Here is a 56456-nt window from a genome sequence, read left to right as displayed (position 1 = left end):
TGACATGAGAGCGCGCAGAAAAGCCTCTTCTTCCGTATTTTGGGCAAGGCGCTCTTCATAAAACTGTCGGTGCAGTTTTCCCAGTTCCTTACGGGTATAACCCAGACCCATGACATCACCGCCTCATAGGTTTGTTTGATTTTTGGCTAAAACTTCCACAAGGATGAGCCCTTTTCCTGCCCAAAATAGCGCAAATTTGTAAAAAGGGAATTTGCCAAGGCATGACTTTTAAAGGTAGTTTATACAGCCTATAAACAATTATTTATAACAGGCAAACCAAATATGATACCCGGTATGAGACGAAGTATACTTGTCGTTGTCTTAAAATTCTGGTACGCTTATATTGTAACAAATATCACAAACTTGTGTAAAATGGAAGGAATGGGTGAGTTGCCCGGTAATTCACATTTGCTGTGCCGGATAGGGTTTGTAGGTCCGTACATGGTAGTTTAATGCTGTGGGGGAGGTGAAAAGTTGTGTACATGGTAACTATTGACGCCGAAAAATGTGTAGGCTGCAACCAGTGTGCCTCTGCTTGCCCCGCCAAAATTCTGGCGATGGCTGACGGCAAGGCCGAAGTATGCGGCGACTGTGCCGAGTGCCTGGGCTGTCAGACATGCTCCATTTCTTGCCCTGTTGGCGCTGTAACAGTTATGGAATTTTAAAATGTTTTTTAAATTATACGGAGGTGAATAGTATGGCAGAATCCAAAACTCCGCTTTTGGATGAGCTGGAAAAAGGTGCTTGGCCTAGTTTTGTTACTGAAATGAAGAAGGCCGCAGCCAAAAAAGAAAACGCGAAAGACTTGATGCAGCAACTTGAAAAGTCCTATAAGGACAAAATCGGTTACTGGAAACACGGCGGCATTGTTGGCGTCAAAGGTTACGGCGGCGGCGTTATCGGCCGTTATTCGGCCCGTCCTGACGAATTTCCGAACGTCGCGGAATTCCATACTCTTCGCGTCAATCAGGTGCCCGGCTTCTTCTACACTACTAAAGCTCTGCGCGACCTCTGCGAAACTTGGGACAAGTATGGCAGCGGTCTCACCAACTTCCATGGTTCTACCGGCGACATCATTCTGCTGGGCACCAACACGCAAAACTTGCAGCCTTGCTTTGATGAGCTGAGCGAGAAGGGCTGGGATCTGGGCGGTTCCGGCGGCGGTCTTCGTACCCCGAGCGGCTGCGTGGGGATGGCCCGCTGTGAGTTTGCCTGTATTGACAGCATGGATTTTGTACTGGAAGTAACCCGTCACTTCCAAGATGCACTGCATCGTCCCGCCTGGCCTTATAAGTTTAAAATTAAATGCTCAGCCTGCCCGAACGATTGCGCCGCGGCAACAGCGCGTTCGGACCTCGCCATAATCGGCACTTGGCGCGATACTTTGAAAATTGACCAAGAGGCTGTTCGTGAGTATGTAAATAACGGTTTCAATATTTATGGCCTGGTAATCGGTAAGTGTCCGACCAAAGCGCTTGACTGGGATGCCGAGAAGAAAGAACTCAAGTTCTGTGCCGAAGATTGCGTCCGTTGCATGAACTGTATCAACATGATGCCTAAGGCTATTTCGATCGGTTCGGAGCGCGGCGCAACCGTGCTCATTGGCGGTAAGGCGCCGGTAGTTAAGTCGGCCTTTATTGGCTGGGTTATTGTACCGTTCATTAAGTGTGAAGCTCCTTACACCGAACTGTTTGATCTCATAACCAAAATTACCGAGTACTTTGATGAACATGCCAAGCCTCGTGAGCGTATTGGCGAACTCATCTATCGTGTAGGCATGGGCAACTTCCTGCGCGCCATCGGTTTGCCGCCCGTACCGCAAATGGTAAGCGCTCCGCGTGCTAACCCGTACATTTTCTGGCAAGATGAGGAGGTTGTTAATCGTGGCTAGAACAGATTTCGGACCGCCCGATTATCGGCAAATGATCCCCCCGGTGATTGCGAGAAACTACGGCAAATGGAAGTACCACACTATTCCGCAACCTGGCGTCCTGAAGCATGTCAGCGAATCGGGTGAAGTGCTGTATTCGGTTCGTATTGCTTCGGCGCGTTTGGTCAGCACCGATTTCATCCAAGAGATCTGTGATATTGCCGACAAATACTGTGACGGTTATCTCCGCTTCACCACTCGTCACAATGTGGAATTCTTAGTTTCCGATGAAACAAAACTGCAGCCGCTGTTGGATGAACTCAAATCTCGCAACTTCCTGGTAGGCGGCACCGGTAATGCCATCAGCAACGTTGTTCATACGCAAGGATGGGTGCATTGCCATACTCCGGCAACTGACGCTTCTGGTATTGTTAAATCCATGATGGACGAACTTCACGGTTACTTCACGACCATGAAGCTGCCGGCAAGACTGCGTCTGGCCGTAGCGTGTTGCGTGAATATGTGCGGCGCCTGCCACTGCTCCGATATTGCAATTGTGGGCATACATAGAGCGGTGCCTCGTATCAACCATGAGGGCGTTGCCAAGGCTTGCGAAATTCCGTCTGTTATTGCCGCTTGCCCGACCGGCGCTATTCGTCCGAACCCGAAACTTAAGAGCGTCGAAGTCATTAAAGAAAAATGCATGTATTGCGGTAACTGCTATACCATGTGCCCGTCCATGGAAATTCAGGACGCCGAAAATGACGGCATCTCCATCTGGGTTGGCGGTAAAGTCTCGAACGCGAGAACGGCGCCGAAGTTTTCCCGTCTTGCCATTCCCTATCTGCCCAACAATCCGCCGCGTTGGCCCGAAGTTACCGATGCCGTTAAACACCTGGTGGAAGTCTGGGCAGCCCATGCCAAACCGGGTGAGCGGATGGGCGAGTGGATCGACCGCATCGGTTGGGAGCGCTTCTTCAAGCTGACCGGCCTGCCGTTCACTGACAAGCATATCGACGACTTCAATTTTGCGCCTACAACCTTCCGTTCGACGACGCAGTTCCGTTTTTAACGCCTGGTTACCCGCTGGAGGTGTAAAATGCTGTACTTTATAGGACAGGTACTTCCTTACATTGCGGGTAGTATATTCTTGATAGGCGTGGTTTACCGGGTAATGCGTTGGCTGAAAGTGCCGGTGCCCTTTCAGCTGACTCTCTTCCCGGCGCCGAAGGACGGCACGGGACGTGTGACGGCTGTCGCTACCGAAATGGTTTTCTTAAAGAGTCTCTATAAAAATGATAAAAGCCTTTGGCTTTGGGTGTGGCTGCTGCATGTGTCCCTTGCGCTGGTGCTGGGGGGCCACGTTGTTGGAATCTATTACCTCATGAACCAGTTCACCTTGATCGGATTGACGCCGCAGGCGAGTCAGGCTCTTTCTTCCGTACTGGGCACAACCGCCGGCATCGTGCTAATGGTCGCATTAATAGTGTTATTCTGGCGTAGAATTTCTGATCCCGAAGTTAAACGCCTTTCCGATCCGGCTGATTATTTTGACCTGTTGTTAATCTTGCTGGTTGTGATCACCGGCAATCATATGCGTCTGCCGAACGTCCATGTCGATTTACCGGCGATCAAAGCCTATATTGGCGGGCTGCTGACTTTTCATCCAACGCCGATTCCGGAAAATTTGGTATTCATTACCCATTTTCTCCTTGTAAACATATTGCTTATCTATTTCCCCTTCTCCAAACTAATGCATGTTGCCGGTTTCTTCGTCAACCGTGCTATGTTGGTCGAAGCGGCACCTGTTTATCCGACTCCGGCCGGAACGCCTGTCCGCTCTTCTTTCGCCAGCAAGCAGACTGTCCTGCCCGGGACTGGCACGGGACAGTCTACGGTAACCAGGGGGGTGTAGCATGAAAATTCCACTCCATTTGGCTAAAGACAAAGAAGTGCAATCCATCGGAATTACGCCCGTTCCCGAAGCCGAGCAAAAGGCGAAGACATTGGCGCAAATCGAAGAATATCGTCAGCTGGCCCGCTCCCTGATGGTAATGTTAGAAACCTGCACGAAGTGCGGGGCTTGCGCCAAACAATGCCACAGCTATCTTGGAACAGGCGATTTCAACAACATCCCTGCTGCTCGTGCCGACTTGTTCCGCAAAATTTATAAGCGGTATTTCACGATTACCGGCCGGCTGCTGGCGCGGTTTAGCGGCGCGGAAGACTTTGATGCCGAGACGCTCGAGAAATGGGTCACTTATTTTTACCAGTGTAATGAATGTCGCCGCTGCGCTGTATTTTGTCCTTTCGGTATTGATACGGCTGAAATTACGATTGCTGCGCGGCACATTCTAACTCAGATTGGGGTTGTGCCCCGTTTCATGATTGGTATCGCCAATAATATGGCCAAAACCGGCAACAACATGGGTATTCCTAAGCCTGCTATTCTCGATTGCTGTGAATTCATGGAAGACGAGATGCGGGAAGAAACGGGTTTAGAGATTAAAATACCTGTCGATAAACCCAACTCCGATGTGCTCTACGTACCTTCGTCAGCCGATTTCTTTACCAATGTTGATACCATGATTGGCGTTGCCAAAATGTTTTACTATCTTGGCGTCAATTGGACAATTTCATCGTCTATTCTTGAAGCTGCCAACTTTGGGCTTCTCTTTGATCTTAATACTATGAAGGAGCATAACCAACGCCTGCGCAGAGCCGCGGCGGAAGTAGGCGCTTCGTTAGTAGTGCAAGGTGAGTGTGGCCACGGTTGGCGCGCAGCGAAGATGTACACCGAAGGGGCGAACGGTCCGGCGCCGTTTAAATTGGTTCATGTTTTGGACTATGCCGCCGAAAACTTACCGAAGTTTAAACTGAAAAAACAGCCGATGCGGGTAACTCTTCATGATCCCTGTAACTATGCCCGCGCCGGCGATATCATCGAGCAGCCCCGTGCTATTATTCGCGCTTGTGTCACGGAGTTTGTCGAGATGACACCTAACCGCGAGCGCAATTTCTGCTGTGGCGGCGGTTCCGGCATCCTGATGGATGAGATGATGGAAATCCGGATGAAGCTTGGCAAGAAAAAGGCCGAGCAAGTCAAAGAACTAGGTCATTTGGATTACTTTGCCACCCCGTGCTCCATCTGCAAGGCCCAGTTGCCGCTTGTGATGAACCATTACGGCATGGGTGATTTGAAGATGGGCGGTGTCATGGATCTATTAGGCAAAGCACTCATTTTAGAATGACAACCACTGACAGGAGGTAAAAACCATGGCATTCCTAAACGTAAACGGAAAGCAAATCGAAATTGACGAAGACGGTTTCCTTGTAAACCCGGAAGACTGGAACGAAGAGGTTGTCCAGGCTTTCGCCAAATTAGAAGATGTAGCCGAGCTTACCGAAGACCATTGGAAAGTCATCAACTACTTGCGTGACTACTACAAGCAATTCGGTATTGCGCCCATGATCCGCAAACTTTGCAAGGATACCGGCTTTACGCTGAAGCAAATCTACGATATGTTCCCCTCCGGACCGGCGAAAGGCGCCTGCAAGCTGGCTGGTCTTCCCAAACCTACCGGTTGCGTCTGATACCTCTATGGATGCCACCTGTGTAAGATGGCACAGGTGGCATCTTACTCCAAGCATTTGTGAAAAGAAACTCTTTCCACAAATGCCACTTTTCAATTATCTTACCTAATGCAGCGGTGTGACACATATATATGATACCAGGAATTATTCTTACATGATTTTGCCTGATGCGCCCAAAAAGCATCATATACAGCATAAGCTACGGCTGGGAAGTTGAGTTCTTAACTGATTATGGCAAAAAAGGGGGGAGTGCCGGCAATAGAACGAAATTTCTTGTTTGCCTGAAAGAAAGAATAGGTAAAGTCTGGCTAGTTAGCGAAGGAGGTAGTTGGTATGGCTGGTGTTCCGCAAACATCTATTCCGTGGTTTAAGAGAGAAGACACATGGGCTATCTTTATTGCTTTAGGTTTAGTTTTGGCCATCACTCTTGCCTTTTTTGCCGGCTCAATTGGGTTTTTTAAATCCATGGCGGTCGGCTTCCCTGCTTGGAAAGATTTCGGCAAAGCGATAGCCGGTGTAACGAGTAAGTCGGGCGGACTCTTCATTTTGTGGTTATTCTTTCTTATCGCTTTTGGCTTTGCGGCAAGGGTAATGGGGGTAAAGGTTCCCCATTTTGCTGCCGGTTATACGGTACTCTTCCTCTTATCTGTGGGGGTTGTAGTTCTGGGTAACTACAGTCCTACCAAGGACTGGCTGGAGGCTCCCCTTATTGCCTTGGCGTTGGGGCTTGTTGTGGGTAATACGGTAAAGCTTCCGCAGTGGTTTCAGGCGGCCTTAAAGACTGAGTTCTATGTAAAAACAGGCATTATCCTCATGGGAGCTACGTTACCGTTTACTATTATCCTTAAAGCCGGCCCGCTTGCCATGCTGCAAGCTACCATTGTATCGGTCGTTACCTTTGTTTCGATTTTTGTGGCTGCTACCCGCTTGTTCGGACTTGATCCCCGTTTTGCGGCCTGCCTTGGCGCCGGCGGCTCGATTTGCGGCGTGTCTGGCTCGATCGCTATCGGTGGCGCCTGTCGTGCCGAAAAAGAACATGTTTCTGTTGCAATTTCCATGGTCGTTATCTGGGCCGTTGTTATGATCTTCCTGCTTCCGTTATGGTGTAAGGCCCTGGGTATGGAACCCGGTCCCGCCGGCGCCTGGATCGGTACTTCCGAATTTGCCGATGCCGCCGGTTTTGCCGCTGCTGCCGCGATCGGCGACGAGCGGGCGATCAAAACCTTTACGCTGATGAAAGTCGTCGGCCGTGATATGTTTGTCGGTATCTGGGCAATCATCGTTGCTTTCCTCTCTGTAACAGTATGGGAGAAGAAACCGGCAGCGCAAGCAGAAAGAGTTAACTACGGGGAAGTGTGGAACCGTTTCCCGAAATTCGTCATCGGTTTCTTTATCGCTTCGATTTTCACTACGATTGTAGTTGCAGGTCTTGATCCTAAGCTGGGAGCCAAGTATTCTTCCGACGCCTTAGGCGCAATTAAGGTACTCCGGAACTGGACCTTCACCTGGACCTTCCTTAGCATCGGCTTCACGACCCGTTTCCGTGAATTAACCTCCTTCGGCTGGAAGCCGCTGCTGGCCTTTGCCATTGGCGTAGCGCTCAACGTTCCGCTTGGTTATTGGCTGTCCAACCATGTCTTTGTTGATTACTGGCTGAGCGTTAAATAATATCAAGCAAAGACTAAAGCTGTTCATAAAATGAGCCCGGCAGCCTGTCTGCCGGGCTCATTTTATGATATACTGAGGCTGAGGAAGGAGTAGAGAGCAGTGGCAAAAAACGATCGTTCCATGGTACATCACCTGACGCGAATCACCTTGAAATTGCTTGACGATCCTATTCCGTTCGATCTTGTTCGCAAGGCTCAGCCGCCTAGCGCGAAAGACGTACGTGCTTTTGGCCGGCAGCTTGGCAACCGGGCGGAACGAGTGGCGAAGATGATGGAGTTATTAGCGGCCAAAGGCTTTACCTTTACTGCTGGTAAAGATTGTATTTATGCCGACTCTGCAGAAATGGAAGCCCAAGCAGTGAAAAGATATTTGCTGGAAAACGGTTTTCAGGACCAGGAATTCCAAGTCTATTTAGAATACGTCCGTAAATGGGGAATTATGTGAATGCAGTGAGAGGAGGGGTCGTCATGCCAACCGTTACCGCTGCTAACCTACAACCGGATGGATGCGCTTGGAATGTTCCACGGGTTGTCATTGGGGCTCCTCATGGGCATTCGGGAAAAACGACCATCAGCATAGGCCTGGTTGGAGCGCTGCGCCAGCGCGGAGTGAACGTTCAGCCATTTAAAAAAGGACCGGATTACATTGACCCAAGTTGGCTGGGTTATGCCGCAGGCCGACCTTGCCGCAATTTAGATTGTTATTGGATGACAGCGCCGCAAATTTGGCAAGTGCTTGCCCAGGGTTCAAGCGGCGCAGATATTGTTATAATTGAGGGGGCGATGGGCCTTTTTGACGGCGTTGATTTACAAGGGACGGGAAGTACGGCGCAAATTGCCCGTATTACCCAGTCACCGGTTATTCTTGTCATCGACACCACACGGATGACGCGCAGTATTGCCCCATTAGTTCTCGGTTTCATGCATTTCGATCCTGAGGTCAAAATCGGCGGCATCATTCTCAATAAGGTGGCGCGTGCGCGGCATGAGGCCATGTTGCGCGCTGTCATCAAGGAATACTGCGGCATTCCTGTACTAGGGGCGATTCCGAAAAATGTGAATAGCTTCTTCCCGGAACGGCATCTAGGTTTAGTGCCAGCCGCCGAGCACCAACAGGTGCAAGAAGCAGTTGGACGTAATATTGAAATTGCCGCCAAATATTTGGATTTGCCGGCTATCATCGAGCTGGCAAGGACGGCGCCGTCTTTGCCGACAATATCGGCTCATGCAAGAACTGCCGTCAGTCCCATGGTAAAAATTGGGGTAGTTCGTGATCAAGCATTCACATTCTACTACCCGGAAAACCTTGAAGCGCTTATCGCGGCCGGTGCGGAACTCGTCTATATTGACAGTATGAAAAACCAGATGCTGCCTCCTATCGACGGGCTTTATATTGGTGGCGGCTTCCCTGAAGTATTTGGCGAGGCTATCGAAGCAAATTTCGCGCTACGTCGCTCCATCCGGCGGGCGGCTGAACAAGGCATGCCTATTTATGCCGAGTGTGGGGGATTAATGTACTTGGGGCGCAAAATCTTATGGGGCAATCGCGAGTTTGAAATGTGCGGCGTTCTTCCTATTGACGTGGTGATGGAGAAGAGACCGCAAGGGCATGGCTACACCCTCATGACGGTGGAGCGAGACAACCCCTTCTTTATGACCGGGACACAGGTCAAAGGGCATGAGTTCCACCATTCTAAAGTCATTAATATTGGGGACGGCGTCGATTTTGTTTATCGTGTTGAACGTGGTTTCGGCATCAACGGTCAGTGGGACGGCATTCTCTACCGCAATACTTTTGCTGCTTATAATCATATACATGCCGTAAATAATACTGAGTGGGCGCAGCGGTTTGTCGCTGGTGCGGCGGCATACCGCAAGGGGAGGAAAGCGGGATAATAAAAAGAGGCCAATGTGGCCTCTTTTTATTATGCAAGTCGCCAGCCTTCGATGACCAACTGTTTATATCCGAAAAAACTGGACAAATCAATAGTCAAAGGGATGTCGGGCAGGTCGTCAGGAATATAGACGGTAATACCGTCTATATTTTGGGATTTATAGGCGGCTAAATTTGGGGGGTGACCAAAGCGAACAACCGGCGCTTCTTGCAAATGAATACAGCAGTCAATTAACGGCGGTAATTCGAGGTAAATAGTCTGGTTGCGGGTTTTAATATATTCAAGTGCCTGCGGGGATATGGTGAGCATAGCGACCTCCTTATTTTTGTAATATTCTTCGTCTGATTAGTCGCTAATTCCTGCTGTTTATAATACTCTCATCGGGTGTTGGGAATTAAAACAGGGATTACAAGATCCACTAAATAGTATGCCCTGTCCAATTAAGCTGCAAACTTGTCTTTGGTGTTACCAATAATGGGTTGCTATTTTTTAATAAGGGAATAGCAGGAAATATAACCCTCTTGTTGAATTCAAACACATAACGTCGAATGCAGTCTACCTGGTCTAAGCGGGGGTGGCCTTTATTAGGCAGGTCTTGTTAGCAAACGCCAACGACAGTATGGTTTTAGCTAAAGATGTTCTTGACAATAGTGGTAGAGTTTTACTAACAGCCGGAGTTACGCTACGTCCCGAAACGATTGGGTTACTGCGTAAACACCAGGTTGTATCCATTTGGGTAAAGGATAAATACGATTCTCGGAATCGAGAAATCACTTCCATTCAAAATTTAACGTGTGCGGCTACCAGGCTAAAACTTATCTATAATGTTCAGAATGCCTTTTCTAACCACGAAAAATTCTCTGTATACCTTACCGAACTGCAACAGGTGATTACTCAGGTTGTCTGCGAACTATCCGCAAGAGAGTATGTGCTTATTTATCTTAATGATATACAAATAAAAAGCGAATATTTATTTATGCATAGTGTTAATGTTGGACTGTTCGCAATTGCCATCGGTATGGCTATGGGACTGGAGGAGGAAGAGCTCATACTATTAGGCATGGGCGGACTGCTACATGATTACGGCAAAACGCGAGTTCCGCCACAGATTTTGAATAAAAATGGCCCGCTTAGTTGGAAGGAATTTTGTCAAGTTAAGGAGCACGCGGCGATTGGTTATAACCTTTTACGGTTGGAGGAGCGACTGGATCATCGCGTCAAGCTGATGGCTTTGCAGCACCATGAGCGGTGTGACGGTCGTGGCTATCCATGGGGGATAACAGGTAGCGAAATTCACCCACTGGCGAAAATCGTTGCGGTAGCTGACGTATATGATGCGTTAACTACCGATCGTGTCTATCGACCGCGGATGGAACCATATCAAGCTATCGCGATTATAAATCAAGGGATTGGAAGCCAATTTGATGAAGTTGTTGTGAGAGCTTTTAACCAGGTTGCTGTTCCTTACAATATAGGCAATGTTGTTACTTTGGATAATGGTTTGCGCGGCGCCGTGATCCGCATTAATACATCGCAGCCCGCTCGCCCGGTCGTGTGGACGGAGCAGGGCCCGCTGAACCTTATGCATGAACCGGACATTAATATTGTTACGGTAATTTAAAGGCACAGAGGTTGTGCCTTTTGTTTTTATCGTCAAAGTTCGAATTTGTAAACATAATGAGTAGTAACTGCATAGTATATAGTGACGACTTTTGCAGGAGGTGGGGAGATGGTGGAATTGCAGCATATCCACCTCACATCGTACCGAACCAGTGAATTGCATAATATTTTGGCCTTGATGCAGCTCCAGAACACATATATTAACCGGGTTTATCGCATAATCTACAATTTGTGCACCGATTTTAATGTTGCCAGTAATATAGAATTTCAAGAGTTTACGATGCATTTTAACTTATTTGTCCGTTATCAGGCAGGCGGTGAAGGCTATAGTCAAGCATTGGATGCTATGCAGGTGTACTGTCATGCGCTGCTGGAAAAATTGCTGGATACTCAGGTAATGGCGGCCGAGCAACTGGAACTTGCCGTCGGACATCTGGAACTTGCCGCGCGGGAAGTCAAAGTAAGGACCAATCCCCAAATGCTTCTTCTGAACCAAGCGATCTGTCTGCTTGAAGAAACAGAGCTCAAGATTATTGAGGCGTTAGAAGGTATTCTGCAAAACGCCAAATCGCCGGAACTACAAAATTAAACTATTTTAAACTACGGTGACAGGATTTTTTCTTCGCAAGGTAAAATTATATAAAAAGAATTTTGCGGTCGAAGCCGCTGACAGTTAAGAAAAGCTGTCATGAAGACATAATTTCCAAGACGGATATTATGTCTTTTTTACTATTGACGGAAGGAGAATACTATGAATACTGCAGCAAAATTGGTGAAGCTGGAAAAAATTCTTGCCGAACTGGGACAGGCTGTCGTGGCTTTTTCGGGCGGAGTGGACAGCACATTTTTAGCGGCTGCCGCAAAACGCGTTTTGGGAGAGAAGGTAGTAGCAGTGACAGCCGTGTCGCCAACCTCGTCACAGCGGGAGCAGGAAGATGCCAGCAGGATAGCGCAGGCTCTGGGTATTACCTATTTTATCCTCCCTTCAAACGAACTTGCTAAAAAGGAGTTTACGGTAAATAGCCCTGAGCGGTGCTATTTCTGCAAAAAGGAACGGTTTGGCGCCTTGGTCGCTTGGGCGCAGGAGCAGAATTTACGTTGGGTCATTGAAGGCAGTAATGTCGATGATTTGAACGACTACCGGCCCGGTCTGCGGGCCCTCAGAGAGTTAGCTCAGGTTCGTAGTCCTCTCCTCGAAGCCGGCCTGACCAAAGCCGATATCCGAGCCCTTTCCCGGGAGTGGGGACTTTCAACTTGGGACAAACCTGGCGCCGCCTGTCTTGTTTCACGCCTTGCTTACGGTTTGGAAATTACGACGGATAGGCTTAAGCAAGTAGAAATGGCGGAGGAGTTTCTACGCACTTTTTATCCGGGACAATTCAGGGTCCGCCATCACGGCGATACGGCCCGCATCGAAGTGCCGAAGGAGGACATGGGGATGCTAGTCGCTCGGGCCGCCGAAGTAACGACGCGGCTGAAACAGCTTGGGTTCACCTATGTAGCTCTGGATTTGGCAGGATACCGTACCGGCAGTATGAATGAAATGCTGGCAGGAGGAAAAAATGAACAAGAATAATATCTGCGAGACGCTCCGTGCTTTTCGCGACGGCTATATCTCGATGGATGAAGCAGTAGACCGGTTGAAAAACCTCCCCTATGAAGATTTGGATTTTGCCAAAATTGACCATCATCGCATGATGCGCCAAGGGTTCCCGGAAGTGGTATTTTGTCAGGGTAAAACAATTGACCAGGTAGTAGCTATTATGGAGCGGTTGGTTAAATATAACCATAACATTTTAGCAACGCGAGCCACGCCAGAGATGTACAAGGCTGTTGCCGCCGTTATCCCTGACGCGCGGTTTCACGAGCAGGCCCGGTTGATTGTCGTGGAGCGGCAGCCAGTGGTTGCCGACCCCGACCGAATTATTGTCGTCATGACGGCCGGCACCAGCGATATTCCTGTGGCGGAAGAAGCGGCTATCACGGCGGAAGTCATGGGAAACAAAGTTCGGCGTGTGTATGATGTAGGTGTTGCTGGTATTCACCGGCTGCTCGCCCAACGGCAGATGCTGGAAGAGGCCAATGTTCTCATTGTGGTGGCCGGTATGGAGGGCGCCCTTGCCAGTGTAGTAGGCGGGATGGTAGCAAAACCGGTTATTGCTGTGCCGACCAGTGTTGGTTACGGCGCCAACTTCGGCGGCCTGGCTGCCTTATTGGCAATGCTGAATAGTTGCGCGGCGGGCGTGGCTGTTGTCAACATCGACAACGGATTTGGAGCGGGCCGGCTGGCAAGTATTATCAACCATATGAGGTGAGAAAATGACGGTAATTTATCTGGATTGTTTTGCCGGGGTTAGTGGCAATATGCTGCTCGGCGCATTGCTGGACGCAGGCTTGCCCGAGGAGCGGCTTCGCTCTGAACTGGCCAAACTGCCTATTGCCGGCTATGAACTGAGGGTGAAGCGGGTAGTAAAATGCGGGATCAGTGCCGTATACGTTGACGTGCAAACGGAGCACCATCACCATCATCACCGGCATCTGCTCGACATCCTGACAATTATTGATAACTCGACTTTGGACCAAAAGGTGAAAGAGGACAGCAAACGCGTATTTTGGCGCTTGGCCGAAGCAGAGGCCAAAGTACACGGAACTGCGGTCGATGCCATTCATTTCCACGAAGTGGGCGCGGTTGACGCTATCGTTGATATTGTTGGCGTCGTTTTCGGCCTGCATTATTTGGGTGTAGACAAAATATACACTTCAAAAATTCATGTGGGAAACGGCTTTATCCAGTGCAGTCACGGGCGGATGCCCGTCCCGGCGCCGGCTACGGCTGAGCTGCTGCGTGACATTCCCTTTTATTCCGGCGATGTGGCGAAAGAGCTGACGACACCTACCGGCGCGGCGCTAATCGCTACGTTGGGTGCCGGCTACGGTGGCATGCCCCAAGGTTTTGTCAGCGAAAAAATAGCTTATGGCGCCGGCACATGGGAGCTTGATATTCCCAATGTGGTGCGAATGTTTCTCGGGAAAATTAAACCAGAGACGGAACCGGCTTCGCTAATAATCATGGAAGCCAATATTGATGACCTAAATCCCCAGATTTACCACCATGTGATGAATGAATTATTGGCCAAAGGAGCCCTTGATGTGTGGCTGACCCCAATCATAATGAAAAAGGGACGCCCGGCTACCAAACTTTCGTTGCTAGTGGACAGAAAGCAACAGGACGCGGTGTTGGAAGTTCTGTTTACCGAGACTTCAACTCTCGGTGTGAGGTATTATCCGGTAGAACGCGAAACTGCGGAGCGTTGTTTTGCTACCGTTGAGCTCCCTTGGGGCCAGGTAGCGGTAAAAATTGGCTCATACAGGGGGCAAGTCTGCAATATAGCCCCGGAATATGAAGATTGTCTTCGTTTGGCCAGGCAGCAGCATATTCCGCTCAAAGATATCCAGCAGGCAGCTATAGCCAAAGCTAGTGAAAAAATAGCCAAAAAAGGTGAGCCATGAACAGTTTGGAAGAAACCCGCGCTGCATTGCAGCAGGCATTGGCGCTGGAAGAACTGTCTGTCGCGGACGAGCGAGTAATACCGTATGGTTTGCAAATAGTGGTGACAGATAACCGACACAAAACAGCCGTTAATATTTATAGCGGTAAAAAAGGTATTAGCATTACCGTCGGCGGTGCAGCTTCCCCGTTAAAAGACAGGGTCGAAAAAATTGCCAACGATCTCGTTTTCGGTCGGGCCGCGGACGGCAATCCACCGGGTTTTGAGGGGGTGCCGGATTTTGATAACCGCTGGATTGGCTCAGATGAGTCAGGTAAAGGCGATTTTTTTGGCCCGTTGGTTATTGCCGCGGTGATGGTGGACGTGGCTACGGCGGCAGCGCTTAGCGCCAGCGGCGTGCGTGACAGCAAATTGCTGAGCGACGAAAAGGTCAAGGCGCTGGCCCCGCGTATCCGTGAAATTTGTAATGGTCGGTTTGCTCAGGTCGAAATTACGCCGGCAAAATATAATGTTTTATATCAGCGATTTCGGGCGGAAGGGAAAAATTTAAATCACTTGCTGGCATGGGCCCATGCCAGCGCCATCGAAGAAGTGTTGACCCTCGCGCCCTGTCGCTTTGCTTTGGTGGACAAATTTGCTGACGAGAGCCTTATTCGTTCCCGGCTCTTTGTCAAAGGGCGGGAAATCACGCTGGTGCAGGCGCCAAAAGCCGAGAAAAACGTAGCCGTCGCCGCGGCTTCAATTTTGGCCCGGGAGCGATTTTTGCACTGGATTGAACTATTTCGGGAGCAGTATAAAATGGATTTCCCGAAAGGTGCGTCCGCGGCGGTGACCGATGCGGCACGGACCTTTGCCCAACGCTACGGTAAGAATTGCTTGAGTAATGTAGCGAAACTTCATTTTAAAACAGCGGATGAGTTGTATTGACCGGCCGCGTTGGAGAATATGACGGCTGAGGAGCGATTGGCATGAAAGATGTGCAAAATGCGGCGGATATGCGCGGCATAGCCATCCAAAAGGTCGGCGTAAGTGATGTTGACCTTCCCTTTCTCATCAAAACCAAAAACGGTAGTTTTCAGTCCGTATTGGCTAAAATAAAGCTAACGGTTGACCTGCCTAAAGAATATAAGGGTACGCATATGAGCCGGTTTATCGAAGTGTTAAATGAATGGAGTCAGAAACCTGTATCTTACCGGGAAATGGAGTACATTCTCGGCGATATAATGCACCGCCTTGATGCGCAGCGGGCTGATATTGATATTAACTTTAAATATTTCCTTGAAAAACGGGCGCCGATAAGCGGTTTAAAGAGTTATTTGGATTGTGATTGTCTTTTTTCCGGTACTTTACTGCGTGGCGCCCACCTCAAGTTTGTTCTCGGCTTAGCCGTGCCGTTTACTTCTCTTTGTCCGTGCAGCAAAGAAATATCCCAGTATGGCGCTCATAATCAACGGGGGTTAATGAAGGTAAAAATCAAGCACCGCCCAGGCCATTTCATTTGGATTGAAGATTTGGCAGCTTTGATGGAAGAGCAGGGAAGCTGCCCCGTCTATCCATTACTTAAGCGGGAAGATGAAAAGTATGTGACGGAAAGGGCTTATGAAAACCCCAAATTTGTCGAAGACGTACTCCGTGACCTCGTGCTTGCCTTACGACGCCTAAAAGGGGTAGAGTGGTTTGAGGTTGAGTGCGAAAACTATGAGTCGATTCATAACCATAATGCCTATGCGGCCCACCGGGAATTTGTTTCCGAAATAACCTCAAACTGAACGTTCACTTTAAGATTTATGACAGGAATTTTTTGGTGGAAACCGAATTCTATTTGACAAAGTTTACGACAAGGATGCCGACATGGGCTAAATAGGGATGATGGTAGATTGGAAGCGGTTCGACAAGGAATATGAGTTTGTGAAAAACGAGTTATCCCGGCAGGGTGTTCAGAGCACTGATGAATGGCTGCTAAAAGTAATGGCCTTTATCACCGGAGGGCAATCCGGGCCTGACGGCACATGGCGCCAGGCGCTGGTTATTCCTTCTGAGGAAAGGTTTTTAGGCCATGAAGGTGGCCAGCCAAACTATGAGCCGCAGCTGGGGGCGGCTACGCTGCAGGACTGGGTGAAGCAGGTTCGCAGTAAAGAGTTTTTTTTAGGCGAGATATATGAGAGAACGGCTATCGGCCGGCGGGCCCGGGGGCGCTATTATACTCCCGCGAAAATCATCGATTTTATTATGGCCTGGACGGTTGAGGCGTGCGTTATAACGCAGAATCCTTATGTCCGGGTGCTTGACCCCGCCTGCGGTTGTGGCAACTTCTTGGTAAAAGCCTATGACGTTTTGCGGCGGAAATTTTGCGATGCCCGGCCTATCCTGCAGATAAAATATCCCGAAGTTGACTGGTCAGACGATGGTATTCACCGGCATATTATTCGCTATAATCTGTGGGGCGCCGACATTGATGGTACCGCCGCCAAAATTGCCGCCTTAAGTTTGTTGCTGAAACGGCCGGGGGCTAGCCGCGACTTGGCCCCCAATATTAGGCAGTGCGACAGTTTGCGGCGACCGGATGATAATAGCTCGTCCAGCGATAAAATCTTTTGGGCGGCCGCTTATGATTATGTAGTCGGTAATCCGCCGTACCTTTCTTTTGGGCTTAGGGGCGGGCAGGTTCTTGATCCGGAATACGGCAAGTATTTACGACAGGCTTTCACCGCTTGCGCCGAGTATAAAATAAGCTACTATGCCCTTTTTATGCAACGCGGCATTGAACTGCTCAAGCCCGGTGGGCGGTTAGGCTTCATCGTTCCTGACAGTTTCTTGCTTGGGCGATATTTTTCCAAACTGCGGCGCTATCTTCTTGACAATACCGCCGTGAAGGCGATCGTCCACATCGCTGCCCCGGTATTTCACCAAGCAGCGCTCGGTTTCTCCGCTATCGGCATTTTTGAAAAAGAGCAGGATCAGCGCAAACGTGATGCTAACACTGTAAAAATATACTCCGTAAAAGATTTTGCCGAGCTTCCTTTGGTTAAAACATGTTGCCAGTATGAGCAGGATTACTTTAATCGGCAAGTGTTCTGCCGCTTCCGCCTCTTTTTTGATCTCGCGGCCAAAAAGCTAGTAGATAAACTCGATCGCGGCATATATCTAGGTAAATTTGCCGTTGGTCATACCGGTATTCGCGCGCTGGTGCGGCAGAAGGACATTGTTGCCCAAACGCGTCTGGGAGAAACATGGCGGCCCGGCCTTATCTCAGGCAGTCAAGTTATCCGTTTCGGCTTGAAATATAAAGGTCATTGGCTGAATATCGACCCTCGCCTGCTTTATAAAGGCGGATGGCGGGAGGAAGTGGTGCGGCAGCGCAAAATTTTGGTGCGCCAAACGGGCTATAATATTATTGCCTGCATTGACGAGCAAGGATATTATCATTTAAACAATATTCACAGCTTTGTTCTGAAGAATAATGAGGTTAGTCTGGAATATCTGCTGATGCTCCTAAATTCACGGCTCATGTCTTTTTACTATCATGTCACTACCCTCGAGTTCGGCCGGCCTATGGCCCAGACAGACATTGAAACGCTGGAACGGTTGCCTGTTCGTTTTACGCCGGAGGCAATCAGAGAAGCAAACGGCCTAGTTAGGAAGATGACAGATTGTCTTCAGCGCAGCGAGCAGGGGGACGGGATGGCCGGCAGAGAACAGGAACGTCTCGCTGCCCGGATGGATGAGCTTGTTTATCAAATTTACGGATTGACTGCCGAAGAAATCAATTGTGTGGAAGACTATGAACAGGCGCTTTTCTTGTCACGGCATAAAAGGCAGGGCAAGAAGGGCAGCCCCAATTCGATTAAGTAAGGATGTGGTTAGGATGAACATTAATTGGGCCGAACGGATGTCTTGTATGGAAAACCCGGCCGTGAAGGCCATTCTCGCAATTACTCAGCGCTCTGACGTAATTTCTTTCGCCGGGGGACTGCCATCTGCCCGCGCTTTTCCCGTGGAAGGCCTTGCGGCCGCGTTTGCAGCCGTTCTTAACGAGCAAGGAGCCGCTGCGCTGCAGTATGGAATTTCTGAGGGGTATGAGCCTTTGCGGGCTTGGGTGGCCGACCGCGCAGGACGCCAGGGAATCCGGTGCACCGCAGCCAATGTTCTCATTGGTAACGGCTCGCAACAAATAATCGATCTCATTGCCAGGACGATGCTCGACCCCGGCGACTATGTTGCTTTGGAAAATCCTACCTACTTGTCGGCCGTACAGGTTTTTAAAGGTGCGCAGGCAAGATTTCTCCCTATTCCGCTTGACCAGGAAGGTATGCGGGTAGATATACTGGCCGAACAAATCAAAAAGGTGCGTCCCAAATTCATCTATGTCAACCCCACCTTTCAAAACCCGACCGGAGTGACGATGACCGTGGAGCGACGGCGCCAATTGGCGCAATTGGCTGCAGAGCATGAAATTCCGGTTATTGAGGATAATCCTTATGGCGAACTGCGGTATAGCGGCGAGCCTTTACCGGCCGTCAAAAGTTTTCCCGGTGGCGACTGGGTAATCTATGCCGGCACAGTGTCTAAGATTGTGGCTCCGGGACTCAGGGTAGGCTGGGCGATTGCTTCGGAGACCATCGTCGATAAACTCGCGACGGCTAAACAGCTTACCGATGTCCTGACAAACTCTCTGACCCAACGGGCGCTGCACAGATTTGTGACCGAGCAGGAGTTGGACCAGCACATTGCCATGATTGTAAAGCAGTACCGGCAGCAGCGTGATGTTATGCTTGCGGCTATGGAGGAGCATTTTCCGTCCGGCGTTACGTGGACCGTTCCAGACGGAGGCATGTTTATTTGGGTAACATTGCCCGCAACCATTAATACTAATGATTTACTCCCTGTGGCAATAGAAGAGGAAAAAGTAGCTTATGTGCCCGGTACTCCGTTCCATGCCGATGATAGTGGGTATAATACTATGCGCCTTAATTTTTCTAACTCGACCCCTGATCTGATTCGAACCGGTGTGGCTCGTCTCGGTGCTCTTTTCAAGCGGCATCTGAAATAAAGTCGGCAGCACAAGGTCTGGAGATTAGGCTCCCAGGCTTTGTGCTGCCGAGCTGTTTTATTCACCCGTTTTCGTTTCTTCAGTCAGCATTTTTTTTGTAACCCATCGGTAGAAGACTTCGCCGCAACGCCCACAGCAATATTTATTCCAGCCGAGGATCAATCTTGAGCCGACTAGATGGGCCTTACCGCCGCAGGCATGTCGTATTGATGGGGACATATCCAATCCCTCCCGCAAAAAGCTTCCTAGTATAACTATATGCTTTTTCCGGAAAAGACTGAACGGGTCAAGACAGATTTGTGTCTAGCGAGTTACGCCGGACAAGAGGCAAACAGTATCTCGGCCGGGCTCGGGTAGAAGAATTGGCAAAACTCGGGGGAAAATTGTTCGCTGCAAAATTTGGCAAGCAAGAGTTCGGACAGTTCACTTTCGAATTCCACCAAAGTTGCGGGCGTTATTGACGCATCTTCAATCAATACCGTAAGGTACGGTTTCACAACGGGAGCGTCAGTAGGAACATCGTTACGGTCAAGGGGTATATGGGCAATAATTCGTATGGTTGCCAAATATTCGCCGGCAGCATCGGTTACTTTGCCCCGGTACATATTCAACCAGAGAGTGCGGGCGAGTTGCAACGTTAGTTTTTTGCCAGGCAATTCCATATAATTAATCATCCTCTCGCTGTTTATATATTTTAGATTATACCATCAGTCAACAGCGCGGCCAAACAAATACTTTTAAATGCTCCGCTGCCTTGTTTATTTCCCGCCGTTTTGGGCCATACTACCGATGCGATGCTATTTATGGAGGGAAGAGGTATTTGGAGTTCATTGTTTGGCTGACACGTCTTTTTCCGGAGATTAATGCAAGTTTGGCAGGCGTAATAAAAATTGCAGTTATTATCAGCTTATTTTTCGGATTTATGTCCAGTCCGGTTGTTACCTTACTCGGAATTGTCGTATGGCTAGCCCTCATGTTTCATGTTTTTAAACGACAGTTTTCCTAAAACCAGGGTACTTTATCAAGTACCTTGGTTTTTTAGTGTGCTCAAATATGTATTCAAAACACAATTAAGTTATTTTTATTAACAAATTTAAATTTTCTGATTAACTATAATCTGTAATAGCAGGAAAAAAATGCTAAAAGAGCGAAAAACCATAATATTATATTTGGTTGCCTTGGGCGGAAGGGAGGAGAGAAGGTAAGCAGAGCCCTTTGCGTTATTTTTGAAATCTTATTTTGGGAGGAAGATCATGAAAAAACTACTGGCAATTACGGTTATTTGTCTCCTGGTAATTGGTATGCTGGCAGGTTGCGGTAGCCAAGAAACTGCTAAGAAAACTACACAAATGATTTTAGCTACGGGCGGTACGGCCGGAACGTACTATCCGTTAGGCGGGGCAATGGCGCAAATTTTCAACACTAAAGTTCCCAATGTAAATGTGACGGCTCAATCTACCGGAGCTTCTGTTGAAAACCTCCGGTTGGTTAATAAGAAAGAAGCTGAACTAGCGATAGTTCAAAACGATATGATGGACTATGCTTACAACGGAAAAGAGGCTTTCAAAGAAAAGCTTCCTAATATTCGCGGTATTGCTGTTCTCTATCCGGAAATCATTCAAGTTGTCGTAGGCGCTGACAGTGGCATTAACAGTATCGCCGACTTCAAAGGCAAAAGAATTGGCGTAGGCGCTCCTGGCAGCGGCACGGAAGCAAATACCCGCCAATTGCTGGACGTTTATGGGCTCGACTATAAGGTCATGAACCCGCATTATCTGTCCTTCGCCGAATGTGCCGACCGGTTTAAAGATAAACAAATCGATGGCTTTATCTTCACGGCCGGCATTCCCAACTCGGCTGTTCAGGAAATTGCCAGCCAGCACAGCATCAAACTTGTGTCTATTCCGGACGACATGATCGCTAAATTGGTACAGAAGTATCCGTTCCTGACTGCGGTCACTATTCCGGCCAACACCTACAAGGGCCAAACCGAGCCGGTTAAAACCGTAGCCGTTCAAGCTACCCTTATTGTCAATCCCGATGTAAAAGAGGACATCGTGTATAACATTACCAAGGCGCTGTTTGAAAACCAAGCCGACTTGGCAAAGGCTCATGCCAAAGGAAAGGAACTTAGCCTGGAAAAAGCCGTGAAAGGTATGTCTATTCCGCTTCATCCCGGTGCGGCCAAGTATTACAAAGAAAAGGGTATAATTAAGTAATCGGAGGGCGACCGGGCAGGGTTTCTGCCCGGTCCTGCTTGCTACTTGTGCGTGCCGTACAAAAATGGGCATTTCTATTCGGCTGTATCCTGGTTGCAGCGGCGGTTTGGCCTTTGTTTCCCGCGTTAGTTATTACTGATGTTAAAGCTTCCAGACCGGTCATGTATATTCCTGTTCATGACGGGGAGGAGTTTGTTATTTCCTTCGTCCATTCGGTGAATAAGCGTCCCGTTTATGACCACATTCGCGTTAACGGCCAGTCTCTGACAATAGTTAAATCGCGTTATGATGCCTTTGGCGCCGGAATGCCGGAAACGGCCGTAGACGGCAAGACACTCACCATTAATCATGACGGAATGTTGGAACTGTCGGGAGTTAATTACACCTTGCCTGAAATCAAATTATTCGTCGGCACTGTATCGCAACATGCCCTTCATATCCAAAATAAGCGCATTTTACTTTCCAGTTTGGTGCAGCCTGGTGAGCCTTTACAATTCAAAGTAATGAAGGTTTCGTATTTACAAATGTGGAAAGGCAGGTGTCTTTATGACTGACCATGAAGTCAAAAAACATGCTGGTCCGCCGGAGCCGGAAGTGTCGGCCGTCGAGGTGGAAGAACTCTTAAAAAAAGTGGATAAGGAGTCTACTTATCGCAAATTGGAAGGTATTCCGCGCAAACTGGTCTTTTGGCTGGCTGTCGCGTTCTCTTGCTTTCACTTGTACACCGGCATTTTTGGTATGCTGGCGGCGCAACTTCAGCGCTCCATTCACCTGGCATTCGCTTTTGTTCTGGTCTTTCTTCTTTATCCGGCCCGTAAGACATCGTCTAATAAGGTAGGGATCATCGACTATATTACTGCCGTCGTCGCCGGCGCCGTAGGTATGTATATTACCTTCAATTATGAGCGGCTGATGACGGCGGCCGGCAATTATAGTCAGGCTGATTTAATTGTCGGCAGCCTAGGCGTGCTGTTTACTTTAGAAGCAGCTCGCCGTGTTGTCGGTCTTCCTATTGTTGTAATTGCCAGTTCTTTTCTAATTTACGCTTATGTCGGCGACTACCTGCCAGGATTTTTGTCTCACCGGGGTTATTCTATCGAACGCATTGTTACCCATATGTACTTTACAACCGAAGGTATTCTGGGTATTCCGCTCGGTGTATCAGCAACCTTCATTTTCCTGTTCCTGCTTTTTGGCGCTTTTCTTGAAAAAACCGGCATCGGCAAGTTTTTTGTTGACATTGCCAATGCCCTGGCCGGATGGGCGTCTGGCGGACCGGCGAAAGTGGCTGTTCTTACCAGCGGGCTACACGGCATGATTACTGGCAGCTCTGTCGCAAACTGCGTCACTTGCGGCACTTTCACTATTCCCATGATGAAAAAACTGGGTTATCGCCCTGAATTTGCCGGCGCCGTAGAAGCCGCCGCCTCTACCGGCGGACAAATTATGCCGCCGGTTATGGGGGCCGCTGCCTTTTTAATGGCAGAATTCACCGGCATCCCTTACATCGAGATAGCCAAGGCGGCGTTTATACCAGCCTGTTTATACTTCTTGGGTATCTGGATAGAAGTACATTTTGAGGCTAAACGGCTAGGCCTTAAGGGAATTGACCGCTCTGAATTGCCGCGGGTATGGACGGTCATGCGCGAACGGGGCCATTTGATCATTCCGCTCTTCGGGATTGTCTACTTCCTTATGAGTGGCTATACTCCGGCGCGGGCCGCCCTCGCCGCTATCGCGCTTTCTATTATTGTCGGGATGCTTAAGTCTGAAACGCGTATTAACTTCACCGATTTTCTTAATGCCTTAGAAGCAGGCGCGCGCAGTGCTTTAGGGGTCGCCATTGCCTGCGCGACGGCCGGCATTATTGTGGGTACTGTAACCTTGACAGGAGTCGGCCTTAAGTTAGCCAATGGCCTGGTAGCTTTAGCCGGAGGCAGTCTGCTTCTGACGATGGTGTTTACGATGATTGCGTCGTTGATCCTCGGGATGGGGGCACCGACCACGGCTAACTACGTAATTACCTCGACAATTGCGGCGCCTGCTCTCGTCGCATTGGGTGTACCGCTATTAGCGGCGCATATGTTTGTCTTTTACTTTGGCATTGTAGCCGATATTACCCCGCCGGTAGCGCTAGCGGCTTATGCTGGTTCCGGTATTGCCCGCTCCAATCCGTTCCGCACGGGGGTCATTGCGACCAAACTGGCCATTGCTGCCTTTATCATTCCCTACGTATTTGTTTACTCGCCGCAACTATTGTTAATCAAGTCCACGATTGCTGGTGTAGCCCTGAATTTTCTTACCGCCAGCATCGGTATGATTGGTGTCGGTGCAGCTATGATTGGCTATTTTATGGCCAATATGAACGTTATAGAGCGTATTTGGTTTCTCATTGGCGGGCTTATGCTGATTGATCCCGGTTCGACGACCGATATCATCGGTTTTGTCATGCTGGCGTCGGGGCTGTTTTTGCAGTGGCGCAAAAGCAAGGCAAATAAACGGGAATTTTCGGCAAGTGCATAAACCTAACGAAAAAAGTCTCCGCGGAAAGCGGAGACTTTTTTCAAGGCAATTAATTAATCTTGGATATTTTCAGCTAAGATGTCAGCAACGTGCTTAATTTGGATGGGGGAAGCTTGTTTATCGAGTCCGCCTTTTATCTGCATCATGCAGGCGGGACAAGCTACGGCTACGATTGAGGCGCCGGTATCCTTAATATTGTCTAATTTTTGTTTCAGTATCGGCATGGACAGTTCGGCGTGCTTTACGCCGAAAGCGCCCGCCATACCGCAACATTTATCGCAATCTTTCATCTCCACAAGTTCATGGCCGGCTGCCTCGATTAGTTTGCGGGGTTGTTCATAAATGCCTAAGCCCCGTTTCATATGACAAGAGTCATGGTAGGTAACTTTGGCGCCACCGGCGGCGGGGACAAGGCGCCCGGCTTTTTCATATTCTTCGGCGACAAAACTGGTAAATTCCCGGAACTTGGCCGCTAGTTTTTCGGCCCGTTCTTTCCACTCCGGTTCATCGGCTAGCAGACTAACATAGGCGTCATGCCAAGTTTCCGTACAGGTCGGGCAGGCAGCGAGGATTACATCGGCAGTTACCGCTTCAAATACTTCAATGTTTTTCTTGGCCATGCGCTTTGTTGTTTCTTGGTCGCCCATTCCTAATACGGGTTTACCGCAGCAACTTTGCTCTTGCGGGAAGATGACTTCCATATTGAGATCTTGTAATACCTTGTAAACCGATTCACCGGTCTCAGGGTAAACAAAGTCCAGGCTGCAGCCGCTGAAGAAGGCCACCCGTTTTGTAGGCCGCTCAATTTTTTTGGTAATTTTGGCAATGCGGTCGCGGAGCGGTACATCGGCAATGGCCGGCAGGCTACGGTCTTTCGTCAATCCCGTCAGGAACAAGGGTAGATGACGGATAAAATTACCCGACTTTACCGGTTTTTGCCCGATGGCGCCAAGGCGAAGCAGGGTGTGGAAAACTTTACGGTTGGCGAGAACTTTTTCAAACAGAGTGCGAACGGCCAGGGGAAGACCATGTTCTTTTACTGCTCGGGCCCGCAGTTCTTCAATCAAATCGGGAATATTAATTTTACCGGGACAGATGGTAGTGCATTTCCGGCAGCCAATGCACAGTTCGTTAATTTTCTCAAAATCGCCCATGCTGTTAAGAAAAGCCGTAAGGATGGCGCCGATACCGCCGGCATAGATGTGGCCGTACACGTGGCCGCCGACAAGCGTATACACCGGGCAGACGTTGAGACAGGAAGCGCAGCGGACGCATTGGTAAACTTCCTTAAACCGTTCATCTTTGGCAATTTGCAGTCGACCGTTATCAAACAGAATAATGTGAAGTTCCTTTTCTTCTTCTACCCATTTGCCGTCCTTGTTTACCATGATCGGCGTAGGGCCGGCTATCATGCTCATATAACTGGTCATTAATTGAGCGGTGGCGTTACGCGGCAGGGTGCGGAGGATTGGCACCGCATCTTTTATTGTTGGAATGAGTTTTTCGTAGCCAATAATGACGACATGGATCCGGGGCAGACTGGTAACGAGACGGGCATTGCCTTCGTTGGTGACAAGGCCAATGGCGCCATTTTCGGCGATGCCAAAGTTAGCTCCCGAAATGCCCATATCGGCCTGCAGAAATTCCTCGCGGAGCGTCTGCCGTGCCGCCTGAACCATAAAGGGTATGTCATCGGGAATATCTTGCTTAAGTTCTTTGGAAAAGTATTCGGCCACTTGCTGGCGGTTAAGGTGAATGGCCGGCATTACCATGTGGGATGGTTTGTGTCCGGCCAGGGCAATAATCCACTCCCCCAGGTCGGTTTCGCGAACATGAATGCCGGCGGCTTCAAGGTCGTGGTTAAGGTGAATTTCTTCCGAGGCCATGGATTTAGATTTAACAATCCGCTTAACCCCTTTTTCCCGGCACAGATTTAAAAGATACTCTTTCAGGGAGGCGCCATCTTTGGCCCGAAAAACTTTGGCCCCCCGTTTGGTCGCCTCGGCCGCAAAGCGGTCAGCCACCGCTTCAATCTGGGCTACCGTCTGTTGTTTAATTTGCCGTATGCTTTCCCTTAGCGCTTCAAAATCTTCCACATTCTCATAAGCTTTGGCCCGGGCCGTAGGATAGGCCTCGGCAAACCGTCCCAGGGCGCCGCGCAGTACCTCATCCTGCAGTTTTTCGTGGATTTCTTTGCGGATATTGCGGTCGCTCTTTTGCATTATGATTCACCTCCGGTAATTTCTTCGTCGACGGCAATAATGACAAACCGGCTCGGGCCGTGAACTCCAATGGTCAGTACGCGTTCAATGTCGGCGGTACGGCTGGGGCCAGTAATTAAGCTAATATAACCTCGCTCAAAAACTTGGGAAAAAATTTCAAAGGCAGCGGCAATATCCGGCACTATATTATTGCTATTCATAAACACAACATGGATCGGAGGCAGGGTGGAAACGAGACGGCTTTCGATCGAGTAAGCGTCCAGGCAGACGCTGCCTGTTTCGGCAACGCCAAACTCTACGCCCGAGATGCCAATATCGGCTGTCGCGGCATTAGCGGCAATGTCAGCGGGAGTAGAGTGCAGCTCTGTTCCTAATTCTTGGATGGCTTGATGGATATTGGCCGCCCGCTGGAGTGGACATTCGACGGCCACTACTTTTTTAGCACCTGAGTGTTTAATAAGATTAACAATAGCGTTTTTCGCTTCAGCCAGCGTTTTTACCCGGATTACTTCTGCCGCGGCATTCTTGGCCCGCATTTCAAATTCAGGAAAGAATTCTAATCCCATACGGCCTTTTGGGAAAGCTTGGTTCCAGTTAGTACATACCCTTTTCATCTGTTCACTCCCTTGTCTTGTGAAAGGATACAAAATTGCCTTTATTTATTCGAAAGAGCAGAGACTAATTCCTTGCAGCAGCGAGTAAAAAAGATAAAAAACCATTAAAATATTCAGTGATTTCACATAATTTTACCAAGGTTTTTTTGGTGGACTGAAAATTTAAATTTCGGGTTCCGTGCCATATAAGAAGGAATAAGGTTATAAGGGTGGAATATAAGAGCATAATAATGGCAATATTACCAATTTCATATGACAAGGGAATAGGTGCCTTGCGGCTTAATAGGGAAGTCCGGTGAAAAACCGGCACGGTCCCGCCACTGTAATGGGGAGTCTGGCTGCGTTATGCCACTGGAGCAATCTGGGAAGGTGCGGCTAGCAATGAACCAGAGTCAGGAGACCTGCCTATTCTAACACACACCGTTATGACCTACGGAAGATAGGCAGGTGGGTAATATAAGCATATCTGTTTGTTTATAGTTACCTCCTGCCTGCAGGAGGTTTTTTTATTGGCGCAACAATTACGTTCCGGCATTACGACAGGGGCCTGTGCGGCAGCGGCGGCCAAAGCGGCCGTATTAGCCTGGCGCGGCATGTTTCCGGCGAAGGTCGAGGTAATATCGCCGCAAGGCCGGGTTATTACGGTGCCGGTGGCGGAGGCGGCGGCCGCCGACGACGGGGGAAGGGCCGCGATAGTAAAAGATGCCGGCGATGATCCGGATATTACGAATGGAGCGATAATTCGGGCCAGTGTTAAAATTGCCCCTTCTTTACCGGAGATTGTCCTCCAGGCCGGTGAAGGGGTAGGAATAGTAACTAAACCAGGTTTGGCCGTACCGGTAGGGCAGCCGGCGATTAATCCGGGACCGCGCGCCATGATTATCCGGGCGGTGCGGGAGGTATTGCCCGAGTGCGGCGCGGTTGTCACTATCTCTGTTCCTGGCGGCGAGCAATTAGCCGCCAGGACGCTTAATCCCTATCTAGGGATTATGGGCGGCCTGTCGATCATTGGCACAACCGGTATTGTTAAACCAATGTCCGAAGAGGCTTTCAAAAATTCGCTTACGCCCCAAATTAGCGTAGTAAAGGCGTTAGGCTATGACAGTATTGTTTTCGTTCCCGGCAAGATGGGGCAGGATTATGCCGTTAAACGTTATAGTCTTCCGGGTGATGCGGTAGTACAGACCAGCAACTTTATCGGTCACATGCTGGAAAGCGCGGTGAGTCATGGCTTAAGACAGGTTTTGCTCATGGGTCATCTCGGCAAGATCGTCAAAGTGGCGGCCGGTATCTTTCATACCCATAACCGGGTAGCCGATGGGCGGCTGGAAACCATTGCCGCCTATTTGGCGGCAGAAGAGGCGTCGGCTGCGGTGGTTAGGGAAATTCTCGCCTGTAATACGGCCGAAGCGGCTGTTAGCATCATTGAAAACGGCGGGTTTACGTCCGTGTATCGGGTACTCGCCGAACGGGCAAGTACCCGCGCCCAGCGATACGTTTTCGGCGAATTAACAGTGGGAACGGTAATTCTTACGCTGAAAGGCGAAATGCTGGGGCTGGACAATAACGCACGCAAGATAGGAGGCGCTTTAGGGTGGAATATAAAATAATCGTCGTCGGTATCGGCCCGGGATCGCCCGACTATTTGCCGCCGGTGGCCAAAAGAATGATTGACGGCGCCAAAGTAGTGGTGGGGAGCAGGCGGGCGCTGGCCGCTTTTGCGCCGCCAACGGCCCGGACATGGATAATTGATAAGGATATTGAAAGGACAATCACCTATATCCGCGCCGAGCTTGACCGGTGCGATGTCGTCGTGATGGTGTCGGGTGACCCTGGGTTTTACAGTTTGCTTGCGGTACTGCGCCAGGCTTTCGGCGCGGAAAGGCTAACGGTAATTCCCGGCATTAGTTCGGTTCAACTGGCCTTTGCGAGAATAGCCGACATTTGGCAAGATGCCATTTTAACCAGCCTGCATGGACGGCAGGCGCCTGCCGAAACATTGCGCTACACTCCCGGCAAAAAATTGGGGATTTTGACAGATGCGGAGCACAGTCCGGCTTATATTGCGAGTTTGCTAACTGACCACGGTTGGCCGGCGACAGCGACGGTACATCTCTGTGCTAATTTATCTTATGAGGATGAAAAAATCGTCAGGCTTAGCCTGGCAGAAGCAAAGCTAATCGCAAGTTTTACCCAATGTGTAATGGTGGTGGCGGCGTGAAGCGTTATTTTCCAGGCATTGCCGACGAAGCGTTTATACGGGGCGATGTGCCCATGACCAAGCAGGAAGTGCGTATTGTCGCCTTGGCAAAAGCGAAAATTGCCAATGGCGATACGGTTATTGACATCGGGGCAGGCACAGGTTCCCTGAGTGTGGAAGCGGCCTTTCAAGCTAAAGAAGGACGGGTATTCGCGATTGAACGGGATAGGAATGGAGTTGACCTAATCGGGCAAAATGCCCGCCGCTTCGAACGGGAGAATATTATGGTTATTCAGGGAAACGCCCCTGAGGCTATGGTTGGGCTGCCGCCGGCCGATGTTATATTTGTCGGTGGTAGCGGCGGTAAGCTGCCGGCAATACTACAGCGGAGTGACTGTCTGCTGCGGCCGGGCGGGCGGTTGGTTATTATGGCCGTGACTGTCGAAACGCTTTACGGCGCTCTTCATTTTTTGCGCGAAAAACCGAATTATACAACCGAAGCCTGTGGGGTGCAGGTCACGCGTATCCGTTCTGCAGGAGCCGCCAATATGTTTCAAGCTCTAAATCCCGTCTATATTATTGCGGGAACAAAAGGAGGAGACCATGAACATACGACCTAGTTCTACGGAGGTTCATAGGCCGGCTGCAGCCGCTAAACAACTGGGCAAACTTTTCGGTATCGGGGTGGGGCCGGGAGCGCCTGACCTGCTCACGCTTCGGGCAATAGAAATTTTAAAATCCATTGATGTTGTATGCATTCCCCGTTCCAAGGCAGATAACGATAGTCTCGCCTTGACGGTCGCCGGCAAATATATACCGGCCACGGCGGAAATTATGGAAGTGGCCACGCCAATGACGCGGGACCGGCAAGTGCTTGAAGCCGAATGGCAACGCGGAGCGGAAAAAATTGCCGCAAAACTGACTGAAGGTTTGAACGTAGCTTTTATAACGATCGGGGATGCCATGCTGTTCAGTACTTACACATATTTGCTTAAAAAGGTATGCCGGTTACTGCCTGGCATTGAGGTCGAGAGTGTACCTGGCATTACGTCCTTTGCTGCGGCCGCGGCGCACTTAAATACTGCCTTAGCCGAGGGCAATGAAAAGCTGGCCATAATACCGGCTGTCGACGATCCAGGGCAATTACGGGAAGTTTTACGGCTTTTTCCTAATGCTGTTCTGATGAAAGTGGCTGGCCAGTATAACGAAATTGTGGACGTGCTGACTGATATGGGACTAAAGGACAAAGCCGTATATATCAGTCGGCTGGGTTATCCCGACCAGTTTGTTACTGATAACCTGGATAGCATGAGACAGGAAAAACGAGACTATTTATCTTTAATTCTGGTGAAGCAGGGAGGTTTGTAAATGAAGGTTTATATTGTCGGCGCCGGGCCGGGTGATCCGGAACTCATTACCGTTAAGGGTCGCCGGTTGCTTGCCGAAGCTGATGTTATTATCTACGCCGGTTCCTTAGTAAACCCTGCCCTGCTGCAGGATGCGAAAGCGGGAGCTCAAATCCATAACAGCGCATCCATGACTTTGGATGAAGTCATCGCGGTCATGGAAGAAGCGATAGCGACAGGCAAGAAAGTAGTGCGGCTTCACACGGGCGACCCGAGTATCTATGGCGCCATTCAAGAACAGATGGACGCACTAGCGGCAAAGGGTATCGAGTATGAAGTAGTGCCTGGCGTGAGCTCTTTCCTGGCCGCGGCGGCCGCTTTAAAACAGGAGTATACGCTGCCTGAAGTCAGCCAAACGGTGATTATCACCCGGTTGGAAGGAAGAACCCCGGTGCCGGCCAAGGAAAAATTGGCGAGTCTTGCCAGTCATAACGCAACCATGTGCATTTTTTTAAGTGTTCATATGTTGGAAGTGGTAGTGGCCGAACTTATTGCCGGCGGTTATCCGCCAGAAACGCCAGTAGCTATCGTGCAAAAGGCGTCCTGGCCCGAGGAGAAGATTTTGCGGGGAACGCTGGCTACGATTGCTCCAATTGCGACCGAGGCGGGAGTTGACCGCACGGCCATGATTGTGGTCGGGAAATGCCTTGATGGCAAGTACGCTTTGTCCCGACTCTATTCGCCTGATTTTGGGCATATGTACCGGGAGGCAAAATGAAACTCGCGATTATTTCCGTAACGAACAAAGGGGCTCGTTTGGCCGAAAAGTTAGCTAACGCCTTGGGTCATCCCGCCGACGTCTATGCAAAAGCCTGTCGCAATCCGCAGGGGTTCCCGCAGGTTTACGAGTGTCTGCGCGACCTTGTGGATAAGGTTTTTCACCGGTACGACGGATTGATTTTCATTATGGCTACCGGGATTGTCGTCCGTGTGCTGGCCCCCCATATCCACGATAAGCGGTTCGACCCGGCGGTTGTCGTAGTTGACGAAGCTGGCGAATACGCCATCAGTTTATTGTCTGGCCATATTGGCGGCGCCAATGATCTTGCTAGGGAGGTAGCCAGTACTATCGGCGCCAGGCCGGTCATTACAACGGCGACCGATGTGGCCAATCTGCCGGCTGCTGACGTTTTAGCCGTCAAATTAGATTTAACTATTGAACCATTTGAGCAGCTTAAGCACATTAATGCCGCGATTGTCAACGGTGAACAGGTCGCCTTTTTTATCGACCAGGATCTCGCCAATGCCAGCCATTATATCCACTTGGCGGCAGAGATGGGGGTAGTCTTGCGGAACATGGGCGAACTGGTTCATACCGATAACTATGACGCGGCCGTAGTCATCACCGACAAGGAGCTGTATATGGTAAAGCCCCATGTCTATCTCCGGCCGGCGACGCTGGCGGTAGGCATTGGCTGCCGTAGGGGAACGCCCAGTGCCGAAATTTTGACGGCCCTCGGCGATGCCTGCCGCAAAATCGGCCGGAGCATGAAAAGCATTGCGGTTATTGCCAGCTCAGTTGTCAAACAGGATGAGGTGGGCCTGCTCGCGGCCGTGCAGCAGCTCGAGGTGCCATACGAATTTTTCACCAATGAGCAATTACAGCAGTGTATCGAAAACCACGGATTGGCAATATCAAAATTTGTAGAAGAAAAGATTGGAGTGGGGAATGTATGCGAACCGGCGGCGCTGTGCGGGGGGCAGACGCAAACGCTTTTATTGCCCAAAACTGTATATCCCAATGTAACAGTGGCCATCGCCGAGGTCAAATATCGGTGGTGGGAATAGGTCCCGGCCATCTTAGCGACATGAGCCCGCGGGCGCGGGAGGCGCTGTTGGCGGCTGAGGTGGTAGTAGGCTATGACACATATTTGGAACTTGTCCGGGAACTTTTAGCGGAGAAAGAGGTTATCGGAACCGGGATGATGCGGGAAATAGAACGGTGCCAGGCTGCCGTCGATCAGGCGCTTGCCGGTAAACGGGTAGCGGTTGTATCCAGCGGTGACCCGGGAATTTACGGCATGGCCGGGCTGGTGTTGGAGCTGGCGCTGAAAGCGCCGGTTGATGTGCGGCCTGCCGTCGACATTATTCCCGGTATTAGCGCGGTAGGGGCCGCCGCAGCTCTCTTGGGTGCGCCGCTCATGCACGATTTCGCGGTCATTAGCTTAAGCGACTTGCTGACTCCTTGGGAAGTTATTCGTAAACGGACGGAAATGGCCGCTGCCGGCGACTTTGTCATTGCCCTTTATAACCCGAAAAGTACGCGGCGGGTCAGTCAAATTGAGGAAGTGCGGGAAATTATTCTTCGTCACCGGCCGGCTGCCACCCCTGTCGGTATTGTTCATCACGCTTCCCGTCCTAAGGAAAAAATGGTCTTATCCACGTTAGCTGATTTTACCAAAGAGTTCATCGACATGTTTTCGCTGGTGATCATTGGGAACAGCCAGACTTATATAAAGGATGGCCGGATGATTACACCCCGGGGGTACCGGCTGTGATTTTGGTTCTGGCCGGAACGCAAGATGGGCGGGAGCTGGCTGCGCTGCTGGAGCGCGCCGGGTTTCCCGTACTCGTGTCAGTGGTAAGCGGTTATGGCCGGGATTTGGCCCGGCAAACGGGTCTGCTTGTGCATACCGGTCCGCTGGATAGAGATGGATTATACAACCTAATCCGGACGCGTGCGGTGAAGCTGGTAGTTGATGCCAGTCATCCCTATGCCGCCGCGGCGTCCGAAAACGCCATCGCCGCCTGTCAACGCGCCGGCGTTCGCTATTTGCGGTATGAACGGCCTGGTACGCCGCTGCCGCGCTACGAAAAACTGTACGTTGCGGATAATGCGGCAGCCGCGGCACGGTTGTCGGCTGAACTGGGGCGAACGATTTTTCTCACTGTTGGCAGCCGGGCGTTGACGGTATTCAAACAGGAAACACTGCTCCTTAGTCACCGGCTTGTTGCCCGCGTGCTGCCCGATCCTGCTGTCGTGGCCGAATGCCTGCGGCTTGGTTTTCGCCCCCGTGATATCATTGCCATGCAGGGGCCATTTTCGCACGAACTCAATGTCGCCATGTTTCGGGCGTGTAACGCAGAGGTCGTCGTTACCAAAAACAGTGGCGCGATCGGCGGCACGGACACCAAGTTTTCCGCGGCCATGGAGCTCGGCCTGTCGCTGGTGGTTATCGACCGGCCGCATATTGATTATGGCTGCAGGGTGTCATCGCCGGCAGAGGTTTTAGATTACATACGGGAGGAATTGTGATGAATGCAGGGATTGTGGTGCTTGGCCATGGTAGTCGCGCCAGTGTGGGCGAGGCCAACCAAGTAGTTTTTCAGGTTACGGATATGGTAAAAGCACGAGTAGGTCATGACTTGGTAGAAACGGCAATCATGAATCGCAAGTCAGGGTTGCAGGATCTTTCCGGGGCCGTAAAAAAGCTGGTATCGCGGGGAGCGCGGCGGGTGATTATCGTGCCCATGTTTTTTGCTAACGGTATGCATATTCAAAGCGACATTCCCGAAGAAATCGAAGCGCTTAAGCAGGAGTTTCCCGACATAACAATAATTATGACACCGCATATCGGCGCCGACTCCCGTATCGCGGATATTTTGATGGAGCGTGTGCAGGAGGTCTTATGATTGAATTTTTGACTGACCCAACCGCCATTGAGTCGCGCAGTATGGATATTATCGCTCCGTATCTTCGCGATTTGAACTTGTCGCCCCAGGAAATCAAGGTGTTTTCCCGGATTATCCATGCGGCGGGCGATCCCGATTATGCCAGTATTATCCGGCTTCATCCTGAGGCGATTCGTGCCGGTTGCGCGGCCTTAAAAGCGGGATGCCACATTTTTACCGACGTCGAAATGGTGCGTACTGGCATCAACAAGCGCAAACTGGCAGAGCATGGGGGCGAAGCGCATTGTCTTGTCGCTGACAATGAAATTACCCGCCTGGCGAAAACGCAGGGCATAACCCGCGCGATGGCGGCCATGCGCGCCTTTGGCCGGCGGCTTAATGGCGCCGTTGTCGCTATCGGTAATGCGCCAACAGCGTTGTTTGAACTTTTGCGTTTAATGGAACAACAGGAGATTAGACCGGCTTTGATTATCGGTGTACCCGTTGGGTTTGTCGGCGCCGCTGAAGCGAAGGATCTTTTAATAGCCAAGTCCCCTGTCCCGTATATTACGGTTATCGGCAATAAAGGCGGCAGTCCGATAGCCGCGGCGGCCGTTAACGCTCTCCTTTATATGTTGGATGCATGATGGGTGTACCACAGCGGGAAAGTAAAGTCTACGTCTATACCGGCGACGGCAAAGGCAAGACCACCGCTGCTTTGGGCATGGGACTGCGCGCGGCAGGTAACGGTGAACGCGTTGTCATGGTCCAGTTTCTAAAGGGTACGGGATATACGGGGGAGTTATTCGCAGCGCCCAGTTTTGCCGGGCGGTTTATCCTTCGCCAATTTGGGTTCGGTTGTCCTGATGCAGCGGAAATTCGTATGGGCATCAAAGTATGCTGCAAATGCGGTCGCTGTTTCCGGGAAAACCGCAACCCCATTCACGGCTTTGTCGACCGTGCCTTTAAATTTGCGGCAGACGTTATTACCACCGGTGACGCCGATATGGTCATATTGGATGAAATTAGTCATGCCGTAAACCGTGGCCTGCTGCCGGTCGCTAATGTAATAAAACTGATCAGTCTGCGGCCGGCGAAGATGAAGCTTGTTTTGACAGGAAGAAAGATGCCGGAAGAAATATTAAATCTTGCCGACAGCATAACAATTTGCCAAGCCGTTAAACACCCCATCGCGCAGGGTATCGACGCCAGGCGCGGCGTGGAATATTAGGGGGATTGCGCATGACTTGTTTTCAAATACCGCGGCTTGTCATTGCCGGCACGCATAGCGGGGTCGGTAAAACGACAATTGTGACCGGCTTGCTGGCGGCGCTGGCCCGGCGCGGGCTTAATGTTCAATCTTATAAGGTCGGTCCCGACTATATTGACCCTGGCTATCACGCCCTGGCCAGTGGCAAGCGGGCGCATAACCTTGATACATGGCTGATGCCGCCGGAGGAAATGGTTCGCCTGTTTGTAAAGACGGCAAGCGGTTGCGAGCTGGCCCTTATCGAAGGGGTTATGGGGCTGTATGACGGCGGCCGGGGCGGGGTCAGCAGTACGGCAGTCATTGCCAAACGGCTCGATGCTCCGGTAATATTGGTTATTGATGCCAAATCTATGGGCGAAAGCGCTGCCGCCATTGCGCTCGGTTATAAACTGTATGACCAAGATATCCGGTTGGCTGGGGTAATTGTCAATCGTCTCGGCTCGGAAACACACCGCACCATGGTGGCCGAAGCATTTTCCCGTCTGGGTATTCCTTTGCTCGGTGCAGTTTTTCGCGATAACCGGCTGTCGACGCCGCAGCGGCATCTCGGGTTAACACCGGTAACTGAACACGACGCGCGGAAAACGGTTGACGTTATGGCGGACCGGATGGCCGAACAAGTCGCAGTTGATGAACTGATTAGTTTGGCGAAACAGGCTCCGCCTTTGGTTGCACCATTGGATAATTCGCGTTGTGACAGGGGACACGTTCGCATCGGCGTGGCCAAGGATGAGGCATTTTCCTTTTACTATCCGGAAAGTTTAGATGTTTTGACTGCGCAGGGAGCGGAACTGGTAGAGTTCAGCCCGCTATATGACCAATTTTTACCGCCCGTCGACGGACTAGTCCTAGGCGGTGGTTTTCCGGAAATGTTTCTGGAACGGCTTACGGCGAATCGCCCGATGCGTGAGGCTATTTTTCGGGCAGGGAAAGACGGCATGCCCATTTATGCCGAGTGTGGCGGTTTGATGTATTTATGCCGACAAATTTCCGGATTTGGTGGCCAAGCTTATGATATGGTGGGATTAATTCCAGCCGTGTGCGAAATGCAGTCAAACCTGCAAACGGTCGGATACGTGGAGACAAGGGCGCTCCACGACACTGTATTATGTTTGGTCGGTGAGAAGCTGCGGGGCCATGAATTCCACTTTTCCCGCATGGTTCCCGACGACTACACGGATTTTCCCTGGGCTTTCGAATTTACGAAAGTGCGTACGGGGGCAGCCTATCGTGGGGGGTTCGCGACCGATAATATCTTGGCTTCTTACCTGCATATTCATTTTGCCGGCAATAAGCAGGCGGCCGGAAGGTTCGTCGAGCAGTGCATTAAGTTTAGAGGACGTGACAGACATGAGAGGTAAAATTGTGCTGGTCACCGGCGGCGCTCGCAGCGGCAAAAGTACTTTTGCCGAGCATTATGCCGCCGCGGCGGGCGAACCGGTGGTTTATATTGCAACCGCGCAAGTTGGTGATGAAGAAATGCGGCTAAGGGTAGAACTTCATCAACGCCGCCGTCCGGCCGAATGGCTTACGATTGAAGCCCCTGTCGATGCCGACCGGGCAATTGCGCAGGCCGCCCAAACGGCTAAAGTAGTGCTATTTGATTGTCTGACGCTTTATACAAGCAATCTGCTCTTGGCCGCCGCGACATTGACCGAGCCGGCGGAAAGGCAGCGGTATATTATCGGCGCCATTGACAAATTGATTGAGGCAGCGCAGGCCAGTCAAGCGACCGTGATTTTTGTAACCAACGAAGTGGGCATGGGGATAGTACCAGATAATGCGCTTGCCCGTGAGTACCGCGATGTAGCCGGCAAGGTCAACCAACGGGTGGCCGCGGCCGCTGACGAAGTATACCTGGTAGTTTGCGGCTTAGCGGTAGATATTAAACAGTTGGCCGTTCGGACAGGGGGGAGTTAAATGGCCAAAACGATTATGCTACAGGGAACAGGCTCGCATGTAGGGAAAAGTATCCTGACCACCGCTTTATGCCGCATCTTCCACCAGGATGCTATGCGTGTTGTGCCCTTTAAGGCGCAGAACATGGCCCTTAATTCATATGTGACCCAAACAGGCGGGGAGATGGGCCGGGCCCAGGTGGCCCAAGCCGAGGCGGCCGGGCTTGAGCCTGCAGTAGAAATGAATCCGGTCCTGCTAAAACCGACCGGTAACGCCTGTTCGCAGGTAATTGTTCTTGGCCGGCCGGTCGGAACCATGTCGGCCAAGGAGTATCATTCCAGGTACAGCAGGCAGGCGCTGCAAGTAATTAAGGAGTGTTTGCGCAAGCTTCATGCCGAGTACGACGTTATCGTCATCGAGGGAGCGGGCAGTCCCGCGGAAGTTAATCTCAAGGCCAATGATATTGTTAATATGCGTATTGCCAAACTGGCACCGGCGCCGGTACTTTTGGTAGCTGATATTGACAGGGGAGGGGCTTTGGCATCGGTAGTCGGTACCCTTGAACTGTTGGAACCGGATGAGCGCGATTTGGTCAAAGGCATTATTATCAATAAGTTCCGCGGCGACATAAGCCTCTTGCAGCCGGCATTGAATTTTCTGGAACAAAAGACGGGCAAGCCTGTGGTTGGGGTTGTACCTTATCTTGAAAACTTGGGCATCGACGACGAAGATTCGGTTTCTCTTGATGAAAAACGGGCGGACGGTGGGGGTGAGGTCGAAATCGCCGTACTTCGCCTGCCGACAATTTCCAATTTCACCGATTTTGATGCCTTGGCAAGTGAAGCAGGCGTTACCGTCCGCTATGTGCGTCAGGGTGAGACACTGGGCAAGCCAGATCTTATTGTACTGCCGGGCAGCAAAAATACCACCGAGGATCTGCTGTATCTGCGCCGTAACGGCTATGACCAGGAAATCCTTCGGTTGGTAGACGCGGGCATACCGGTTGTCGGTATTTGTGGCGGTTATCAGATGCTGGGGCAGGAAATTCGCGACCCCTACCGCACTGAATCGGATAATGAGCGGGTGGATGGGCTGGGACTGCTTGATACCGTTACGACTTTTGCCCCGGAAAAAATTACCCATCAGGTGACGGCGCGCTGCATTAGCCATGGCTTTTTGGGCTTGGGATATGACGAAACCGAGCTGCAGGGCTATGAAATCCATATGGGCCGTACGGAGTTTACGGGCCCGGTCCAGCCGGCCTTTACCATTACCAGCCGTTCCGGACAACCTTGCTACCATGATGACGGCGTGGTGCGGCCTGACGGCCTGGTCATGGGAACCTACATACACGGTATCTTCGACAATGACAAATACCGCCGGGCGGTGGTTAACGCGCTGCGGGTGCGCAAAGGTTTAGCCCCACTGGCGACGGTCACCGATATTCAGGCGAAGAAGCAGGCAAATTACGACCGTTTGGCCAAAGTTGTCCGCAAGAGTTTAAACATGGAACTTTTGTATCGTATCATGGGTGTCCGGTGATGCTGAGCGAATTGGATAAATTTTTGCCGTTAATTGCGGTCAGCGTTGACGCCTTTATCGGCGATCCCCGTTCCCAGTATCATCCCGTGGTATTAATTGGCAAGCTGATTGCCAGCCTGGAGAAAGGACTTCGGCGCCCGCAGCATTCGACCTTTACGCAAAAACTGGCCGGGGCTGTTTTGGTAGCGAGCGTGCTAGCCATTGTCTATGGGATAACCTGGTTGATTATGAAAGTTTTGCAGGAGTGGCATCCGGTAGCGGCGCTTGCCGGAGGAGCGTTGTTATTGTCGTTTGTCATATCGCCCCGCAGTCTGGCCGAGGCCGGTCAGGAGATTTACGGCTATTTGGCGACGGGTGATTTGGCGCAGGCCCGTTTCAAGGTTGGTTGGATTGTCGGGCGGGATACCGACAAACTGGATGAAGCCGAAATAACCCGGGCAACGGTAGAAACGGTTGCCGAGAATATTGTCGACGGTATCGTTTCCCCTCTGTTTTACGCTGCTATCGGCGGGGTACCGCTCGCTTTTCTGTACCGGGCGGTGAATACGCTCGACTCGATGGTAGGTTATAAGAACGAAAAATACCGTAATTTCGGCATGGTTGCCGCGCGGACAGACGATGTCTTTAATTATCTGCCGGCACGCCTGACAGGTATTTTTATCATTATTGCCGCGTGGCTGCTACGGTTTGACGCATGGGGGGCTGCTAAGACCATTTGGCGTGACGCGGCCAAACACCCCAGTCCGAACAGTGGCATAGCCGAGGCGGGGGCGGCCGGAGCCCTGGGAATCCGTTTGGGCGGGTTAAACTACTATAGCGGCATTCCCTCTTTCCGGCCCTACATGGGAGAAGCAAAAAATTCCTTGGCGCCTTATCACATAAGACAGACAATCCGGCTGATGTATTTGGTTACGTTTTTAACGGTGCTTTTTTTCTTAGTGTTTATATGGTAATATCGAGGAGGTTAATACGACTTGGAATTATTACAGCAAACCATTCGCAACATTCCCCCCGTCGCTCACCAAGCTGCCGCCGCGGTAAAGCGCCGCTTCGACCGGCTGACCAAGCCGCAGGGCAGCCTTGGCGAGTTGGAAACGCTCGTGGCTAACTATGCCGGCATGACGGGAGAACAGATGCCGTCAATTCCCCGTAAAGCAATGGTCTTGATGGCGGGTGACCATGGCGTCGCCGTTCACGGCGTAAGCGCCTATCCCCAGGAAGTGACCGTACAAATGGTTTACAACTATTTGTCAGGGGGAGCGGGGGCCAACGTGCTCGCCCGTCACGCCGGCGCCGATATGTTTATTGTTGATGTGGGAGTTCGCGTGGATCTTAAGGAACACCCCCGTATTATCAACCGTAAGATTGCCTATGGTACTGAAGACTTCACCCGAGGGCCGGCAATGACCCGCGAGCAGGCAGTGAAAGGCCTTGAGGTAGGAATCGAGATAGCCAATATGTGTATCGATCAGGGATATGGTCTTTTTGCGTTGGCGGAAATGGGAATTGGCAATACCACGGCCACGGCGGCTATTGCCAGCGTTTTTACCGGTTTGTCGCCTGAGCAGGCAGTAGGGCGCGGTTCAGGCATTGGCGACGGGCGGTTGAAAATTAAACAGCAAGTTGTACAGCAGGCATTACTGGTTAATAAGCCTAATCGGGGCGATGCCCTGGATGTTCTCAGCAAAATCGGGGGCTATGATATCGCCGGTCTGGCCGGCGTTATTCTCGGAGGCGCCGCCCGGCGGGTACCTACCGTCATAGATGGCGTTATTGCCACGGGAGCAGCCCTTATCGCTGCCGGCTTAGCGCCAGAAGCAAGAAATTATATGATTGGCTCGCATCTTTCCGCAGAACCTGCCCATGGCAAGATGCTTGAAGTTTTAGGCCTTCGTGCCGTGCTCGACATGGGGATGCGGTTAGGTGAAGGAACAGGGGCCTGCCTGGCCATGACGCTGCTTGACGCTGGCATTAAACTTCTTCGGGACATGGCTACTTTTGAGGAGGCCGGCATTGCAACAGCCGAACCAAGATGATGAATGATTTTTTTATCGCTCTTCAGTTTTTGACCCGGCTGCATATCGTGCGGCAAAATGTATGGTCACCGGAAGGATTCGGCCGCAGCGTTAAGTACTTTCCTGTAGTCGGAGCGGTTATCGGCAGCATGCTGGCCGTGCTTGACAGTGTAGTCAATGCCTACTTGCCGGATCATGTATGGACCGCTATCTTGGTCGTTGCCGGTTTTGCTTTAACCGGTGGGCTGCACGGCGACGGATTTATGGACACATTTGACGGTCTTTTTTCCGGCAGGACGCCGCAGCGAATGCTGGAAATCATGAAAGACAGCCGAGTTGGGGCCAACGGTGTAATGGCCTTTGGCGCGCTGCTGCTATTAAAATGGTCGATGCTGCTGGATATAGACGCCTATTCCCGGCCCATAGCGCTGTTTATCGCCCCTGTTATCGGCCGCATGGCCATGGTAGTTGGCATTACTGTTTTCCCTTACGCCCGGCCGGAAGGAATAGGCAAGGCTTTTGCCCAATACGCCGGGAAAAGGGCTTTGTATATAGCTACTATCTTTACCCTGCTTTTGATCTTCCCGTTCGGTCGGGCTGCTGTTTTTAGCCTGGCGGCAGGGATGGCTTTCGCCGTACTGTTTGGCCGCTATGTCACCGGGATAATTGGCGGTCTCACCGGCGATATCTACGGGGCCATAACAGAAATGACCGAACTGTTGGTATTGTTTGTCTTTCTAATATGTGGAGAAATGGAGTTATAGCCATGGAAAGAATAAGCGCTACAATCGCCAAAATAGAGCCTTTGGATAACGATGTCATGAACAGGGTTCAATTCCGGTTGGATAATCTGACTAAACCGTTAGGGAGTCTGGCCGCCCTGGAAGAAAGGGCTAAGCAGTTAGCAGGGGCGTTACGTCAAGAACATCCACCGTTGCCCCAAAAAGCGATCATACTAATGGCGGCCGACCATGGGGTTGCTGCCGAAGGGGTTAGTCTTTATCCGCAGGAAGTAACGGAACAGATGATTTATAATTTTGTAAAAGGTGGGGCCGCGATTAATGTACTGGCACGCCATGCCAACGCCGAGCTTGTGTTGGTTGACGTTGGCGTCCGGGCTAATTTGCCCGCTGATTTGCCCATCCAACACCGGAAGGTAGCGGCAGGAACCGCTAACATGCGCTTTGGGCCGGCCATGAGTCAGGAGCAAGTCGTACAGGCGCTCCATGTTGGTCTGGATGTGGCCAACGCCGTTATCGATAAAGGCGTTCAGGCTATTGCCCTTGGCGAAATGGGAATTGGCAATACGACGGCCAGTTCGGCTGTAACGAGCGCCTTAACCGGTAGAGCACCCCATGATGTAGTCGGCTTTGGTACGGGTATTAGTTCTAAAATGTTAATGCACAAAATTAAAGTAGTAGAGGAGGCTATCGCGGTCAACCGACCGGATCCTAATAATGTTTATGATGTTCTGGCCAAGGTGGGCGGGCTGGAGATTGCCGCCTTGACCGGCGTAATCTTGGCGGCGGCCGCACGGCGAGTGCTGGTAGTACTGGATGGTTTCATTTCATCTACTGCGGCGCTTGCGGCTTATCGTCTCACCAACCGTGTTCAGCCCTATCTGGTTGCCGCTCACCTGTCGGCCGAACCAGGCCACAAAGTTATTTTGGAACATTTGAACCTTAAGCCTATGCTAAAACTCAGTATGCGGCTTGGCGAAGGCACAGGCGCTGCCCTCGGGTTAACACTAGTAGACGCCGGTGTTAAGGTTCTCAATGAAATGGCGACCTTTGACGAGGCGCGCGTGGCCTATGCCTTACAGGATTTGCCGGTAACGTGACCGGACTAGTACACAAAGTGGGCGAAGAGCACTATGGGTGTAAAAGTTAGAGCCCCCGGTACCTGCGGCGAACTCGTCCAAGGCACGATTGACGGGGAAAATTTTCTAATTACTTGTCCGGTAGATCTCTATTCAGAAGTGGAAATTATCGGCGACGGCCGGCCGCACCGGAACGTGGGGAGCAAGACGCTGACCGCCGTCCGCAAAACGCTTCAGTATCTCGGCCATGGCGAGGCGCAGCTGAGCGTCAGGGTATGTTCTGACCTTCCCGTTGGTAAAGGGATGGCGTCGAGCAGCGCCGACATTAGCGCCGCCTGCCAGGCTGCCGCCTTATATGTTGGCAGATGCTTGACTCCTGATGAAATCGCTGATATTGCGCTTAGTATCGAACCCACCGACGGCCTTTTTTATCCGGGTATTATGATGATAGACCATGTCCACGGCCGTATCCGCCGTTTTCTTGGCATGCCGCCGGCTCTTTTCATCGCTGTTTTCGATGTGGGTGGACAAGTCGACACCCAGTGTTTTAACCGGCGCAGCGATCTGGCTGGCTTAAATGCCGCCAAGGAAAAACAGGTGCGCCAAGCCCTGGAATTAGTGCGGCGCGGCTTGGCGACAGGCGACAGTTCTCTTATTGGACAGGGGGCAACCATTAGTGCCATAGCCAACCAAGCCATCCTTTACAAGCCTTGTCTTGAAACAATTATTGAATTAACAGTACGCTTTGGCGCGGTGGGGGTAAATGTCGCACATAGCGGCACTGTTCTTGGCGTCCTGTTTCCGGCAGACAGGAAAGCGGCCATCGCCCCTTGTGTGGATGCCGTTTTGTCAGCTTGTCCGAATATAGCTTTCTTTAGAACGGTTCGGCTCATTGCCGGCGGTCTAACAATTGTGAGGGATTAGTATGGCACAGGAAAGTATTTATGAACATGGCGGGAACATTTATGCAGCTGCTCGCCTAATGGGCAAAAATGCGGAACAATTTCTTGATTTTAGCGCCAATATTAACCCCTTTGGTTTGCCGGTTAGCGTGCGGAGATGTCTATTGGACAGTATTGACGACGTTGTGAACTACCCCGATGCCGAAGCATGGGCGTTAAAAGAAGCCATCGGCCGGCATTACGGCGTTTCTGTCGACCAAATTACGGTCGGGAATGGGGCAGTGGAACTGCTTTATGTGCTTTGTCATGCCCTTCGTCCCCAACAGGTAATGGTGGCAGCGCCTACGTTCAGTGAGTACGAACGGGCGGCTCGCGCCGCAAAAGCCGTTATCCGTTATATGCCGCTCGCGCCGGATAACGGATTTACCCTTCCGGTAGAGCGGATTATCGCTGCCCTTCCGTTTATTGATATGGTCTTTGTCGGGAATCCCAACAATCCAACCGGGACGGTGCTGACGGCGGGCGAATTGGAACCGCTGCTTTACGCCGCAGCCAAAAACGATGTTACGGTCGTTGTCGACGAGTCTTTCATTGATTTTCTTTTTGATGATGAGAGATATACTTGTCGAACTTTGCTCGCTCGCTACCCTAATTTAGTAGTTCTTCACTCGCTTACTAAGTTTTATGCTATCCCAGGACTACGGTTGGGGTTTGCGCTAGCTGCTCCCCGGTTGGCTGCTATCATGCATGCCGGCAAAGATCCATGGAACGTCAATGCTTTGGCCCAGGCCGCCGGGGTGGCCGCCCTGCAGGATAAAGAGTACCGCAATAAGAGCCGTCAATATGTAGCTGGCGCCAAGAAGGCTTTATACGATGGGCTGGCCCAAATACCCGGACTGAAGCCTTTTCCGCCGGCAGCTAATTTCGTTTTTATCGACGTAGCCGGAACGGGAATGACGGCGGCTGCATTGCGAAAAGCTATGATGGAGGAGCATGTATTAATTCGCGATTGCAGCAACTATCCTGGTTTGACGCCTTATTATGTACGCGTGGCCGTGAAAAAAGAGGAAGACAATAAAAAGTTGCTGCGAATTCTGGCGGCAGTATGTGGGGGACAAAATGACTAAGGTTATATTGGTTCGCCATGGCCAGACGATATGGAATTTGGAACTGAAATATCAGGGACATACGGACATCGAATTGACGGAATTGGGAATTAGGCAAGCGCAACTGGTGGCTGACCGCTTGGCGAGTGAGAATGTTGCCGCCGTATTTGCCAGCGATCTAAGCCGGGCGTACAAAACGGCCGAATTTATCGCAGCTAAACATGGCCTATCCGTAGTTACTGTACCAGAACTGCGGGAAATACGTTTCGGCGCGTGGGAAGGGCTGACCTATGACGGCATCAATAGCCAGTGGCCGGATATTATGAAAAAACTGTATACCAGCCCGGACGATGTGGTAATTCCAGGTGGGGAGACATTCCGGGAACTTAAGGCCCGTGCCGAAGGGGCTATCAAACGCATTGTAAGCGAACACCCCAATCAGACGATTGTAGTTGTATCCCATGGCGGCACAATTCGCACCCTTTTGTGCGCCGCTTTAAATATTCATCTTAACTATGTATGGAATATCCGGCAGGATAATACCGCTGTAAATATTATTGAGTATTACCGCGAGCGCGCTGTCGTCGCTTTGGTGAATGACGTGCATCACCTAAAAGGACTCTAGTTCCCGTCTTGGCCGAAAAACTTGGTAGCCTTTGCGCTATTTTGGCGCAGGGTTTTTTACGGCGTGCCGCTAGCCTTTTTTTACGCCTTAGTGTGGATACCGTCGCTCATCTGTTTATTAGGGCTGCACTACTATGGGACGCAGGCCCAATTGCCACCTAAGTGGAAGGCCTTAAAAATCATTTGTCTTTGTATTGTTCTGTCTGCTCCGTTGGGTTTCGCGCTGGCTGCTCAGTCTTTGCTTGCCTGTGCGAGATAGGATGAGCGGTTTCGCGGAGCATAAAAAAGCTTTGTCGGCTTAGACGGATTTAGTTTATTGAAAACAGTCCTAATCATTATTGGCTGGACTTGAGCGCGGCCATTGTCTCATGATATTATACATCCTGCTGATACGGCAATAAGCCTGTGATGTTCGTTAACCTTGAGTTATGTTCAACCTACAGAATGACATCGGGAATCCGATGGCGTGTGGCTGCCATGCCTCCTTTGAGTGGAAGGCAAAAGCACGTCTTAGGATACCCACCTGCGAGAAGCGGGTTTCGAACATAGTAAGGTGACGGCATCGCGGGCTGATTTACATAAAAAAGACTGAAGCGGAAAGTTATCCGTTTCAGTTTTTTGCTTTTGAGGCTAAGTCAAAGTTTTATTAAGCATGCGGATTCTTTTTAGTTCGGCCAATGCGCGAGAATGGCTGTAAAGAAAGCCAAAAGCTGTATAATACGACGCGAGTTGACTCAAAATACCAAGAGGAATATAATGTAAATAAAATTTATGGACAAGGAGAGGAAAATAATTGAAACTTATAGATGATTTTCTCAAACTAAAAACATGGGCCGTAGTCGGAGCGACGAATAATCGGGAAAAGTTTGGTTTTAAAATTTTTCACTTCTTACGTGAGTCAGGGTATAAAGTGTATGCGGTAAATCCGGGCGTCACGGAAATTGAGGGCGAAAAATGCTATCCGACACTTGGCGACCTTCCTGACAAGCCAGACGTCGTAGACATTGTTGTACCTCCGCGCGTAGGGGAGAAGATTTTGCATGATTGTGCTAAACTAAATATTAAAAATGTGTGGCTGCAGCCGGGGGCTGATACAGAACAAGTAATCCGCACCGCGGAAAGCCTAGGGCTTAATGTTGTCCATCATGCTTGCGTTATGGTTGAAATTCGCAACCGTAAAGCATAAACTACAGCGTAACTGAAGGGAGGATTAAGATGGCAAATGTTTTAAACGTCAATGAGACCAATTTCCAAGAAGAGGTGCTAGACTCAGCCAAACCGGTGCTGGTCGACTTTTGGGCTCCCTGGTGTGGGTTCTGTACTAAATTATCACCGGTATTCGATGAGTTGGCGAACGAAATGGGCGACAAGGTGAAGCTGGTCAAAGTTAATGTTGACGAAAACCGTTCCTTGGCGCAAAAGTATGGTGTGATGAGCCTGCCGACCATGATCTTGTTTAAAAATGGCGAGCCTGGTGAAAAACTGATCGGCTTCATGCCTAAACAAGCCATTGCCGCCAAAATATCGCCGCTGGTATAGTTAAAAGGTGCATCGGGTTTTCCTGATGCGCCTTTTTAAGTGTGATTCATAATTGGCTTCCTCCGTGAATAGGAAATATCGTAGTGATTGGAAAGCGGAGGAAAAGCATGACGCAGCATGTGGGGAAAAAAGCGGTGCTGGTGGGAGCGCCTAACGTAGGGAAAAGTGTTTTATTTAACAATTTTACCGGCGTTTATGTCACTGTTTCGAATTATCCGGGTACAACCGTTGATATCGGTCGCGGAATGGGAAGGTTTGACGGTAATAACTGGGAAATCATTGATACACCGGGACTGTACTCCTTTATTCCCATAACCGAGGAAGAGAAAGTTACCAGGCGGCTGCTAATTAGCGAGCGTCCCGACGTAGTCGTTCATGTTATCGACGCTAAAAATATCAGGCGAATGCTCAATATGACCCTCCAATTGCTGGAGGCAGGTCTGCCGGTGATTTTGGACTTAAACATTATTGACGAGGCCGAACGTGACGGCGTTTATATAAAGCGCAGCCTGCTGGCGGAGAAACTGGGTATTCCTGTCGTTGCTACATCGGCCGTTCACCGGACAGGACTTAAAGAATTAAAAACAGCGGTAAACCGCTACCAATACCATCAGCCCACACTGCCCAAGTTTAGCAGGGCGATTGAGGAAGCCCTGGAGCGCATCGCCGGAATGTTAGTGCAGGATTATGGCATGAATAAACGAATGGTGGCGCTGCTAATGCTGCAGAGCGATCCGGAGATGCGGGAAAAACTCCAGCAGGAGCCTCGGGTTGCCTTAATTCGTAAAATTATTGGCGACTTGGCAGCCCTTTATCCGGACGGTTTGGACTATGCTTTGGCAGCCGAGCGGCAAGCCCAGGTCGACGAAATCCTGGCAGGTATTGTCCGGTACGGTAAAAAACGGCAACCAAGATTAGCTGAGCATATAGATAAGTTTGTCCGCCAACCGTTGACCGGCTTGCCGCTACTGTGTCTAGTTCTATATTTAGGGTTATATCAATTTGTCGGCCGGTTTGGCGCAGGTTTTTTGGTAGACTGGCTGGATAAACGGCTTTTTGCGGATTTCATTAATCCTATGGTGGAAAGGGCGGTTTTCGCATATTTGCCCGAGGAATGGATGCGCTCTTTAATTCTCGGCGATTATGGCCTTTTTACCCTCGGTGTCCGATATGCCGTAGTCATCATCCTGCCGATTGTTGGTACTTTTTTCCTGGCTTTTGCCCTTCTCGAAGATTGCGGGTATCTGCCGCGACTGGCGATGTTGGTCGACGGTTTCTTTCGCGGGCTTGGCTTAAACGGCCGGGCCGTTATACCGATAACGTTGGGTCTAGGGTGCGGTTCTATGGCCGTAATGGTTACCCGAACACTGGAAACGGGGCGGGAGCGTTTCTTGGCTACCTTCCTCCTGGCCTTAACGATACCATGCTCTGCCCAAATGGGGGTTGTGCTAGCGTTACTCTCCCATAACGGTAAAGCAGTTTTGCTCTGGTTGGCTTATATTACCGTCGTTTTTGGTTTGGCAGGATGGCTGGCGGCGCGGCTCGTTCCGGGGCGGCGCAGCGCTTTTTATATGGAATTACCGCCACTAAGGCTGCCTGTACTGTCTAATGTATTGACCAAGGCCTATACCCGCATGGTGTGGTATTTCGTAGAAATATTGCCGGTGTTTCTAACCACCAGTTTAGCGTTGTGGTTTGCTGACAAGGCGGGTATTCTTCAGAGCCTTGTCGGGGCTGCTAAGCCCTGGATGATGTTATTGGGCCTGCCGCCGCAAACGGCCCAGATGTTTTTATTCGGTTTTTTCCGGCGTGACTACGGCGCCGCAGGGCTGTATGACATGGCTGCGGCTGGGTTGTTGGACGCCAATCAGCTTTTTGTGGCGGCCGTGACTTTAACGCTATTCGTTCCTTGTGTGGCGCAATTTGCCGTAATGATCAAGGAGCGCGGGTTGATGGCCTCGTTGTTGATGGTGTTGTTGATAGCGGCGACGGCGTTGGGGTCAGGAATAATCGCTAATTGGCTGGTTTCCTTTCCGGCTCTGCGATTATGAAAGAGGTGGAAAGTATGACCGAATATATAGCCGTATTATGCCTCAAGCCGGGGCAGCGCGGCAGAGTGGCCCGCCTGCAGACAACGGAAGAAAAACATATCCATAAACTAACCGCTTTTGGGCTTTTTCCAGGGGTGGAGGTGGAAGTAGAGCAAACTTATCCTGCTTTTGTTCTGCGTCTTGACAACAGCAGACTGGCAGTTGACCGGGAAATTGCCCGCGTCATTCTGGTAAATCCGCTAAATGGTTAATAAAAAAGACAAGGCGTTATGCCCTGTCTTTTTTGTCTTGGCCGTATAGTATCAACCGTTTGGCTGGACGGCTTTGTTTAAGTCTGCCATTAAGGCGTCAATATCGATCCCATGAGCTAGAGCACCCTGCTCTATATTCTCGAAACGAGCCGCCGCTCAGCCAAAACAACCCATTCCGTATTTACGGAAAACTTCTACTGTTTCGGGGTATTTTTGTACCACTTCGAGAATACTCATCTCTTTGGTAATTACGGGCATCTGTTCAAACCCCCTTTCAATAGAACATTATGGCAAAACAAGAGCCACAAGAATTATATCATAAAATTGGACAGTGTGTCATGGAATTCCTTCGTTTGATAGCGTCAAATATCATCGGCATTTAGCGAAGTCAGCTTGTCTGAAAACGGGTTGAATAAGGATGTGCTAGCATTTAAGAAATCTTGGTTCGAATCTTGTAAGCTTTTCACTATTATTGTGGCTGCTTCAATGTTGACTATGCAATTTGACGGCTAGTATTTTTTGTCACAAATAGTTAAAATACAAAATATAGACAACATGGAACTTAGTGGTTTTTGTCTTGCTTTTGCTATTGTTCCGCCTGCAGAAAAAAGAGACGTTAAAGCCGGCAATCGGTTTTTGCTTTTTCTGTTCCTTTTTTCAATTGGGAAAGCGGTAACTGGCGGGATGCGGCTGTTGGCGCGCCGGTACTGTCAAAGAAAATTGCAGGTTAGACGATTGGATGAATAGGAGGGGTTTTATGCCACTTGAACGGGTAAAAAAATTCTTGGAGCCGTATTCGGATTTAGAGGTAATTTTATTTGACAGCAGTACACACACTGCAGAAATGGCGGCTCAGACCCTGGGGGTTACCGTTGGTCAAATTGCTAAGACCCTTGTCTTTATCGCCGAAGGAAACCCGTTATTAGTTGTTACTTGCGGCGACAAAAAAGTAAACACAAAACTATTGGCCAAAGCAATAGGAGTTAAGAAGGTCAAATTTGCCGATAGCGCAATAGTGGAGGAATTTACCGGGTTTCCTCCGGGTGGAGTGTCGCCGGTAGGCCTTCTTAAAGTGCTACCTGTTTATCTGGACCAAAGCCTATATGAGTATGATATCGTCTATGCTGCGGCCGGTACCGCTAACTCGGCCTTGCCCATTGCCCCGGAAAGGCTGCGCCAAATTACCAACGGCTGCGTGATTGACGTATGCAAATAGCACGGGACTTGGCTAAGCTTGTAGAGCGCCTGCGGGCGGCCAGTCATGTAACTGTTCTTACCGGCGCCGGGATTTCAACGGCGAGCGGTATCCCGGACTTTCGCGGCATTAACCGGATTAATACTGATTTGTCTCAACTTACTTCGACATTTATGCGCCGCCAGCCAGCTAAGGCGTACGAAGTGCTTCGCCCGTTAATCCAAACTATTTTAGCTGCCACGCCGAATGCCGCGCATATTGCGCTGGCTCGTCTTTTGGCCAAAGGGGTGTTGCGCGGCCTATTGACGCAAAATATTGATGGCTTGCACAGCCGGGCGGGTACCGGGGTGGTTTGGGAGCTGCATGGTAATTTGTATCGCGGCTATTGTATGGAATGTAGAACAGAGTATGACATGAACGGGCCTTTAGTCGCTTTCCTGCAAAGCGGACAACTTCCTACCTCTGCCTGTTGCGGCGCTGTCTTGCGGCCCGATATAGTGCTGTTCGGTGATAAACTACCGATGGAGACATGGCGGCAGGCCGAACGGCTGGCTCGTGCCAGCGACCTTATGCTGGTGATCGGCTCAACCCTGGAGGTTGCTCCTGCCTGCTATCTCCCGGAACTGAGCAGGGAAACCGCTATCATTAACTTGGGGCCAACGGCTATGGACCACAAGGCAATATTGAAAATTGAATGCGATGCTATCACTGGTTGTAAATATTTGCTCCGGCACCTGGCATAGTTTGGCTGGATACAACTGTCTAACGATCCTCACTATATGAATTGGGACCAGGTACGGGAATTGCAAAAAGACGGTTTTACATTCAGTTCACATACGGCCAGTCACGCGGTGCTGACCAAGCTTTCGGCTGAAGATGCTTTGGTTATGGCCAGGCAGGTGTTAGCAGTGATCCTTATGCGCTAGAACGGATTCCTATTTTTAAAAGTGCCAAAACCTTTCGTAGTTTTTTAATTCGCCTTAACGGCGCACCATTGCTTGAAAGATTAGGGATTATTCGCAACTAGGTCTTTCTTCCTAATTTTAGAATTTCTTTAAAATCCTCCGTTAATATGGAGGATTTTTCTTTTTTAACCCGAAAGTATTCAAAAAGTGGAGGATAGTGGTGTAAAGTGGTGAAGTCCGGCAAGGTGGTGAAACAGCCGTGCTGATGGGAGAATACCTGCATATAATTGACACTAAAGGACGGCTGATTTTACCGGCTAAATTCCGGGCTGAGTTGGGAGACAGGCTCATCGCCACTAAAGGCTTGGATACTTGTGTGTTTGTATACGGTCTGGAAGAGTGGGCCATCCTAGAAAACAAGCTTAAGCAACTGCCGTTGGCCAAGCCGGAAGCCCGGGCCTTTGTCCGTTTCTTCTTTGCCGGTGCGGCTGAACTGGAATGCGATAAACAGGGCCGGATACTATTGCCCAATAATCTGCGTGAGTATGCTCAGCTGGATAAAGATGTAGTCGTTATCGGCGTATCTAACCGCGTGGAAATTTGGAGCAAGAAGATCTGGGATGATTATAACAACCAACTTGGCCCGACAGTGGCGCAAATGGCGGAAGAATTGGTCGACTTGGGCATCTGATGGAGTGATTGTCGTGGAGTTTTATCATAAAACGGTACTCTTAGAAGAAACTGTATCAGCACTTGTTACCAATCCGGCCGGGATTTATGTCGATTGTACGCTCGGCGGCGGTGGTCATTCGGCGCTTATTGCCAGCCGGCTCAACCCGCAAGGACGGTTGATTGGCATCGATCAGGATCCGGCGGCCATTGCAGCGGGACAAGCGCGGCTTGTCGGGGCTTCCTGCCGGATCGATCTGGTGCGTGACAATTTCCGCAATTTATCCCAAATCCTGACGACGCTCGGTATTGAGTCTGTAGATGGAGTGCTTTTTGATTTAGGGGTATCTTCTCATCAGCTTGATGTGGCCCAGCGCGGGTTTTCCTACATGCAGGATGCTCCGCTCGACATGCGCATGGATCCGTCGGCGCCCATTTCGGCTTATGACGTGGTTAATACATATTCTGAGGATGAATTAACCAGGATTATCAGGGACTACGGTGAAGAGCGTTGGGCGCGGCGCATTGCTCGCTTCATTGTTCAGGCCAGAATGACCGCTCCCATTTGTACGACGGGGCAACTAACAGATATTATTAAGCGGGCAATTCCTGCCGCCGCCCGGTGTGAAGGGCCCCACCCGGCAAAGCGGACCTTTCAGGCTATCCGCATTGAGGTAAATAATGAGCTTAGTATTTTACACGACGCGTTTATCTCAGCGGTAGAATTTTTAAAATGCGGCGGTCGCATTTGCATCATTACCTTCCATTCACTGGAAGACCGCATCGCGAAACATACGCTGCAATCATTAGCCAAAGGTTGCGTGTGTCCCCCGCAATTGCCAGTTTGCGTTTGTCATAACAAACCAAAAGTGAAGATTTTAGGCAAGCCGATTACCCCTACGGAAAAAGAACTGGATGATAATCACCGGGCCCGTAGCGCCAAATTACGCGTGGCGGAAAAGGTTTGATTGTGGCGGTATTTTGTTCTAATTTAAGGGGAGGGTCAATACATATGTTAGTGAATAAACGGCAAGAGTGGTTTGTATATGAAGAGCAAGTTGCCCCACCCGTTGAAACGCCCAGTCCCCGGCTTAAGCGACGGGGAAAGCTGAATTTCCTGTCGGCAATATTCATTGCGGCGGTAATGGCGCTTCTCGTTACAGTACAAAGTGCGGCCATTGTACAGGCCGGCTACGATTTGGTGCAAATGAAAGCGCAACTGGCGAAATTGGAAAAAGAAAACGAGCTCCTGCGTTTAGATATTGCCAAGCTAAAGTCGCCGCAACGAATCCAGCATATTGCTACAAGCCAACTGGGCATGGTCGTACCTGAGAGAATCTATTGTTCTGCCAACACGACGAACACGGCGGAAAAAGCGCAGGGAACGACCGGAAGTACCGTAGCCGGTGAAATTCGTAATTTCTTTACAGTCGGCAGGGCGGAGGCGAGTAAGGGGCGCTAATCTAAGTAATGGGGGAGAATTGTGTGGCGCCTACTTCGTCCCATGTTACCGTTCGGAAGAGAGTGGCTATTCTGTTTCTTTGTGCCACGGTCATTATGGCAGGGCTTGTCTGTCGTTTAGCCTATTTACAATTTTATAAAAGCGCCTGGTTGGCCGAGAATGCCGTAGACCAGCGGGTGAGAGATATTCCCGTCGAGGCTAAGCGAGGTATTATTTTTGACCGGAACGGCAGAGAACTGGCAGTAAGTATTAGTACCGAGTCCGTCTATGCCATCCCCGCCGAAATACGCGATCCTGAAGAAACAGCAGCCAAACTGGCTGCTATTTTAGCGTTGGATGCCAATAATTTGGCGGCAAAATTAAAAAAGCGGCAGGCTTTTATGTGGGTCAAACGCAAGATTGATGCAAATACCGCTAAAGCCGTAAAGATGCTTAATTTGCCGGGAATTGGTCTGACTCAGGAAAGTCAGCGTTATTATCCCCACGACAATGTAGCCGCTCATATTCTAGGATTTACCGGCATTGACAGCCAGGGGCTGGACGGTGTGGAGCTGACTTTTGACAACTACCTGCGGGGTCGGCCGGGAAGCATTGTTGTAGAATATGATGCCCGCGGGCGGGAAATACCCCAAGCGACCCACCGCTTTGTTCCGCCTACCGACGGTCATAATATTTATTTAACTATCGACATTGTGATTCAGCAAATTGTCGAGCGGGAATTGGAACGGGTCGTGAAGGATACTCAGGCCAAGGCGGCCACAATTATTATCATGAAGCCCGACACGGGAGAAATATTGGCCTTGGCTAACCGACCGGACTACAATCCGAACAGGTTTGCCGAATACTCACCGAAACTGTGGCGGAACGTGGCTGTTTCAAACGCCTATGAGCCTGGTTCAACGTTTAAAATTATTACGTCGGCGGCTGCCATGAGCGAGAAGGTGGTTAGACTTGAAGACCGGTTTTTTGATCCGGGGTCAGTAGAGGTGCAGGGACGGCATATTCGCTGCTGGAAGCATGGCGGCCACGGTAGCCAAAGTTTCACTCAGGTAGTGGAAAACTCATGTAACGTTGGCTTTGTTAATATAGGTCTGCGTTTGGGAAGCGAAGCTTTTTACGATTATATTGAGGAGTTTGGTTTTGGACGGTTAACCGGCATTGATCTTCCCGGTGAAGCCAAAGGAATACTAATTGACAAGACAAAAGTCAAGCCTATTAATATTGCTACCATGGCCATTGGCCAGAGTATCGCCGTTACGCCTATTCAACTACTGACCGCAGTTTCGGCTGTTGCCAATGATGGTCAGTTTAACAGGCCGCAAATTGTTCGCGAAGTGCGTGATAAATCAGGCCAAATAATTAGAGGTTTCCAGGTTGACGTTATAAGTCGGGTGATGGAAGCGTCTGTTGCCCGTGAATTAAAAGGAATTCTGGAAAAAGTTGTTGAAGAAGGAACAGGCCGAAATGCTTATATTGAAGGATTTCGCATTGCCGGCAAGACAGGAACAGCACAAAAAGTAGGGGGAGGAGGCTATCTTCCGGATAAATATGTAGCATCCTTTATCGGATTTGCTCCCGCTGACCACCCGCAGGTGGCAATGCTGGTTATTATCGACGAGCCGGTGGGACTTTACTATGGTGGGCAGATTGCCGCTCCGGTTTTCGCGGCTGTAATGAAAGATGTATTGCCGTATCTTAAAGTTGCGCCGCAAGCTTCCGCCAGCGGCGGGGCTGAAAGCAAAGAAGCGCATATTGTCGTACCAAGTGTGATTAATCTGCCCATCGCGGATGCAATACAGGCTTTACAGAAAGCCGGACTTGCCTCCCGTATCGAAGAAGCAGGTGAACGTATAGCCGACCAAATTCCAAAACCGGGCAGCCGTGTACCTAAAAATTCTACAATTTTGCTATATACCCAAACTCCCAGATATATAGAGGGTGAAGTGACTGTTCCTGATTGCACCGGGAAGTCCCTGATAGAAGCCACAAATTTACTGGCCGAGCTTGGTCTCTCTATAAAGCCAAACGGATATGGAACGAAGGCGCTTCGGCAGGATCCCGCACCGGGGAGCAAGGTTGTCGTGGGATCGGTAGTGACCATTTACTTTGAATAGATTTTCAATGGTTAATTTTTGGCAATTTTGGCAAATACTATAGATATATTGCAGGAGGAAAGGACATGGCAAAGAACTTACAAGAATTAGTGGCTTTGATGCCCGGCTGCGAAGTGAGCGGCGATATCAATCTGACAATTACGGCAGTGACCTACGATTCCCGCCAAGCAAAGCCAGGCTCGCTCTTCATTTGCCTAACGGGCTCAAAAGTTGACGGACATGATTACATTGCTCAGGCCCGTGCGGGCGGCGCCGTTGCCGTCCTTGTAGAAAAAGAGGTAAATGTTGAACCAGGAATAACGGTGATAAAAGTTCCGGATACGCGGGCGGCAATGCAGGCCATTACGCCCTTTTTTTTCGATTATCCCAGCCAAAAGCTGCGGGTAATCGGCGTTACGGGGACGAACGGAAAAACTACTACCACCCATTTAATCCGGAGTATTCTTATGCAGGCCGGATATAAAGTCGGGCTGATTGGCACTATCCATACTTTAATTGGCGACCGTACCTTACCGGTGAAAAATACCACCCCTGATGTGGTTGACCTGCAAGGCCTGCTGGCCGAAATGGTTGCAGCCGGCGTGGATTATGCCGTTATGGAGGTTTCTTCCCATGCTTTGGCACTAAACCGTACAGCCGGCTGTGAATTTGATGTTGGCGTTTTTACCAATATTACACGTGACCACCTTGATTTTCATGTCACTTTTGAAAATTACATTGATGCCAAAGCCGAACTGTTCCGTCTTATCGGCAAGCCCGACAATGTTAAAACAGGTAAAAGCGCGGTCATCAATACCGACGATCCGGCGGCTAACCATATGTTGCGGGAAGTGACTTACCACGCCATTACCTACGGCGTGCAGGATAAGGCCGACGTCACGGCGCGCAATATCAATATACGGGCTGACGGGGCAAAGTTTGAAGCTGTAACGGCCAAGGGGATAATACCGCTTGCTCTGCAAATAACCGGTCTTTTTAATGTATATAATGTACTGGCAGCCATTGGCGTTGCTTTGGCGGAAGGCATCGAGCCCGACGTTATAAAAACCGCCCTTGAGGCATTTCGCAGTGTGCCCGGCCGATTTGAAATCG

60 protein-coding genes, 1 other RNA gene and 1 riboswitch (2 of these 62 cut by a window edge) are annotated in these 56456 nt (G+C 50.4%); of the genes, 55 read left to right on the top strand and 6 right to left on the bottom strand.

What is annotated here, in order from left to right; all coding sequences use genetic code 11:
• A protein-coding gene (locus tag BLQ99_RS01865; RefSeq protein ID WP_093687568.1) for a hypothetical protein crosses the window boundary here: on the bottom strand, positions 1–111 show its 5' portion. Its footprint begins 93 nt before the window's first position; only the first 111 of its 204 coding nucleotides appear in the window; the start codon lies at positions 109–111; its stop codon lies off the left edge, out of view.
• Positions 112–482: 371 nt separating this feature from the next.
• Between BLQ99_RS01865 and BLQ99_RS01860 the strand changes: the two genes are divergently transcribed.
• From BLQ99_RS01860 to BLQ99_RS01820, 9 genes are all read left to right on the top strand, one after another.
• Complete coding sequence (locus BLQ99_RS01860; protein WP_232199103.1) at positions 483–665, top strand: 4Fe-4S dicluster domain-containing protein; 183 nt, start codon at positions 483–485, stop codon at positions 663–665.
• Between the two features lie 32 nt (positions 666–697).
• On the top strand, positions 698–1891 hold the full coding sequence (dsrA, locus tag BLQ99_RS01855; RefSeq protein ID WP_093687566.1) for a dissimilatory-type sulfite reductase subunit alpha: 1194 nt from the start codon (positions 698–700) through the stop codon (positions 1889–1891).
• Complete coding sequence (gene dsrB / locus BLQ99_RS01850) at positions 1884–2942, top strand: dissimilatory-type sulfite reductase subunit beta (protein WP_171904566.1); 1059 nt, start codon at positions 1884–1886, stop codon at positions 2940–2942. The genes dsrA and dsrB overlap by 8 nt, the downstream gene beginning before the upstream one ends.
• A gap of 27 nt (positions 2943–2969) precedes the next feature.
• Entirely contained in the window at positions 2970–3785 is an 816-nt protein-coding gene (locus tag BLQ99_RS01845) for a respiratory nitrate reductase subunit gamma (RefSeq protein WP_093687562.1), read from the top strand.
• Between the two features lies 1 nt (position 3786).
• Positions 3787–5121, top strand: coding sequence for a sulfate reduction electron transfer complex DsrMKJOP subunit DsrK (dsrK, locus tag BLQ99_RS01840; protein WP_093687560.1), 1335 nt, complete (start codon positions 3787–3789; stop codon positions 5119–5121).
• A gap of 25 nt (positions 5122–5146) precedes the next feature.
• A complete protein-coding gene (locus BLQ99_RS01835; protein WP_007289110.1) occupies positions 5147–5464 on the top strand; it encodes a TusE/DsrC/DsvC family sulfur relay protein in 318 nt (105 codons plus the stop codon).
• Between the two features lie 333 nt (positions 5465–5797).
• Positions 5798–7132, top strand: coding sequence for a YeiH family protein (locus BLQ99_RS01830; protein WP_007289109.1), 1335 nt, complete (start codon positions 5798–5800; stop codon positions 7130–7132).
• 99 nt (positions 7133–7231) lie between these two features.
• Positions 7232–7576, top strand: coding sequence for a hypothetical protein (locus tag BLQ99_RS01825; protein WP_245690214.1), 345 nt, complete (start codon positions 7232–7234; stop codon positions 7574–7576).
• A 23-nt stretch (positions 7577–7599) separates the two neighbouring features.
• Positions 7600–9027, top strand: a complete 1428-nt coding sequence (locus BLQ99_RS01820) for a cobyrinic acid a,c-diamide synthase CobB (RefSeq protein WP_093687558.1) — start codon at positions 7600–7602, stop codon at positions 9025–9027.
• A gap of 29 nt (positions 9028–9056) precedes the next feature.
• On the opposite strand, the gene BLQ99_RS01815 is transcribed toward BLQ99_RS01820, so the two are convergent.
• A complete protein-coding gene (locus tag BLQ99_RS01815) occupies positions 9057–9335 on the bottom strand; it encodes a CC/Se motif family (seleno)protein (RefSeq protein WP_093687556.1) in 279 nt (92 codons plus the stop codon).
• A 286-nt stretch (positions 9336–9621) separates the two neighbouring features.
• Here BLQ99_RS01815 and BLQ99_RS01810 point away from each other — a divergent pair, with 286 nt between their 5' ends.
• The 9 genes from BLQ99_RS01810 to BLQ99_RS01770 all read left to right on the top strand — a co-directional run bounded on the left by BLQ99_RS01810 (position 9622) and on the right by BLQ99_RS01770 (position 19205).
• On the top strand, positions 9622–10647 hold the full coding sequence (locus BLQ99_RS01810) for an HD-GYP domain-containing protein (RefSeq protein WP_245690213.1): 1026 nt from the start codon (positions 9622–9624) through the stop codon (positions 10645–10647).
• Between the two features lie 108 nt (positions 10648–10755).
• Positions 10756–11235, top strand: coding sequence for a hypothetical protein (locus BLQ99_RS01805; RefSeq protein WP_093687554.1), 480 nt, complete (start codon positions 10756–10758; stop codon positions 11233–11235).
• A 162-nt stretch (positions 11236–11397) separates the two neighbouring features.
• Entirely contained in the window at positions 11398–12222 is an 825-nt protein-coding gene (gene larE / locus BLQ99_RS01800) for an ATP-dependent sacrificial sulfur transferase LarE (RefSeq protein WP_093687552.1), read from the top strand.
• Complete coding sequence (gene larB, locus BLQ99_RS01795; RefSeq protein ID WP_093687550.1) at positions 12209–12961, top strand: nickel pincer cofactor biosynthesis protein LarB; 753 nt, start codon at positions 12209–12211, stop codon at positions 12959–12961. The genes larE and larB overlap by 14 nt, the downstream gene beginning before the upstream one ends.
• A 4-nt stretch (positions 12962–12965) precedes the next feature.
• On the top strand, positions 12966–14156 hold the full coding sequence (larC, locus tag BLQ99_RS01790; RefSeq protein ID WP_093687548.1) for a nickel pincer cofactor biosynthesis protein LarC: 1191 nt from the start codon (positions 12966–12968) through the stop codon (positions 14154–14156).
• A complete protein-coding gene (gene rnhC, locus BLQ99_RS01785) occupies positions 14153–15082 on the top strand; it encodes a ribonuclease HIII (protein ID WP_245690212.1) in 930 nt (309 codons plus the stop codon). The genes larC and rnhC overlap by 4 nt, the downstream gene beginning before the upstream one ends.
• Positions 15083–15123: 41 nt before the next feature.
• Positions 15124–15924: a GTP cyclohydrolase FolE2 gene (folE2, locus tag BLQ99_RS01780; RefSeq protein ID WP_093687546.1), complete on the top strand. Its 801-nt coding sequence runs from the start codon at positions 15124–15126 to the stop codon at positions 15922–15924.
• 97 nt (positions 15925–16021) lie between these two features.
• On the top strand, positions 16022–18007 hold the full coding sequence (locus BLQ99_RS01775) for an N-6 DNA methylase family protein (protein WP_093687544.1): 1986 nt from the start codon (positions 16022–16024) through the stop codon (positions 18005–18007).
• 13 nt (positions 18008–18020) lie between these two features.
• On the top strand, positions 18021–19205 hold the full coding sequence (locus BLQ99_RS01770) for an aminotransferase-like domain-containing protein (protein ID WP_093687542.1): 1185 nt from the start codon (positions 18021–18023) through the stop codon (positions 19203–19205).
• A gap of 311 nt (positions 19206–19516) precedes the next feature.
• Here the strand turns inward: BLQ99_RS01770 and BLQ99_RS01765 are convergent, their stop codons facing one another.
• Positions 19517–19867, bottom strand: a complete 351-nt coding sequence (locus tag BLQ99_RS01765; protein ID WP_093687540.1) for a hypothetical protein — start codon at positions 19865–19867, stop codon at positions 19517–19519.
• A 591-nt stretch (positions 19868–20458) separates the two neighbouring features.
• Here BLQ99_RS01765 and BLQ99_RS01755 point away from each other — a divergent pair.
• The 3 genes from BLQ99_RS01755 to BLQ99_RS01745 all read left to right on the top strand — a co-directional run bounded on the left by BLQ99_RS01755 (position 20459) and on the right by BLQ99_RS01745 (position 23947).
• The gene (locus tag BLQ99_RS01755) at positions 20459–21424 is read left to right on the top strand and encodes a TAXI family TRAP transporter solute-binding subunit (protein ID WP_093687536.1); all 966 of its coding nucleotides are present in this window, start codon (positions 20459–20461) and stop codon (positions 21422–21424) included.
• A gap of 113 nt (positions 21425–21537) precedes the next feature.
• Complete coding sequence (locus BLQ99_RS01750) at positions 21538–21978, top strand: DUF1850 domain-containing protein (RefSeq protein ID WP_143005855.1); 441 nt, start codon at positions 21538–21540, stop codon at positions 21976–21978.
• Entirely contained in the window at positions 21971–23947 is a 1977-nt protein-coding gene (locus BLQ99_RS01745; protein ID WP_245690211.1) for a TRAP transporter permease, read from the top strand. The genes BLQ99_RS01750 and BLQ99_RS01745 overlap by 8 nt, the downstream gene beginning before the upstream one ends.
• Before the next feature lie 53 nt (positions 23948–24000).
• Here the strand turns inward: BLQ99_RS01745 and ldhH are convergent, their stop codons facing one another.
• Entirely contained in the window at positions 24001–26169 is a 2169-nt protein-coding gene (ldhH, locus tag BLQ99_RS01740) for an L-lactate dehydrogenase (quinone) large subunit LdhH (RefSeq protein WP_093687532.1), read from the bottom strand.
• Complete coding sequence (locus tag BLQ99_RS01735; RefSeq protein WP_093687530.1) at positions 26169–26783, bottom strand: LutC/YkgG family protein; 615 nt, start codon at positions 26781–26783, stop codon at positions 26169–26171. Before BLQ99_RS01735 ends, ldhH begins: the two co-directional genes overlap by 1 nt.
• A 248-nt stretch (positions 26784–27031) precedes the next feature.
• Positions 27032–27206, top strand: a riboswitch (cobalamin riboswitch).
• An 86-nt stretch (positions 27207–27292) separates the two neighbouring features.
• Between BLQ99_RS01735 and cbiD the strand changes: the two genes are divergently transcribed.
• The 26 genes from cbiD (at position 27293) to BLQ99_RS01600 (ending at position 49019) form a co-directional block, all read left to right on the top strand.
• Positions 27293–28393 carry a cobalt-precorrin-5B (C(1))-methyltransferase CbiD gene (cbiD, locus tag BLQ99_RS01725; RefSeq protein ID WP_093687527.1) on the top strand — a complete coding sequence of 367 codons (1101 nt, stop codon included), beginning with the start codon at positions 27293–27295 and terminating at the stop codon, positions 28391–28393.
• Entirely contained in the window at positions 28378–29004 is a 627-nt protein-coding gene (gene cbiE, locus BLQ99_RS01720; protein ID WP_093687525.1) for a precorrin-6y C5,15-methyltransferase (decarboxylating) subunit CbiE, read from the top strand. Before cbiD ends, cbiE begins: the two co-directional genes overlap by 16 nt.
• Entirely contained in the window at positions 29001–29603 is a 603-nt protein-coding gene (cbiT, locus tag BLQ99_RS01715; RefSeq protein ID WP_245690210.1) for a precorrin-6Y C5,15-methyltransferase (decarboxylating) subunit CbiT, read from the top strand. Before cbiE ends, cbiT begins: the two co-directional genes overlap by 4 nt.
• On the top strand, positions 29587–30351 hold the full coding sequence (gene cobI, locus BLQ99_RS01710) for a precorrin-2 C(20)-methyltransferase (RefSeq protein ID WP_093687521.1): 765 nt from the start codon (positions 29587–29589) through the stop codon (positions 30349–30351). The genes cbiT and cobI overlap by 17 nt, the downstream gene beginning before the upstream one ends.
• A complete protein-coding gene (cobM, locus tag BLQ99_RS01705) occupies positions 30352–31107 on the top strand; it encodes a precorrin-4 C(11)-methyltransferase (RefSeq protein WP_093687519.1) in 756 nt (251 codons plus the stop codon).
• Complete coding sequence (locus tag BLQ99_RS01700; RefSeq protein ID WP_143005854.1) at positions 31104–32177, top strand: cobalt-precorrin 5A hydrolase; 1074 nt, start codon at positions 31104–31106, stop codon at positions 32175–32177. Before cobM ends, BLQ99_RS01700 begins: the two co-directional genes overlap by 4 nt.
• 20 nt (positions 32178–32197) lie before the next feature.
• Entirely contained in the window at positions 32198–32887 is a 690-nt protein-coding gene (cobJ, locus tag BLQ99_RS01695; RefSeq protein ID WP_245690222.1) for a precorrin-3B C(17)-methyltransferase, read from the top strand.
• The gene (cobK, locus tag BLQ99_RS01690) at positions 32884–33645 is read left to right on the top strand and encodes a precorrin-6A reductase (protein ID WP_093687515.1); all 762 of its coding nucleotides are present in this window, start codon (positions 32884–32886) and stop codon (positions 33643–33645) included. Before cobJ ends, cobK begins: the two co-directional genes overlap by 4 nt.
• Positions 33645–34022, top strand: coding sequence for a sirohydrochlorin chelatase (locus BLQ99_RS01685; protein WP_093687513.1), 378 nt, complete (start codon positions 33645–33647; stop codon positions 34020–34022). The genes cobK and BLQ99_RS01685 overlap by 1 nt, the downstream gene beginning before the upstream one ends.
• Positions 34022–34648: a precorrin-8X methylmutase gene (locus tag BLQ99_RS01680; protein ID WP_093687806.1), complete on the top strand. Its 627-nt coding sequence runs from the start codon at positions 34022–34024 to the stop codon at positions 34646–34648. Before BLQ99_RS01685 ends, BLQ99_RS01680 begins: the two co-directional genes overlap by 1 nt.
• On the top strand, positions 34648–35232 hold the full coding sequence (locus tag BLQ99_RS01675; RefSeq protein WP_216093615.1) for a cob(I)yrinic acid a,c-diamide adenosyltransferase: 585 nt from the start codon (positions 34648–34650) through the stop codon (positions 35230–35232). Before BLQ99_RS01680 ends, BLQ99_RS01675 begins: the two co-directional genes overlap by 1 nt.
• Positions 35233–35243: 11 nt before the next feature.
• Positions 35244–36632, top strand: a complete 1389-nt coding sequence (locus BLQ99_RS01670; protein ID WP_093687509.1) for a cobyrinic acid a,c-diamide synthase CobB — start codon at positions 35244–35246, stop codon at positions 36630–36632.
• On the top strand, positions 36622–37191 hold the full coding sequence (gene cobU, locus BLQ99_RS01665) for a bifunctional adenosylcobinamide kinase/adenosylcobinamide-phosphate guanylyltransferase (protein WP_093687507.1): 570 nt from the start codon (positions 36622–36624) through the stop codon (positions 37189–37191). The genes BLQ99_RS01670 and cobU overlap by 11 nt, the downstream gene beginning before the upstream one ends.
• Complete coding sequence (locus BLQ99_RS01660) at positions 37192–38712, top strand: cobyric acid synthase (protein ID WP_093687505.1); 1521 nt, start codon at positions 37192–37194, stop codon at positions 38710–38712.
• Positions 38712–39665: an adenosylcobinamide-phosphate synthase CbiB gene (gene cbiB / locus BLQ99_RS01655; RefSeq protein ID WP_171904565.1), complete on the top strand. Its 954-nt coding sequence runs from the start codon at positions 38712–38714 to the stop codon at positions 39663–39665. The genes BLQ99_RS01660 and cbiB overlap by 1 nt, the downstream gene beginning before the upstream one ends.
• 21 nt (positions 39666–39686) lie before the next feature.
• Positions 39687–40748 (top strand): nicotinate-nucleotide--dimethylbenzimidazole phosphoribosyltransferase, encoded by a 1062-nt coding sequence (gene cobT, locus BLQ99_RS01650; protein WP_093687503.1) that lies wholly within the window; start codon positions 39687–39689, stop codon positions 40746–40748.
• Positions 40748–41491 carry an adenosylcobinamide-GDP ribazoletransferase gene (gene cobS, locus BLQ99_RS01645; RefSeq protein ID WP_093687501.1) on the top strand — a complete coding sequence of 248 codons (744 nt, stop codon included), beginning with the start codon at positions 40748–40750 and terminating at the stop codon, positions 41489–41491. The genes cobT (BLQ99_RS01650) and cobS overlap by 1 nt, the downstream gene beginning before the upstream one ends.
• A 2-nt stretch (positions 41492–41493) precedes the next feature.
• Positions 41494–42567 carry a nicotinate-nucleotide--dimethylbenzimidazole phosphoribosyltransferase gene (gene cobT / locus BLQ99_RS01640; protein WP_093687499.1) on the top strand — a complete coding sequence of 358 codons (1074 nt, stop codon included), beginning with the start codon at positions 41494–41496 and terminating at the stop codon, positions 42565–42567.
• Between the two features lie 33 nt (positions 42568–42600).
• Positions 42601–43470 carry a GHMP family kinase ATP-binding protein gene (locus BLQ99_RS01635; protein ID WP_093687497.1) on the top strand — a complete coding sequence of 290 codons (870 nt, stop codon included), beginning with the start codon at positions 42601–42603 and terminating at the stop codon, positions 43468–43470.
• A 1-nt stretch (position 43471) separates the two neighbouring features.
• Positions 43472–44575, top strand: coding sequence for a threonine-phosphate decarboxylase CobD (cobD, locus tag BLQ99_RS01630; RefSeq protein WP_093687495.1), 1104 nt, complete (start codon positions 43472–43474; stop codon positions 44573–44575).
• Positions 44568–45179, top strand: a complete 612-nt coding sequence (cobC, locus tag BLQ99_RS01625; RefSeq protein WP_093687493.1) for an alpha-ribazole phosphatase — start codon at positions 44568–44570, stop codon at positions 45177–45179. The genes cobD and cobC overlap by 8 nt, the downstream gene beginning before the upstream one ends.
• A gap of 396 nt (positions 45180–45575) precedes the next feature.
• Positions 45576–45753: non-coding RNA, 6S RNA (ssrS, locus tag BLQ99_RS01620), on the top strand.
• Between the two features lie 218 nt (positions 45754–45971).
• A complete protein-coding gene (locus tag BLQ99_RS01615; RefSeq protein ID WP_093687491.1) occupies positions 45972–46364 on the top strand; it encodes a CoA-binding protein in 393 nt (130 codons plus the stop codon).
• Positions 46365–46393: 29 nt separating this feature from the next.
• Positions 46394–46717, top strand: a complete 324-nt coding sequence (gene trxA, locus BLQ99_RS01610) for a thioredoxin (RefSeq protein WP_093687489.1) — start codon at positions 46394–46396, stop codon at positions 46715–46717.
• A gap of 107 nt (positions 46718–46824) precedes the next feature.
• Positions 46825–48768: a ferrous iron transport protein B gene (gene feoB, locus BLQ99_RS01605; protein ID WP_093687487.1), complete on the top strand. Its 1944-nt coding sequence runs from the start codon at positions 46825–46827 to the stop codon at positions 48766–48768.
• A 14-nt stretch (positions 48769–48782) separates the two neighbouring features.
• Positions 48783–49019, top strand: coding sequence for a FeoA family protein (locus BLQ99_RS01600; RefSeq protein WP_093687485.1), 237 nt, complete (start codon positions 48783–48785; stop codon positions 49017–49019).
• Between the two features lie 51 nt (positions 49020–49070).
• Here the strand turns inward: BLQ99_RS01600 and BLQ99_RS14715 are convergent, their stop codons facing one another.
• A complete protein-coding gene (locus BLQ99_RS14715) occupies positions 49071–49277 on the bottom strand; it encodes a DUF1858 domain-containing protein (RefSeq protein WP_143005853.1) in 207 nt (68 codons plus the stop codon).
• Between the two features lie 499 nt (positions 49278–49776).
• Between BLQ99_RS14715 and BLQ99_RS01590 the strand changes: the two genes are divergently transcribed.
• The 8 genes from BLQ99_RS01590 to BLQ99_RS01555 form a co-directional block, all read left to right on the top strand.
• Positions 49777–50235, top strand: coding sequence for a YbaK/EbsC family protein (locus BLQ99_RS01590; protein ID WP_093687481.1), 459 nt, complete (start codon positions 49777–49779; stop codon positions 50233–50235).
• Complete coding sequence (locus tag BLQ99_RS01585; RefSeq protein ID WP_093687479.1) at positions 50226–50957, top strand: SIR2 family NAD-dependent protein deacylase; 732 nt, start codon at positions 50226–50228, stop codon at positions 50955–50957. Before BLQ99_RS01590 ends, BLQ99_RS01585 begins: the two co-directional genes overlap by 10 nt.
• A 36-nt stretch (positions 50958–50993) precedes the next feature.
• Complete coding sequence (locus BLQ99_RS14710) at positions 50994–51140, top strand: polysaccharide deacetylase family protein (protein ID WP_143005852.1); 147 nt, start codon at positions 50994–50996, stop codon at positions 51138–51140.
• A gap of 238 nt (positions 51141–51378) precedes the next feature.
• Positions 51379–51810 carry a division/cell wall cluster transcriptional repressor MraZ gene (gene mraZ / locus BLQ99_RS01575; RefSeq protein WP_093687477.1) on the top strand — a complete coding sequence of 144 codons (432 nt, stop codon included), beginning with the start codon at positions 51379–51381 and terminating at the stop codon, positions 51808–51810.
• A 13-nt stretch (positions 51811–51823) separates the two neighbouring features.
• A complete protein-coding gene (rsmH, locus tag BLQ99_RS01570; protein ID WP_093687475.1) occupies positions 51824–52756 on the top strand; it encodes a 16S rRNA (cytosine(1402)-N(4))-methyltransferase RsmH in 933 nt (310 codons plus the stop codon).
• 44 nt (positions 52757–52800) lie between these two features.
• Positions 52801–53250: a cell division protein FtsL gene (gene ftsL, locus BLQ99_RS01565; protein WP_093687473.1), complete on the top strand. Its 450-nt coding sequence runs from the start codon at positions 52801–52803 to the stop codon at positions 53248–53250.
• 8 nt (positions 53251–53258) lie between these two features.
• Positions 53259–55364 carry a stage V sporulation protein D gene (locus BLQ99_RS01560; protein WP_093687471.1) on the top strand — a complete coding sequence of 702 codons (2106 nt, stop codon included), beginning with the start codon at positions 53259–53261 and terminating at the stop codon, positions 55362–55364.
• Positions 55365–55429: 65 nt separating this feature from the next.
• Positions 55430–56456: the 5' portion of a UDP-N-acetylmuramoyl-L-alanyl-D-glutamate--2,6-diaminopimelate ligase gene (locus tag BLQ99_RS01555; protein ID WP_093687469.1), read on the top strand. 464 nt of this gene lie beyond the right edge of the window; the window shows 1027 of its 1491 coding nt (coding positions 1–1027); the start codon lies at positions 55430–55432; its stop codon lies off the right edge, out of view.

Source organism: Sporolituus thermophilus DSM 23256, assembly GCF_900102435.1.
GTDB classification, from domain to species: domain Bacteria; phylum Bacillota; class Negativicutes; order Sporomusales; family Thermosinaceae; genus Thermosinus; species Thermosinus thermophilus.
The sequence above is the reverse complement of the archived record's forward strand: the minus strand, read 5'-3'. Positions and strand labels throughout refer to the sequence as shown.

What these genes read in the sequence shown, in the direction of transcription:
- BLQ99_RS01860 (WP_232199103.1), top strand. Translation starts at nt 483, where the DNA reads ATGGTAACTATTGACGCCGAAAAATGTGTAGGCTGCAACCAGTGTGCC.
- dsrA (WP_093687566.1), top strand. Translation starts at nt 698, where the DNA reads ATGGCAGAATCCAAAACTCCGCTTTTGGATGAGCTGGAAAAAGGTGCT.
- BLQ99_RS01845 (WP_093687562.1), top strand. Translation starts at nt 2,970, where the DNA reads ATGCTGTACTTTATAGGACAGGTACTTCCTTACATTGCGGGTAGTATA.
- dsrK (WP_093687560.1), top strand. Translation starts at nt 3,787, where the DNA reads ATGAAAATTCCACTCCATTTGGCTAAAGACAAAGAAGTGCAATCCATC.
- BLQ99_RS01835 (WP_007289110.1), top strand. Translation starts at nt 5,147, where the DNA reads ATGGCATTCCTAAACGTAAACGGAAAGCAAATCGAAATTGACGAAGAC.
- BLQ99_RS01830 (WP_007289109.1), top strand. Translation starts at nt 5,798, where the DNA reads ATGGCTGGTGTTCCGCAAACATCTATTCCGTGGTTTAAGAGAGAAGAC.
- BLQ99_RS01820 (WP_093687558.1), top strand. Translation starts at nt 7,600, where the DNA reads ATGCCAACCGTTACCGCTGCTAACCTACAACCGGATGGATGCGCTTGG.
- BLQ99_RS01815 (WP_093687556.1), bottom strand. Translation starts at nt 9,335, where the DNA reads ATGCTCACCATATCCCCGCAGGCACTTGAATATATTAAAACCCGCAAC.
- BLQ99_RS01805 (WP_093687554.1), top strand. Translation starts at nt 10,756, where the DNA reads ATGGTGGAATTGCAGCATATCCACCTCACATCGTACCGAACCAGTGAA.
- larE (WP_093687552.1), top strand. Translation starts at nt 11,398, where the DNA reads ATGAATACTGCAGCAAAATTGGTGAAGCTGGAAAAAATTCTTGCCGAA.
- larB (WP_093687550.1), top strand. Translation starts at nt 12,209, where the DNA reads ATGAACAAGAATAATATCTGCGAGACGCTCCGTGCTTTTCGCGACGGC.
- larC (WP_093687548.1), top strand. Translation starts at nt 12,966, where the DNA reads ATGACGGTAATTTATCTGGATTGTTTTGCCGGGGTTAGTGGCAATATG.
- rnhC (WP_245690212.1), top strand. Translation starts at nt 14,153, where the DNA reads ATGAACAGTTTGGAAGAAACCCGCGCTGCATTGCAGCAGGCATTGGCG.
- folE2 (WP_093687546.1), top strand. Translation starts at nt 15,124, where the DNA reads ATGAAAGATGTGCAAAATGCGGCGGATATGCGCGGCATAGCCATCCAA.
- BLQ99_RS01775 (WP_093687544.1), top strand. Translation starts at nt 16,022, where the DNA reads ATGATGGTAGATTGGAAGCGGTTCGACAAGGAATATGAGTTTGTGAAA.
- BLQ99_RS01770 (WP_093687542.1), top strand. Translation starts at nt 18,021, where the DNA reads ATGAACATTAATTGGGCCGAACGGATGTCTTGTATGGAAAACCCGGCC.
- BLQ99_RS01765 (WP_093687540.1), bottom strand. Translation starts at nt 19,867, where the DNA reads ATGGAATTGCCTGGCAAAAAACTAACGTTGCAACTCGCCCGCACTCTC.
- BLQ99_RS01755 (WP_093687536.1), top strand. Translation starts at nt 20,459, where the DNA reads ATGAAAAAACTACTGGCAATTACGGTTATTTGTCTCCTGGTAATTGGT.
- BLQ99_RS01745 (WP_245690211.1), top strand. Translation starts at nt 21,971, where the DNA reads ATGACTGACCATGAAGTCAAAAAACATGCTGGTCCGCCGGAGCCGGAA.
- ldhH (WP_093687532.1), bottom strand. Translation starts at nt 26,169, where the DNA reads ATGCAAAAGAGCGACCGCAATATCCGCAAAGAAATCCACGAAAAACTG.
- BLQ99_RS01735 (WP_093687530.1), bottom strand. Translation starts at nt 26,783, where the DNA reads ATGAAAAGGGTATGTACTAACTGGAACCAAGCTTTCCCAAAAGGCCGT.
- cobI (WP_093687521.1), top strand. Translation starts at nt 29,587, where the DNA reads ATGAACATACGACCTAGTTCTACGGAGGTTCATAGGCCGGCTGCAGCC.
- cobM (WP_093687519.1), top strand. Translation starts at nt 30,352, where the DNA reads ATGAAGGTTTATATTGTCGGCGCCGGGCCGGGTGATCCGGAACTCATT.
- BLQ99_RS01700 (WP_143005854.1), top strand. Translation starts at nt 31,104, where the DNA reads ATGAAACTCGCGATTATTTCCGTAACGAACAAAGGGGCTCGTTTGGCC.
- cobJ (WP_245690222.1), top strand. Translation starts at nt 32,198, where the DNA reads ATGAGCCCGCGGGCGCGGGAGGCGCTGTTGGCGGCTGAGGTGGTAGTA.
- BLQ99_RS01685 (WP_093687513.1), top strand. Translation starts at nt 33,645, where the DNA reads ATGAATGCAGGGATTGTGGTGCTTGGCCATGGTAGTCGCGCCAGTGTG.
- BLQ99_RS01675 (WP_216093615.1), top strand. Translation starts at nt 34,648, where the DNA reads ATGGGTGTACCACAGCGGGAAAGTAAAGTCTACGTCTATACCGGCGAC.
- BLQ99_RS01670 (WP_093687509.1), top strand. Translation starts at nt 35,244, where the DNA reads ATGACTTGTTTTCAAATACCGCGGCTTGTCATTGCCGGCACGCATAGC.
- cobU (WP_093687507.1), top strand. Translation starts at nt 36,622, where the DNA reads ATGAGAGGTAAAATTGTGCTGGTCACCGGCGGCGCTCGCAGCGGCAAA.
- BLQ99_RS01660 (WP_093687505.1), top strand. Translation starts at nt 37,192, where the DNA reads ATGGCCAAAACGATTATGCTACAGGGAACAGGCTCGCATGTAGGGAAA.
- cbiB (WP_171904565.1), top strand. Translation starts at nt 38,712, where the DNA reads ATGCTGAGCGAATTGGATAAATTTTTGCCGTTAATTGCGGTCAGCGTT.
- cobS (WP_093687501.1), top strand. Translation starts at nt 40,748, where the DNA reads ATGAATGATTTTTTTATCGCTCTTCAGTTTTTGACCCGGCTGCATATC.
- cobT (WP_093687499.1), top strand. Translation starts at nt 41,494, where the DNA reads ATGGAAAGAATAAGCGCTACAATCGCCAAAATAGAGCCTTTGGATAAC.
- BLQ99_RS01635 (WP_093687497.1), top strand. Translation starts at nt 42,601, where the DNA reads ATGGGTGTAAAAGTTAGAGCCCCCGGTACCTGCGGCGAACTCGTCCAA.
- cobD (WP_093687495.1), top strand. Translation starts at nt 43,472, where the DNA reads ATGGCACAGGAAAGTATTTATGAACATGGCGGGAACATTTATGCAGCT.
- cobC (WP_093687493.1), top strand. Translation starts at nt 44,568, where the DNA reads ATGACTAAGGTTATATTGGTTCGCCATGGCCAGACGATATGGAATTTG.
- trxA (WP_093687489.1), top strand. Translation starts at nt 46,394, where the DNA reads ATGGCAAATGTTTTAAACGTCAATGAGACCAATTTCCAAGAAGAGGTG.
- feoB (WP_093687487.1), top strand. Translation starts at nt 46,825, where the DNA reads ATGACGCAGCATGTGGGGAAAAAAGCGGTGCTGGTGGGAGCGCCTAAC.
- BLQ99_RS01600 (WP_093687485.1), top strand. Translation starts at nt 48,783, where the DNA reads ATGACCGAATATATAGCCGTATTATGCCTCAAGCCGGGGCAGCGCGGC.
- BLQ99_RS01590 (WP_093687481.1), top strand. Translation starts at nt 49,777, where the DNA reads ATGCCACTTGAACGGGTAAAAAAATTCTTGGAGCCGTATTCGGATTTA.
- BLQ99_RS01585 (WP_093687479.1), top strand. Translation starts at nt 50,226, where the DNA reads ATGCAAATAGCACGGGACTTGGCTAAGCTTGTAGAGCGCCTGCGGGCG.
- BLQ99_RS14710 (WP_143005852.1), top strand. Translation starts at nt 50,994, where the DNA reads ATGAATTGGGACCAGGTACGGGAATTGCAAAAAGACGGTTTTACATTC.
- ftsL (WP_093687473.1), top strand. Translation starts at nt 52,801, where the DNA reads ATGTTAGTGAATAAACGGCAAGAGTGGTTTGTATATGAAGAGCAAGTT.
- BLQ99_RS01560 (WP_093687471.1), top strand. Translation starts at nt 53,259, where the DNA reads ATGGGGGAGAATTGTGTGGCGCCTACTTCGTCCCATGTTACCGTTCGG.